This is a genomic window from Halomonas sp. NYA30, from assembly GCF_976980765.1.
Genome location: NZ_OZ334477.1, coordinates 4,356,805 through 4,412,923 on the forward strand (window position 1 = coordinate 4,356,805; position 56,119 = coordinate 4,412,923).

Annotated in this window: 57 protein-coding genes (1 of these 57 cut by a window edge); 29 read left to right on the forward strand and 28 right to left on the reverse strand. The window is 54.4% G+C overall.

Going from position 1 to position 56,119, the window contains the following annotated elements:
* The 4 genes from trhA to ribA all read right to left on the reverse strand — a co-directional run.
* Nucleotides 1–39: the beginning of a PAQR family membrane homeostasis protein TrhA gene (gene trhA / locus ACWI0H_RS20155; RefSeq protein WP_485876284.1), read on the reverse strand. The gene continues 639 nt to the left of window position 1, outside the view; the window shows 39 of its 678 coding nt (coding positions 1–39); it begins with the start codon at nucleotides 37–39; its stop codon lies beyond the left edge, outside the window.
* A gap of 207 nt (nucleotides 40–246) precedes the next feature.
* Nucleotides 247–771 (reverse strand): hypothetical protein, encoded by a 525-nt coding sequence (locus ACWI0H_RS20160; RefSeq protein WP_485874356.1) that lies wholly within the window; start codon nucleotides 769–771, stop codon nucleotides 247–249.
* 22 nt (nucleotides 772–793) lie between these two features.
* On the reverse strand, nucleotides 794–1,963 hold the full coding sequence (locus tag ACWI0H_RS20165) for a zinc-dependent alcohol dehydrogenase (RefSeq protein WP_485874357.1): 1,170 nt from the start codon (nucleotides 1,961–1,963) through the stop codon (nucleotides 794–796).
* Between the two features lie 128 nt (nucleotides 1,964–2,091).
* Entirely contained in the window at nucleotides 2,092–2,727 is a 636-nt protein-coding gene (gene ribA / locus ACWI0H_RS20170; RefSeq protein ID WP_101146855.1) for a GTP cyclohydrolase II, read from the reverse strand.
* Between the two features lie 322 nt (nucleotides 2,728–3,049).
* Between ribA and hemE the strand changes: the two genes are divergently transcribed.
* From hemE to ACWI0H_RS20200, 6 genes are all read left to right on the forward strand, one after another.
* The gene (gene hemE / locus ACWI0H_RS20175; RefSeq protein WP_485874358.1) at nucleotides 3,050–4,162 is read left to right on the forward strand and encodes a uroporphyrinogen decarboxylase; all 1,113 of its coding nucleotides are present in this window, start codon (nucleotides 3,050–3,052) and stop codon (nucleotides 4,160–4,162) included.
* Nucleotides 4,162–5,028 (forward strand): polyamine aminopropyltransferase, encoded by an 867-nt coding sequence (gene speE / locus ACWI0H_RS20180; RefSeq protein WP_176303934.1) that lies wholly within the window; start codon nucleotides 4,162–4,164, stop codon nucleotides 5,026–5,028. Before hemE ends, speE begins: the two co-directional genes overlap by 1 nt.
* Nucleotides 5,029–5,271: 243 nt before the next feature.
* A complete protein-coding gene (locus tag ACWI0H_RS20185; RefSeq protein WP_176303935.1) occupies nucleotides 5,272–6,297 on the forward strand; it encodes an amino acid ABC transporter substrate-binding protein in 1,026 nt (341 codons plus the stop codon).
* A 101-nt stretch (nucleotides 6,298–6,398) separates the two neighbouring features.
* Entirely contained in the window at nucleotides 6,399–7,589 is a 1,191-nt protein-coding gene (locus ACWI0H_RS20190) for an amino acid ABC transporter permease (RefSeq protein ID WP_176303936.1), read from the forward strand.
* Nucleotides 7,590–7,604: 15 nt separating this feature from the next.
* A complete protein-coding gene (locus ACWI0H_RS20195; protein WP_101146860.1) occupies nucleotides 7,605–8,705 on the forward strand; it encodes an amino acid ABC transporter permease in 1,101 nt (366 codons plus the stop codon).
* A gap of 84 nt (nucleotides 8,706–8,789) precedes the next feature.
* A complete protein-coding gene (locus tag ACWI0H_RS20200; protein ID WP_096282239.1) occupies nucleotides 8,790–9,518 on the forward strand; it encodes an amino acid ABC transporter ATP-binding protein in 729 nt (242 codons plus the stop codon).
* Between the two features lie 366 nt (nucleotides 9,519–9,884).
* Here the strand turns inward: ACWI0H_RS20200 and ACWI0H_RS20205 are convergent, their stop codons facing one another.
* Entirely contained in the window at nucleotides 9,885–10,934 is a 1,050-nt protein-coding gene (locus ACWI0H_RS20205; protein WP_485874359.1) for an IS110 family RNA-guided transposase, read from the reverse strand.
* Between the two features lie 181 nt (nucleotides 10,935–11,115).
* On the opposite strand from ACWI0H_RS20205, the gene ACWI0H_RS20210 reads away from it, so the two are divergent.
* Nucleotides 11,116–11,514 carry a RidA family protein gene (locus ACWI0H_RS20210; RefSeq protein ID WP_485874360.1) on the forward strand — a complete coding sequence of 133 codons (399 nt, stop codon included), beginning with the start codon at nucleotides 11,116–11,118 and terminating at the stop codon, nucleotides 11,512–11,514.
* On the opposite strand, the gene ACWI0H_RS20215 is transcribed toward ACWI0H_RS20210, so the two are convergent.
* Nucleotides 11,511–12,104, reverse strand: a complete 594-nt coding sequence (locus ACWI0H_RS20215) for a histidine phosphatase family protein (RefSeq protein ID WP_485874361.1) — start codon at nucleotides 12,102–12,104, stop codon at nucleotides 11,511–11,513. The genes ACWI0H_RS20210 and ACWI0H_RS20215 overlap by 4 nt on opposite strands.
* 174 nt (nucleotides 12,105–12,278) lie before the next feature.
* On the opposite strand from ACWI0H_RS20215, the gene phnD reads away from it, so the two are divergent.
* From phnD to ACWI0H_RS20245, 6 genes are all read left to right on the forward strand, one after another.
* Complete coding sequence (gene phnD / locus ACWI0H_RS20220; protein ID WP_008956569.1) at nucleotides 12,279–13,271, forward strand: phosphate/phosphite/phosphonate ABC transporter substrate-binding protein; 993 nt, start codon at nucleotides 12,279–12,281, stop codon at nucleotides 13,269–13,271.
* 56 nt (nucleotides 13,272–13,327) lie between these two features.
* On the forward strand, nucleotides 13,328–14,125 hold the full coding sequence (phnC, locus tag ACWI0H_RS20225) for a phosphonate ABC transporter ATP-binding protein (protein WP_101146862.1): 798 nt from the start codon (nucleotides 13,328–13,330) through the stop codon (nucleotides 14,123–14,125).
* Nucleotides 14,112–14,924: a phosphonate ABC transporter, permease protein PhnE gene (gene phnE, locus ACWI0H_RS20230; protein WP_485874362.1), complete on the forward strand. Its 813-nt coding sequence runs from the start codon at nucleotides 14,112–14,114 to the stop codon at nucleotides 14,922–14,924. Before phnC ends, phnE (ACWI0H_RS20230) begins: the two co-directional genes overlap by 14 nt.
* Nucleotides 14,918–15,727 carry a phosphonate ABC transporter, permease protein PhnE gene (gene phnE / locus ACWI0H_RS20235; protein WP_336269346.1) on the forward strand — a complete coding sequence of 270 codons (810 nt, stop codon included), beginning with the start codon at nucleotides 14,918–14,920 and terminating at the stop codon, nucleotides 15,725–15,727. The genes phnE (ACWI0H_RS20230) and phnE (ACWI0H_RS20235) overlap by 7 nt, the downstream gene beginning before the upstream one ends.
* A gap of 77 nt (nucleotides 15,728–15,804) precedes the next feature.
* Nucleotides 15,805–16,236, forward strand: coding sequence for a host attachment protein (locus ACWI0H_RS20240; RefSeq protein ID WP_485874363.1), 432 nt, complete (start codon nucleotides 15,805–15,807; stop codon nucleotides 16,234–16,236).
* Nucleotides 16,237–16,357: 121 nt separating this feature from the next.
* Nucleotides 16,358–18,214 carry a methyl-accepting chemotaxis protein gene (locus ACWI0H_RS20245; protein WP_485874364.1) on the forward strand — a complete coding sequence of 619 codons (1,857 nt, stop codon included), beginning with the start codon at nucleotides 16,358–16,360 and terminating at the stop codon, nucleotides 18,212–18,214.
* Between the two features lie 26 nt (nucleotides 18,215–18,240).
* Here the strand turns inward: ACWI0H_RS20245 and ACWI0H_RS20250 are convergent, their stop codons facing one another.
* Nucleotides 18,241–19,167: a LysR family transcriptional regulator gene (locus tag ACWI0H_RS20250; protein WP_485874365.1), complete on the reverse strand. Its 927-nt coding sequence runs from the start codon at nucleotides 19,165–19,167 to the stop codon at nucleotides 18,241–18,243.
* Nucleotides 19,168–19,346: 179 nt separating this feature from the next.
* On the opposite strand from ACWI0H_RS20250, the gene ACWI0H_RS20255 reads away from it, so the two are divergent.
* Complete coding sequence (locus tag ACWI0H_RS20255) at nucleotides 19,347–20,123, forward strand: ferredoxin--NADP reductase (RefSeq protein ID WP_008956562.1); 777 nt, start codon at nucleotides 19,347–19,349, stop codon at nucleotides 20,121–20,123.
* 82 nt (nucleotides 20,124–20,205) lie between these two features.
* Here the strand turns inward: ACWI0H_RS20255 and glnK are convergent, their stop codons facing one another.
* From glnK to ACWI0H_RS20270, 3 genes are all read right to left on the reverse strand, one after another.
* Complete coding sequence (gene glnK / locus ACWI0H_RS20260; RefSeq protein WP_007112362.1) at nucleotides 20,206–20,544, reverse strand: P-II family nitrogen regulator; 339 nt, start codon at nucleotides 20,542–20,544, stop codon at nucleotides 20,206–20,208.
* A gap of 171 nt (nucleotides 20,545–20,715) precedes the next feature.
* Entirely contained in the window at nucleotides 20,716–21,963 is a 1,248-nt protein-coding gene (locus tag ACWI0H_RS20265) for an ammonium transporter (RefSeq protein ID WP_101146866.1), read from the reverse strand.
* A gap of 73 nt (nucleotides 21,964–22,036) precedes the next feature.
* Nucleotides 22,037–22,375 (reverse strand): P-II family nitrogen regulator, encoded by a 339-nt coding sequence (locus tag ACWI0H_RS20270; protein WP_007112359.1) that lies wholly within the window; start codon nucleotides 22,373–22,375, stop codon nucleotides 22,037–22,039.
* A gap of 357 nt (nucleotides 22,376–22,732) precedes the next feature.
* Here ACWI0H_RS20270 and ACWI0H_RS20275 point away from each other — a divergent pair, with 357 nt between their 5' ends.
* From ACWI0H_RS20275 to ACWI0H_RS20290, 4 genes are all read left to right on the forward strand, one after another.
* A complete protein-coding gene (locus ACWI0H_RS20275) occupies nucleotides 22,733–23,080 on the forward strand; it encodes an accessory factor UbiK family protein (protein WP_485874366.1) in 348 nt (115 codons plus the stop codon).
* 402 nt (nucleotides 23,081–23,482) lie between these two features.
* Nucleotides 23,483–24,454 carry an AraC family transcriptional regulator gene (locus tag ACWI0H_RS20280; RefSeq protein WP_485874367.1) on the forward strand — a complete coding sequence of 324 codons (972 nt, stop codon included), beginning with the start codon at nucleotides 23,483–23,485 and terminating at the stop codon, nucleotides 24,452–24,454.
* A 153-nt stretch (nucleotides 24,455–24,607) separates the two neighbouring features.
* A complete protein-coding gene (locus ACWI0H_RS20285; protein ID WP_485874368.1) occupies nucleotides 24,608–26,710 on the forward strand; it encodes a TonB-dependent siderophore receptor in 2,103 nt (700 codons plus the stop codon).
* Between the two features lie 159 nt (nucleotides 26,711–26,869).
* Nucleotides 26,870–27,745, forward strand: coding sequence for an ABC transporter substrate-binding protein (locus ACWI0H_RS20290; RefSeq protein WP_485874369.1), 876 nt, complete (start codon nucleotides 26,870–26,872; stop codon nucleotides 27,743–27,745).
* Nucleotides 27,746–27,796: 51 nt separating this feature from the next.
* Here ACWI0H_RS20290 and ACWI0H_RS20295 read toward each other — a convergent pair whose 3' ends face one another.
* Nucleotides 27,797–28,294 (reverse strand): type II toxin-antitoxin system YhaV family toxin, encoded by a 498-nt coding sequence (locus ACWI0H_RS20295; protein ID WP_485874370.1) that lies wholly within the window; start codon nucleotides 28,292–28,294, stop codon nucleotides 27,797–27,799.
* On the reverse strand, nucleotides 28,291–28,626 hold the full coding sequence (locus ACWI0H_RS20300; RefSeq protein WP_485874371.1) for a type II toxin-antitoxin system PrlF family antitoxin: 336 nt from the start codon (nucleotides 28,624–28,626) through the stop codon (nucleotides 28,291–28,293). The genes ACWI0H_RS20295 and ACWI0H_RS20300 overlap by 4 nt, the downstream gene beginning before the upstream one ends.
* A 209-nt stretch (nucleotides 28,627–28,835) precedes the next feature.
* Between ACWI0H_RS20300 and ACWI0H_RS20305 the strand changes: the two genes are divergently transcribed.
* The gene (locus ACWI0H_RS20305) at nucleotides 28,836–30,344 is read left to right on the forward strand and encodes a YifB family Mg chelatase-like AAA ATPase (protein WP_485874372.1); all 1,509 of its coding nucleotides are present in this window, start codon (nucleotides 28,836–28,838) and stop codon (nucleotides 30,342–30,344) included.
* A gap of 235 nt (nucleotides 30,345–30,579) precedes the next feature.
* Here ACWI0H_RS20305 and ACWI0H_RS20310 read toward each other — a convergent pair whose 3' ends face one another.
* Genes ACWI0H_RS20310 through ACWI0H_RS20340 form a run of 7 tightly spaced genes read right to left on the reverse strand, consistent with a single transcriptional unit; the run spans nucleotide 30,580 to nucleotide 37,821 of the window.
* Nucleotides 30,580–31,719 carry a mandelate racemase/muconate lactonizing enzyme family protein gene (locus ACWI0H_RS20310; protein ID WP_485874373.1) on the reverse strand — a complete coding sequence of 380 codons (1,140 nt, stop codon included), beginning with the start codon at nucleotides 31,717–31,719 and terminating at the stop codon, nucleotides 30,580–30,582.
* Nucleotides 31,720–31,748: 29 nt separating this feature from the next.
* Nucleotides 31,749–32,711: an NAD(P)-dependent oxidoreductase gene (locus tag ACWI0H_RS20315; RefSeq protein ID WP_485874374.1), complete on the reverse strand. Its 963-nt coding sequence runs from the start codon at nucleotides 32,709–32,711 to the stop codon at nucleotides 31,749–31,751.
* On the reverse strand, nucleotides 32,704–33,603 hold the full coding sequence (locus ACWI0H_RS20320) for a fumarylacetoacetate hydrolase family protein (protein WP_485874375.1): 900 nt from the start codon (nucleotides 33,601–33,603) through the stop codon (nucleotides 32,704–32,706). The genes ACWI0H_RS20315 and ACWI0H_RS20320 overlap by 8 nt, the downstream gene beginning before the upstream one ends.
* A 14-nt stretch (nucleotides 33,604–33,617) precedes the next feature.
* Entirely contained in the window at nucleotides 33,618–34,757 is a 1,140-nt protein-coding gene (locus ACWI0H_RS20325) for a mandelate racemase/muconate lactonizing enzyme family protein (protein WP_444630435.1), read from the reverse strand.
* Nucleotides 34,758–34,777: 20 nt separating this feature from the next.
* Complete coding sequence (locus ACWI0H_RS20330; RefSeq protein WP_485874376.1) at nucleotides 34,778–36,286, reverse strand: tripartite tricarboxylate transporter permease; 1,509 nt, start codon at nucleotides 36,284–36,286, stop codon at nucleotides 34,778–34,780.
* An 18-nt stretch (nucleotides 36,287–36,304) separates the two neighbouring features.
* A complete protein-coding gene (locus ACWI0H_RS20335) occupies nucleotides 36,305–36,787 on the reverse strand; it encodes a tripartite tricarboxylate transporter TctB family protein (protein ID WP_444630437.1) in 483 nt (160 codons plus the stop codon).
* A 56-nt stretch (nucleotides 36,788–36,843) separates the two neighbouring features.
* Nucleotides 36,844–37,821, reverse strand: a complete 978-nt coding sequence (locus ACWI0H_RS20340) for a tripartite tricarboxylate transporter substrate binding protein (protein ID WP_485874377.1) — start codon at nucleotides 37,819–37,821, stop codon at nucleotides 36,844–36,846.
* A 160-nt stretch (nucleotides 37,822–37,981) separates the two neighbouring features.
* On the opposite strand from ACWI0H_RS20340, the gene ACWI0H_RS20345 reads away from it, so the two are divergent.
* Entirely contained in the window at nucleotides 37,982–38,683 is a 702-nt protein-coding gene (locus ACWI0H_RS20345; protein WP_485874378.1) for a GntR family transcriptional regulator, read from the forward strand.
* Nucleotides 38,684–38,976: 293 nt separating this feature from the next.
* Nucleotides 38,977–39,120 carry a hypothetical protein gene (locus ACWI0H_RS20350; RefSeq protein WP_485874379.1) on the forward strand — a complete coding sequence of 48 codons (144 nt, stop codon included), beginning with the start codon at nucleotides 38,977–38,979 and terminating at the stop codon, nucleotides 39,118–39,120.
* A 22-nt stretch (nucleotides 39,121–39,142) separates the two neighbouring features.
* On the opposite strand, the gene ACWI0H_RS20355 is transcribed toward ACWI0H_RS20350, so the two are convergent.
* A complete protein-coding gene (locus ACWI0H_RS20355) occupies nucleotides 39,143–39,721 on the reverse strand; it encodes an NADPH-dependent FMN reductase (RefSeq protein ID WP_485874380.1) in 579 nt (192 codons plus the stop codon).
* Between the two features lie 210 nt (nucleotides 39,722–39,931).
* Here ACWI0H_RS20355 and ACWI0H_RS20360 point away from each other — a divergent pair, with 210 nt between their 5' ends.
* Nucleotides 39,932–41,245 carry an esterase-like activity of phytase family protein gene (locus ACWI0H_RS20360; RefSeq protein WP_485874381.1) on the forward strand — a complete coding sequence of 438 codons (1,314 nt, stop codon included), beginning with the start codon at nucleotides 39,932–39,934 and terminating at the stop codon, nucleotides 41,243–41,245.
* A gap of 129 nt (nucleotides 41,246–41,374) precedes the next feature.
* Here the strand turns inward: ACWI0H_RS20360 and ACWI0H_RS20365 are convergent, their stop codons facing one another.
* Nucleotides 41,375–42,355: an alpha/beta hydrolase gene (locus ACWI0H_RS20365; RefSeq protein WP_485874382.1), complete on the reverse strand. Its 981-nt coding sequence runs from the start codon at nucleotides 42,353–42,355 to the stop codon at nucleotides 41,375–41,377.
* Nucleotides 42,356–42,617: 262 nt separating this feature from the next.
* Between ACWI0H_RS20365 and ACWI0H_RS20370 the strand changes: the two genes are divergently transcribed.
* The gene (locus ACWI0H_RS20370; RefSeq protein WP_485874383.1) at nucleotides 42,618–44,798 is read left to right on the forward strand and encodes a malate synthase G; all 2,181 of its coding nucleotides are present in this window, start codon (nucleotides 42,618–42,620) and stop codon (nucleotides 44,796–44,798) included.
* 110 nt (nucleotides 44,799–44,908) lie between these two features.
* Entirely contained in the window at nucleotides 44,909–45,325 is a 417-nt protein-coding gene (locus ACWI0H_RS20375) for a PaaI family thioesterase (protein ID WP_485874384.1), read from the forward strand.
* An 11-nt stretch (nucleotides 45,326–45,336) separates the two neighbouring features.
* On the opposite strand, the gene ACWI0H_RS20380 is transcribed toward ACWI0H_RS20375, so the two are convergent.
* The 4 genes from ACWI0H_RS20380 to ACWI0H_RS20395 all read right to left on the reverse strand — a co-directional run bounded on the left by ACWI0H_RS20380 (nucleotide 45,337) and on the right by ACWI0H_RS20395 (nucleotide 49,585).
* A complete protein-coding gene (locus ACWI0H_RS20380; RefSeq protein ID WP_485874385.1) occupies nucleotides 45,337–45,783 on the reverse strand; it encodes a DUF411 domain-containing protein in 447 nt (148 codons plus the stop codon).
* Nucleotides 45,784–45,884: 101 nt separating this feature from the next.
* A complete protein-coding gene (gene paoC, locus ACWI0H_RS20385) occupies nucleotides 45,885–48,074 on the reverse strand; it encodes an aldehyde oxidoreductase molybdenum-binding subunit PaoC (protein WP_485874386.1) in 2,190 nt (729 codons plus the stop codon).
* A 3-nt stretch (nucleotides 48,075–48,077) separates the two neighbouring features.
* Nucleotides 48,078–49,028, reverse strand: coding sequence for an FAD binding domain-containing protein (locus tag ACWI0H_RS20390; protein ID WP_485874387.1), 951 nt, complete (start codon nucleotides 49,026–49,028; stop codon nucleotides 48,078–48,080).
* Nucleotides 49,025–49,585: a 2Fe-2S iron-sulfur cluster-binding protein gene (locus ACWI0H_RS20395; RefSeq protein ID WP_485874388.1), complete on the reverse strand. Its 561-nt coding sequence runs from the start codon at nucleotides 49,583–49,585 to the stop codon at nucleotides 49,025–49,027. The genes ACWI0H_RS20390 and ACWI0H_RS20395 overlap by 4 nt, the downstream gene beginning before the upstream one ends.
* A gap of 207 nt (nucleotides 49,586–49,792) precedes the next feature.
* Here ACWI0H_RS20395 and ACWI0H_RS20400 point away from each other — a divergent pair, with 207 nt between their 5' ends.
* Together ACWI0H_RS20400 and ACWI0H_RS20405 are read left to right on the forward strand one after the other, a co-directional pair.
* Nucleotides 49,793–50,782 (forward strand): XdhC family protein, encoded by a 990-nt coding sequence (locus tag ACWI0H_RS20400; protein WP_101146934.1) that lies wholly within the window; start codon nucleotides 49,793–49,795, stop codon nucleotides 50,780–50,782.
* A complete protein-coding gene (locus tag ACWI0H_RS20405; protein ID WP_485874389.1) occupies nucleotides 50,772–51,389 on the forward strand; it encodes a nucleotidyltransferase family protein in 618 nt (205 codons plus the stop codon). The genes ACWI0H_RS20400 and ACWI0H_RS20405 overlap by 11 nt, the downstream gene beginning before the upstream one ends.
* Here ACWI0H_RS20405 and ACWI0H_RS20410 read toward each other — a convergent pair.
* Nucleotides 51,370–52,485, reverse strand: a complete 1,116-nt coding sequence (locus tag ACWI0H_RS20410) for a metallophosphoesterase (protein WP_485874390.1) — start codon at nucleotides 52,483–52,485, stop codon at nucleotides 51,370–51,372. The two genes, ACWI0H_RS20405 and ACWI0H_RS20410, sit on opposite strands and share 20 nt — an antisense overlap.
* A gap of 66 nt (nucleotides 52,486–52,551) precedes the next feature.
* Nucleotides 52,552–52,932 carry a DUF423 domain-containing protein gene (locus tag ACWI0H_RS20415; protein WP_485874391.1) on the reverse strand — a complete coding sequence of 127 codons (381 nt, stop codon included), beginning with the start codon at nucleotides 52,930–52,932 and terminating at the stop codon, nucleotides 52,552–52,554.
* 137 nt (nucleotides 52,933–53,069) lie between these two features.
* On the opposite strand from ACWI0H_RS20415, the gene thiS reads away from it, so the two are divergent.
* The 3 genes from thiS to trmB are packed head-to-tail and all read left to right on the forward strand — an operon-like array spanning nucleotide 53,070 to nucleotide 54,882.
* Entirely contained in the window at nucleotides 53,070–53,276 is a 207-nt protein-coding gene (gene thiS / locus ACWI0H_RS20420; RefSeq protein WP_101146935.1) for a sulfur carrier protein ThiS, read from the forward strand.
* Between the two features lie 10 nt (nucleotides 53,277–53,286).
* Nucleotides 53,287–54,096, forward strand: coding sequence for a thiazole synthase (locus ACWI0H_RS20425; RefSeq protein ID WP_485874392.1), 810 nt, complete (start codon nucleotides 53,287–53,289; stop codon nucleotides 54,094–54,096).
* A gap of 15 nt (nucleotides 54,097–54,111) precedes the next feature.
* Nucleotides 54,112–54,882 (forward strand): tRNA (guanosine(46)-N7)-methyltransferase TrmB, encoded by a 771-nt coding sequence (gene trmB / locus ACWI0H_RS20430; RefSeq protein ID WP_485874393.1) that lies wholly within the window; start codon nucleotides 54,112–54,114, stop codon nucleotides 54,880–54,882.
* Nucleotides 54,883–54,886: 4 nt separating this feature from the next.
* Here the strand turns inward: trmB and thpD are convergent, their stop codons facing one another.
* Nucleotides 54,887–55,798, reverse strand: a complete 912-nt coding sequence (thpD, locus tag ACWI0H_RS20435; RefSeq protein WP_336273452.1) for an ectoine hydroxylase — start codon at nucleotides 55,796–55,798, stop codon at nucleotides 54,887–54,889.
* Between the last annotated feature and the right edge of the window lie 321 nt (nucleotides 55,799–56,119).

Genomic DNA, 56,119 nt, shown 5'->3' on the forward strand with positions numbered 1-56,119 from the left:
GAATTCGCCCAGCGAGTCGTCGATATCGGTATTTTTCAAACGTGACACCTCTAAACGCCCTTATTAACTTATATCAGTCATGTAAAAAATAGCGAGTAGCTGACTATTAAAGAGAGTGCTAGCGGCAGTTTGTTCCTTAGTTTAAGCAAATAGAAACAAAGCAACTAAAGCCGAGCCCGAAAAATAAAGCCAGGCTCGGTATTGATTGGAGAAGGAATCCTGCCAATGCACGCAATGGGAATCTTTTTAAAGCATTGGAGAGGGTAAAGCATCCTTCATATCGGCAGGCACTTGAAAACCTAGCGCAGCACCGCGCGCACTTGCTAACCCTTGGGGAAAGCCACTTCGATAGCGGTAATCAGGAGTAGCGCCCCCTTGATAGGCATGGCGCTGGCTCAACGCCTTGGCACAGGCATAATCAATGGCAGTGAGAATACCCACCGCGGTTAACGCCAGGTAAACGTTCTGCTTCTTGGGATTATGCTTATCCTTTAGTGCAAAGGAGAGGGCCGCAAGATCTAACACATCGCCGCCAACGCGGCTCCATATTGCAGGTGTAGGGTTATCTGAAAGCGCGCCGATACCACTTATTACACCTCTCGCCCCGCAGGCACGCAGGCTGTTTTCGCTGCCTTGCATACCGAGCTCACGGGTAATCCTTTCTGGCGCTAGCAGTTGATAAAGCCCGACACCCAGGCTTAGCCAGCCGAGCCCCCGCGCCAGTTTATCCGCTGAGCTTTGCGACTGGGTCATGTCTGTGTGCTTATGCATACCTACCTCCATGTCGGTGTCTTCAAGGCTGGAGAATTACCTTGACGCAACCATCCTGTTTATCGCGGAAGGTCTTATACATTTCGGGCCCTTGCTCTAGGCCAACGGAGTGAGTAATAACAAATGAGGGATCAATCTGGCCCTCTTCAATACGCCGCAGCAGATCATCGGTCCAGCGATTCACATGTGTCTGGCCGGTACGCACCGTCAGCCCTTTATTCATTAACGCACCAATGGGGAGTTTATCCACCAAGCCCCCATAGACGCCGGGAATGGAGAGTACTCCCGCAGGGCGACAAACATAGATCATTTCACGTAATACGTGGGCTCGGTCGGATTCCAACAACATGGCTTGTTTAACGCGATCGTACATGGAGTCCAGTGAACGGGTGGCGTGTGCCTCCAGGCCCACCGCATCAATACACTTCTCTGGCCCCTTCCCGTTGGTCAGGTCTTGCAGACGGCTCAGCACGCTCTCTTTATCAAAATTAATGGTGATAGCGCCGCTCGCTTCTGCCATAGCGAGCCGCTCGGGGACATTATCGATTACGACGACTTGCTTTGCGCCCAGCAGCACAGCGCTGCGAACACAAAACTGGCCTACTGGCCCAGCGCCCCAAATAACCACTGTATCGGTAGGCTGAATGTCACACTGTACCGCCGCCTGCCAACCGGTAGGGAAAATATCACCTAGGAAGAGTACTTGTTCGTCAGTGAGCGTACTGGGCACTTTAATATGGGTGGTATCGGCAAATGGCACCCGGACAAATTCAGCTTGGCCGCCTGCATACCCGCCAGTGAGATGGGAATAGCCAAATAAACCCGCGCCACCATGACCAAACGCCTTATCGGCCAATGCCTTATTGCGATTAGAGCGCTCACAGACTGAATAATTGCCACGCTGGCACTGCTCACATTCACCACAAAAGATAGTGAAGGGAACCACGACACGATCGCCTACCTTTAAATTCTTTACTTCGCTGCCCACCTCCATCACTTCGCCCATAAACTCATGGCCAAGCACATCGCCTGACTCCATTGCCGGTATGAAGTGATCATAAAGATGGAGGTCAGAGCCACAAATAGCGCAGCTACTTACATTAACGATGGCGTCGCGGGGGTGCTCGATTTGTGGATCCGGTACCGTGTCGTAACGAACGTCATTCTTACCGTGCCAGCAAAGTGCTTTCATGGTTGCTTCTCCTTAACTTTTACCCCTGGGTTAGCATCCTGCTATGTATCAACATAGCTCAGTTGCCGGGCAAAAAAGGTTAAAAAAAAGCAAGTTTCCGGATCGGTTATCGCCTTATTCGCTAATCATCACCCCTTACGTTCAATATCCACATCGCTGGCTTGGGTAAAGTCATCCAGGGCCATCATATGGCCGAGCTTGCCCGCTTTAGTGGCAAGGTACTGCTCGTTATGCGGGTTCAGACCGGTGGTGATCGGTAAGCGCTCCACCACGTTCACCCCATCGCGGGTCAAAGCATCCACTTTGCGTGGGTTATTAGTCATCAACCGTAGTGAGGTAATGCCGAGATGGTTGAGCATAGGCACGCACAGATCATAACGGCGCATATCAGCACCAAAGCCAAGCTGCTCGTTAGCTTCGACCGTGTCGGCCCCTTGATCCTGCAGATGATAAGCGCGAATTTTGTTTAACAGGCCTATGCCACGGCCCTCTTGGCGCAGATAAAACAGCACGCCACGTCCCTCTTCCGCGATACGCTTGAGCGCTTCCTGCAGTTGGTAGCCGCAGTCGCAGCGCATGGAAAAGAGCGCATCGCCGGTCAAACATTCAGAATGTACCCGCCCCAGTACCGGTGCGTCGCCGGTCACATCCCCTAGCGTTAAGGCGATATGATCCTTGCCAGTGGCCTCATCTTCGAAGCCATGCATCGTAAAGGTTGCCCAGGGGGTGGGCAGTTGGGAAGCGGCAATAAAGCGAATGGTCACAGGTTACCTCGCTGATTGACCAAACCAGTTAACCACACCAGTGTTGGCAAAATGGGCAAGTATTCTAACAGGAAGCGGCGCCCGCCTCACGATGGCAACGCAGCTAAAGTTGGCTAATTAGAGGAGAAAAATTGATCGGGTGCGACGATTTTTGCCACCGGTTACGCCGCCCTAGCGCCTATCTTCAAGTACAATTGCTCGCATATGGTTTCCAATACGACCCCAAGTACTGTTTCAAGTACTGTTTCAAGTACTGTTTCAAGTACGATGCCAAGCACTGTTACAAGTACCATGCGGGCAAATTTCTTAAGAGCAAGCATTTATGACCACCACACCGTTACAAAATGACCGTTTCCTTCGCGCATTAGCGCGCCAGCCCGTTGACCGCACACCCGTATGGATGATGCGCCAAGCGGGCCGCTACCTGCCGGAATACCGCGCCAGCCGTGCCGACGCGGGCAGTTTTATGGACCTGTGCCGTAATCATGACCTGGCCTGTGAAGTCACCATGCAGCCTTTAGAGCGCTATCCGCTGGACGCCGCGATCCTGTTTTCGGACATTTTAACCATTCCAGATGCCATGGGCCTGGGGCTCTACTTTGAAACCGGCGAAGGCCCCAAATTTCGCAAAACCGTGCGCACGCAGGAAGAAGTCGCTGCACTGAGCGTGCCCGATGCCGAGCGTGACTTGGATTACGTAATGCGTGCGGTGTCGACCATTCGCCGCGAGTTGAACGGCCGCATGCCGCTGATTGGCTTCTCCGGCAGCCCCTGGACCCTGGCGACTTACATGGTGGAGGGCGGCTCAAGCAAGGATTTCCGCCACCTGAAAACCATGCTTTACGACACACCGGATACCATGCACCAGTTGCTGGATACACTGGCCCATGCGGTCACCGATTACCTGAATGCGCAAATTCGCGCGGGTGCCCAGGCGGTACAGATTTTTGATACCTGGGGCGGCGCGCTATCCACGCCTGCGTACCTGGAATTTTCGCTGCGCTATATGGAGCAGATCGTTTCCGGACTGATCCGCGAGCACGATGGCCGTCGCGTGCCGGTGATTCTGTTCACCAAAAATGGCGGCCAGTGGCTTGAGCATATCGCTTGCGCCGGTGCCGATGCCCTGGGTATCGATTGGTCTACCGAGCTTTCCGATGCCCGCGCCCGCGTTGGCAATAAGGTCGCACTGCAGGGCAACCTGGATCCCAACGTACTGTTTGCGCGCCCCTCGGCTATCCGCGCTGAAGTGGCCCGTGTGCTGGAAAGCTACGGCCACGGCCCTGGCCATGTGTTTAACCTGGGCCACGGTATCAGCCAGTTTACCAACCCGGATAACGTCACCGCCTTCATGGAGGCGCTGCACGAGCTCAGCCCCCAATACCATCGGGATATCCCCACCCAATCACACACCCCGCATTCAGGAGCCAATTGATGAGCGAATTACGCGACGACCAGTGGTTTACCGAAGTCTTTGATAGCCACGGCAGCGCCTTCTCGCTGAAAATCTCTGAAAAGCTGCTGGATGTGCAGAGCCAATACCAGCACCTGGAGGTCTACGCTACAGAGACTTACGGCAACCTCATGGTGCTGGACGGCTGTGTGATGCTGACTGATCGCGATAACTTCCTCTATCACGAGATGATTGCGCATCCGGCCCTGTTTACCCATCAAGACCCTAAACGGGTGGTGATTATCGGCGGTGGCGACTGTGGCACCTTAAAAGAGGTACTTCGTCATCCAGGCGTTGAGAAAGTCACCCAGATTGATATCGATGAAGAAGTGACGAAAGCTTCTGAGCGCTTCTTCCCCTCATTGGTAGAATCGAATAATGATCCGCGCGCTGAGCTGTTGTTCGCTGATGGCGTGAAGTGGGTAGACGATGCACCTGATGAGAGCATTGATGTATTGATTATCGATTCAACCGACCCGGTCGGCCCTGCGGAAGGGCTGTTTAAAACCGACTTTCTCAAGCGCTGCCACCGTATTTTGAAAAGCGGCGGCGTGATGGTACAGCAGAGCGAGTCACCGCTTTACCACACGGGTTCAATCATTCGTGAGCTACGCCACGATATGCTTGAAGCGGGTTTTGACAGCGTCGCCACGCTGCCCTTCCCGCAGCCGGTGTACCCATCAGGCTGGTGGAGCGTAACACTGGCGGGTAAAGCCATTGATGTGAATGCGTTCCGCGAGCAGGCAGCCGCCAGCCACGAGCTGCCGCTTGAGTACTACAGCGTTGATGCCCATCGCGGCGCGCTCGCCCTTCCTCCGTTTATGCGCAAAGCATTCGCGGCCGAATAACCCCCCGTTCATCGCATACTTTCTGTCACCGCCCACCTCAGCTTGCCCTATAAAGGTGCAAAGCGAGGTGGGTGGTAACATTTTTTGCACCTAGACGTTCGTCTCGAATCCATTGAGTAGCGTTGAAAAGCGCTGAATTCACGCCTGTACCCTTGCTGGCATCTTCCTTGCTAGGTTTAGTGACATGCTACGGCATGCATAACTATTTTAATGACGGTTTTTAATCACTTCGAGGGAAACTAAATGTTCAATAAAAAACATCTAGCGCTTCTGGCGTCCGCTGGTTCACTGAGCCTAGCGGGAATGGCGACTGCTCAAGCCGACACCTTAGAAGATACTATTGAGCGTGGTGCCGTTCAGTGTGGTGTGAGCGATGGTTTGCCGGGCTTCTCAGCACCGGATGACGACGGTAATTGGCAGGGTCTGGACGTTGATGTTTGCCGTGCAGTAGCGGCAGCAGTACTCGGCGATGCGGATGCGGTTAACTATATTTCTCTAAACGCCGTTGAGCGCTTCACCGCCCTGCAGTCTGGTGAGGTTGACTTACTTTCACGTAACACCACCTGGACCACTACCCGTGACACCACGCTGGGCCTTAACTTCACCGGCGTTAACTTCTACGACGGCCAAGGCTTCATGGTTTCCCGCGACCTGGGCATTACCGGTGCCGACGAGCTCGACGGTGCTTCTATCTGTATTCAGTCGGGCACCACGACTGAGCTGAACTTGGCTGACTACTTCCGTGCTAACAACATGGAATTCAACCCCATCGTATTTGATACCTCTGAGCAAACCGTGGGTGGTTATCAAGCTGGCCGCTGTGATGTTCTGACCTCTGATACCTCTCAGCTAGCTGCGCTTCGTATTCAGCTAGATGACCCTGAAGCCTCAATGATCCTGTCTGATGTTATCTCCAAAGAGCCGCTGGGTCCTGTTGTTCGTCAGGGCGACGATCTTTGGTTCAACATCGTTAAGTGGTCGCTGTTCGCTATGCTTAACGCTGAAGAGTACGGCGTTACCAGCGAAAACGCTGAAGAGATGCTGAACTCAGAAAATCCTGATGTTGCTCGCCTGCTGGGCCAAGACGGCAACTACGGGGAAGGCATGCAGTTGGAAGCAGACTGGGCTTACAACATCATTAGCCAAGTCGGCAACTACGCTGAAAGCTTTGAACGTAACGTGGGTATGGACTCTCCGCTTGAAATCGAGCGCGGTGTTAACGCCCTGTGGAACGACGGTGGCTTCCAGTACGCTCCCCCGATTCGCTAAGCGTCTCGCTTGACCCCGGCCCGCCACCCTCTTTACAGGTATCTGTTTCAAGGGCCTGGCGGGCCATCTGATTGACCTTCCGTATAGCGGAGACGCCATCCATGTCTGTAAGACCCAACATTCGCCCCGCCGGCCACAAGCCGCCGTTTTGGCGAGACCGCGCTAAGCGCGCACTTATTTTTCAAATCATTTTGGTCGCCGTTGTGGCGGCTTTCCTGATCTATATTATCGGCAATACCCAAGCCAACCTGAATGCCCGCGGCATCACCACAGGCTTTAGCTTTTTGGGCAACACAGCCGGCTTTGGTATTGGTCAAACCTTAATCGAGTACTCTTCCCAGAGTACCTACGGCCGCACCTTCGTGATTGGCTTGCTCAACACGCTGCTGGTCGGGGGGCTGGGGGTCATTGCCGCCTCGATTATCGGGTTTATCGTCGGTATTGCGCGGCTATCGCCCAATTGGTTGATCGCCAAGTTAGCCAACGCCTATATCGAAACCTTTCGTAATATCCCGCTGCTGCTGCAAATTTTCTTCTGGTACTTCGCGGTACTACGTACCTTACCCAGCGCTAGAGAGAGCATGGCGTTTGGCGAAGCCATTTTCCTGAACGTGCGCGGGTTGTACTTGCCCCAACCGCTGTTTGAATCAGGCTTTGGATTGATCCCTGCTACTTTTGTTGTAGCGATCATTGCCAGCATTGCGCTGGTTATCTGGAATAAGCGCCGCCACGAAGCGACCGGCAAACGCATACCGGTTTTCTGGATCTCGCTGGTGATTATTTTTGGCCTACCACTGCTGGTACTGGTGGCGACCGGCGTTCCGGTCACTTGGGAAATGCCGGTACTGCGTGGTTTTAACTTCGGTGGTGGTATTACTATCATTCCCGAATTTTTGGCCCTGTGGCTGGCGCTTTCCATTTATACCGCATCGTTTATTGCTGAGATTGTGCGCTCGGGCATTCAAGCGATTCCCCATGGCCAAACCGAAGCGGCCCAAGCACTTAGCTTGCCGCGAAAACTCGTTCTGCGCCTGGTGGTGATTCCTCAAGCATTGCGCGTCATCATTCCGCCGCTGACCAGCCAATATCTCAACCTGATTAAAAACTCCTCTCTGGCCACCGCCATTGGCTACCCCGACCTGGTGTCGGTTTTTGCTGGCACCACTCTCAACCAGACCGGTCAAGCAATTGAAGTCATTGCCATGACCATGGCGGTCTATCTCATCATCAGCTTGCTGGTGTCCATGTTCATGAACTGGTTCAACGCTCGCGTTGCGCTGGTCGAACGCTAGGCCGGAGGCGACCCCATGATTCACAACAAAGAAACCATACCTCAGCGTCCGGCACCTAAAGGCACGATCGGCCCGGTTGCCTGGCTACGTGGCAACCTGTTCAACGGTCCTATCAATAGTGTTTTCACGCTGTTGGGCCTGTACGTACTGTATCTGCTGGTGGTGCCAACCGTTCAGTGGGCGTTTATCGATGCCAACTGGGTGGGCGACAGCCGCGAAGACTGCACACGGGCGGGCGCCTGCTGGGTCTTCGTCAACGCGCGTTTCTCCCAGTTCATGTATGGCCTCTACCCAAGCGAAGAGTATTGGCGTGCCAACATCGTGTTTGCCATGTTTGCGGCCATTATTGCTTGGATGGTCATTCCTCGCCTGCCCTTTAAGCGCTGGATGGCCCTGTTTGCGCTGCTAATCTTCCCGGTCATCGCCTACGTGTTACTCCACGGCGGCTACTTTGACCTACCGCGTGTCTCGACCCACCGCTGGGGCGGCTTGATGCTGACCCTGCTCTTGGCCAGCGTAGGCATGATTGGCGCGCTACCGATTGGTATCGTGCTCGCCCTTGGGCGACGCTCGAACATGCCCATCGTCAAAACCTTCTGCGTGATTTTCATTGAGTTCTGGCGCGGTGTACCACTGATTACCATTCTGTTTATGGCCTCGGTAATGTTGCCGCTGTTCTTGCCTTCAGAAATCAGCGTGGATCGCCTTGTGCGCGCCCTGATCGGCCTCACGCTGTTCCAAAGCGCCTACATGGCAGAGGTGATTCGCGGTGGTTTGCAGGCGATCCCCAAAGGCCAGGACGAAGCCGCCGCGGCGCTGGGAATGACGTACTGGAAGCGTATGGGGCTCATCGTCATGCCGCAGGCACTTAAGATGATGATTCCCGGTATCGTTAATACGTTTATCTCCCTGTTTAAAGACACCACCCTGGTGATGATCATCGGGCTGTTTGACCTGTTGGGCATTGTGCAAGCGGCGCTTTCCGACTCGCGCTGGCTGGGCTTCTCAATCGAGGGGTATGTATTTGCGGCGTTCGTGTTCTGGATTTTCTGTTTCAGCATGTCGCGCTACAGCCAGTACCTGGAACGCAAGCTTAATACCGGCCATAAGCATTGATGCCGCATCTCTTTACGATTTAAGTAGGATTTCAACATGACACAAGCAGCCACCAACACCACTGACGCCAGTACTTCTGACCTGATGGTCGAGATGCGCAACGTCAACAAATGGTACGGCGATTTTCACGTACTGCGCGATATCTACCTTGAAGTAAAACGCGGCGAACGGATCGTGGTATGCGGCCCTTCGGGGTCGGGCAAATCAACGCTAATCCGCTGCATTAACCACCTAGAAGAGCACCAAAAAGGTGAAATTGTGGTGGGCGGTATACCGCTGACCCAAGACGTTAAGCGTATCGAGCAGATTCGCCGCAGCGTCGGCATGGTTTTTCAGCACTTCAATCTGTTTCCTCACTTAACGGTGCTGGAAAACTGCTGTATCGCGCCGATGTGGGTTCAGAAGAAGCCCCGTAAAGAAGCCGAAGCGCTGGCCATGGAGTATCTGGAACGGGTGCGCATTGCCGAGCAGGCAACTAAGTACCCTGGGCAGCTTTCGGGCGGCCAGCAGCAACGCGTGGCCATCGCCCGCTCACTGTGCATGCACCCTGACGTCATGCTGTTCGATGAGCCCACCTCCGCCCTAGACCCCGAGATGATCAAAGAGGTGCTCGACGTTATGGTGGAGCTTGCTGAAGAGGGCATGACCATGATCTGTGTCACCCACGAAATGGGCTTCGCCAAAAAGGTCGCTGACCGGGTGATCTTTATGGATCAGGGCCAAATCATTGAAGAAAACGCGCCTGAGCCGTTCTTCAATAACCCGCAGTCAGAGCGCACCCAGCTGTTCCTAAGCCAGATTCTGGGGCATTAATCCACAGCCCAATCGACAAGGCAGCTGTTGATAAGTACGTCATCATGGGCCTCATTTGAGGCCCATGATGGTTAACAGACTTTAAAAAAGCAGCATGTCATCGCGTATAGGGACTCCTCCCCGGTTGCAAGCGACGATGATGGAAAAACATAAGCCGATGCGTGCGTATAGTCGGTCTCTTGATGGGGACGCTATCCCCTGACCCTGATGAACGTCGCGCACCTTCTCTCCTCAACGAGCGGGAGGCTTCTTCAGCCATCGCGATGATCAGGTTTTGAGAAGGTCGGTCTGACCTGTTTTTCATCAATCGTTGCCCGGCAACAAGGTAGTCGCCTCTCGGCGCTTAGGCGCTGGTGGTGCTACCGCTTAGCTCGCCATCAGCGCTGAACCGTCGTTAAACTCTCTACAATAGGACTGTCCGCTGTGCAGAACCGCCCAGGCGGTTCGCACTGTCTTGTTCGCTAACGCGACAGCCGCTTTGTTCTTGCCAACGCGTGCGACCAGCGCGCGTAGCCAACGGCTTTTGGCATCCTGCTTGTCACCCACGGTGTTGATGGCCGAGTGTGCGCCGCGTATCAGGGCGGCTTTCAGCGAGATTTGCCCCGTTCGGCCAATGCCCTTGATCTTCGCGATGCCACCACTGCTGTGTTGTGTCGGCGTTAACCCCAGATAGGCTGATGCTTGGCGACCTTTCTTGAAGGCGTCGCCGTTACCGAGGGCGCTATAGAGCTGGGTGGCGACCACCGGTCCCACTCCCTCAATCGCCAACAGTTGGCGACAAGGCATCACCGCACGGCTCATCTGCTCCACGCGCTTATCCAGTGACTGAATACGCTCGTTGAGTCGATCCAGCTCCGCCATTTGCTCGGCAATCAAGTCACGCATCAGCATCGAAAGCTCGTTATCGGCATCTTCCAGGGCGAGCCAGACACGTTGCTTTAACGCTTTCTGTCCCCGACCGCTGATCACTCCATATTCCTGCAATAACCCATGAACCTGATTGATCAACTGGGTGCGTTGATGAATATACCTTTCCCGAATGCGGTGCAGGCTCTGAATATCCTGTTGCTCGACGCTTTTGAGCGGCACGAAGCGCATATCAGGGCGCAACCCGGCCTCAACGATCGCGAGCGCGTCATTGGCATCGGTCTTGTGCCCCTTGCGAAAGGGCGTCACAAACTGGGGTGAAATGAGCGCAACGCTATGGCCGAGGGCCTGCAGCTGTCGGGCCCAATAATGCGATCCACCGCACGCTTCCATGAACACCCGACAGGCCGGTTGGCGGCGCATAAAATCCAAGACCTGATGCCGTTTAAACTCTTTGTTGACCTGAGCACGCGGGCGGCGGGTGTCGACAACACACACTTGGAAAACACGCTTTGCCAGATCAATACCTATTGTCTTATGCTTGTTCATGACTCTTCCCCTCCGCATTGAAGTGGTTCAACTATCAATGTAGCTCTTTGAAGCTTCGAGAGGGGAGGAGTCCCTTTCATTGAGCGTAGCGCGGCGATCTCGGGGTTATCCTGCCACTACAAACAAGATTGCTACGTCGCTCCGCTCCTCTCAATGACATGATAAAAAAAGAGGCAATCGTATGATTGAAAAGATGTTTATTGATCGGGCTCCACAGCCTATCGCGCCCTTTTCCCACGCTTGCCGCGTAGGCGACTTGGTGTTTATCACTGGGCAAATGCCGACGGTGCCAGAGACTAACGAGATGCTGCTGGGCACCTTCACTGAGCAGACCCACCGGGTGATGCAGAACCTGGCGATTGTGCTGGAAGAAGTCGGCAGCGCTTTTGAATATGTGGTGCAGTCCCGGGTATTTATTACCAATATGGGCCACTTTGATGAGGTCAATAAGGTCTACGCCAGCTATTTCCCGCAACCGCTGCCTACCCGCACCTGCATTGGCGTAACCGGCTTAGCGGGCGGCGCCGATGTGGAAGTCGATATGATCGCCTGGATTCCGCCTACTGCCGAGAGTGCCTAATGTCCTATTTGGGTAATGCTCGCGGGCAGTAACGCAACTTGTTCACGATGCTGGGTAAGGGATTTATTAGCTAGTGCCGTGAGCAGGATTTGCAGCGGGTCGCCGTGGCTTACCAACAGGATGATTTCACCTGCGTATTGCTGTTCTAGCCCTTCCATCACGGCGCTCATGCGCGCCGCTACTGAGCTAACGGCTTCCACCTGATGATGAGCGTGATCGGCATTAAGGCTGTCCAGTGCCCATACGTCAGGATAATGCGCATCAGTCTGCCCATCGAATTCGCCAAAATAACGCTCCCGCAGGCGCTTATCTACTGCCATCTCAAGCTTAAAAGCACTCGCCACCTGGGCAGCCGTTTGTGTCGTCCTTAAAAAATCTGAATGCACCACTTTGGTGGGCACAGGCCACCCCCACTCAGCCACCGCCTGGGCAAGCTGGCGCTCGCCGATCGCCGAGAGACCAAACTCGTTAATACCGCGCTCAGGGCTGCTGATAATTAGCCCCTGTTGGTTTGCTTGGCTGTGGCCGTGGCGCATTAATAAATAGCGATTGCGCCAATGGTCGGAGGGAGGTTGTAAAGTATTTGACATAAGTTTGTCACAAACCCTAGATTGAAGGTGTCTGCTTTCGAAAATAACCATCCTTCGCGCGGAATGTCCACTTACGAACCATTTTTCGTTTTCATAAGTGGCAAATCGCAGTGAAGAGAACACAGCATTAACCATAGCAAGCACACAACAATAACCGTACAAACGAGGCATACCATGGCAACTTCGCTCTTCCGCAAGCGCCCGCTTGCAATGCTTACCGCCGCATCACTCCTTCCGCTCGCCCTGTTAACAACACCTGCTTTCGCTGAGTGTGAGCGGGGTGATTTGGCTGCCATTTATTGCGACGAAGATGGCGATATGGTCGCTGATCGTCCGTCTGACGAGTCTGAGTGGGTTAATCCCGATACGCTGATCTTTGCCTATACCCCGGTAGAAGATCCGGCCATTTATTCAGATATCTGGCAGCCCTTTATCGATCACTTGGCGGAAGTCACCGAGCGCGATGTGCGCTTCTTCGCGGTGCAGTCCAACGCGGCGCAGGTAGAAGCCATGCGCAGCGGGCGGCTGCATATTGCTGGGTTCTCTACCGGCCCCACACCGTTTGCGGTGAATTTGGCCGGTGCTGTGCCATTTGCATTGATGGGCTCTGATAGCGGCCAATTTGGTTATACCCTGCAGCTATTTACCCACGTTGATTCCGACATTCATGAGGTAGAAGACCTCAAAGGTAAGCGTGTCGCCCACACCTCGCCCACCTCCAACTCGGGGAACTTGGCCCCTCGCGCCCTGCTGCCTGAACTCGGCATTACGCCTGATGAAGATTACGAGGTGGTCTACTCGGGTAGCCACGATCAATCCATGCTAGGTGTTGTGGCCCAAGACTATGACGCCGCTCCTGTGGCCTCTGAAGTCGTCGAGCGGATGGCCGCCCGCGGCCTTTACGATGAAGAGGACGTGCGGCTGATTTTTGAGTCCGACCGCTTCCCCACCACGTCTTACAACTACGCCCATAACCTGCACCCAGATCTGGTCAAAAAAATCGAAGAAGCCTTTTTCAGCTTTGATTTTGTCGGCACCGAGCTAGGCGAGGAGTTTGAAGGCGTCGAGAAATTTATTCCCATCAACTACCAGGATAATTGGAAGGTAATCCGCACCATTCAGGCGGCTAATGATGTGAGCTATACGCCAGAAAATCTGGAAGAGTAAACGTAACGCACCGCCACCGGCGGTGCGGTTATTGTCTCGACGATGGAAGCGGACACATGCTGGAAATTACCAATCTGGTCAAACGTTATGGTCACGATGAAGCCGTGCTGAAAGGGCTTGACCTCAAGGTAGAGGGAAACAGTGTTGTTTCTATCGTAGGCGCCTCGGGTGCGGGTAAAAGCACCATGCTGCGATGTATTAATCGCTTGGTCGAACCGACCTCGGGCTCAATCAAACTCAACGGCAATGAGCTGGTGAACCTGAAAGGCGCCGAGCTGCGCCGTGCTCGCCGCAAAATCGGCATGGTGTTCCAGGGCTTTAATCTGCTGGATCGTTTGACCGTGATGGAGAACGTGCTGGCCGGGCGGTTGGGTTACGTCAATCTCTATCAAGCGATATCGCGCCGCTATCCCCAGGCAGATATTGAACGTGCGTTTGTGCTGATGGAGCGGGTGGGAATCGCTCACTACGCCAACAAGCGCGCTGATGAGCTATCCGGCGGTGAGCGCCAGCGGGTAGGCGTGGTTCGTGCGCTAATGCAGGAACCTGAAGTCCTGCTGGCAGACGAACCAACGGCCTCTCTCGACCCACGCACCTCCGAGCAGATCATGATACTGCTGCAGAGCCTGGCCAGCGAGCTGTCGCTGCCGGTGCTCATTAATATCCACAACGTGGCACAGGCCAAAACCTATACCGAGCGCATTGTGGGTCTACGTCACGGCAAGATGATCTTTGATGGGTTGCCTGCCGACTTCAACAAAGACGCGCTAGACGCCATTTACGGCGGTATTGAAGCACCGGACGATGCGATCACCGAGAATCCAGCGGAGGAGCGCGCCCATGACTCCGCCTGACGCTACCACTGCCTCACCACGTACTTGGAAAAAGCCACCGTTTATCGCCAATCCGCTGCTGCGCTACGGTTTGATCATCGTCGCCATAGTCTATTTGGTGTGGGCGTTCGGCTCGCTACCGTTTAACTGGGCGCGCATCTCTGAAGGGTTGCCTCGCGCCGCGCGTATTTTTAGTGGCGGCTTCCCGCCCAATTTAGAGCGCTACGAGCTACTGCTGACAGGTTTTAAAGAGAGCTTTCAAATCGCCATTTTGGCCACATTGATGGGGGTTTTGCTCTCTATTCCTTTTGCCGTGATGGCGGCGCGCAATATCGCTCCAATGCCGATTTACATCATTGGCCGGGCAGTGATTATTGTCTCACGCAGCTTCCACCCGGTGATCGTGGCGATTCTGTTCGTCGCTGCTGTCGGCTTTGGTCCGCTGGCGGGCATCCTTACCCTCACGCTCTATTCGATTGGTTTTGTCGGCAAGCTGCTCGCCGAAGAGATCGAGGAAATTAACTGGGGGCAGGTTGAAGCGATGAAAGCCGCGGGAGCGGGCTATTTGGCGATTCTGTTTTATGCAGTTTTCCCACAGATCCTGCCCCGCCAGGTCGGCCTTTCCATGTACCAATTGGACAGCAACCTTCGCGCCTCAGCAGTGGTTGGAATCGTGGGGGCAGGCGGCATTGGCGGCACGCTCATGAACGCCTTTGGGCGCTACGATTACGATTTCGCCTTTGCGATTCTGCTCGTTATTATCGCGGTCATTTTGCTCAGCGAAGGTGTCAGCGGCTGGGTAAGGAAAAAAATATGGTAGATCACGCACAGCAGCTTGCCGACCGTGTTTGGCAACGTTACGACCGCAAGCAACGCCTTATTCGCTACGCCGTGCTCCTAGCCACCTTGATAGTAGTGGTCTGGACGGTGCGCGACATTGATATTTTTTGGCCCTGGGTATGGGATGCGCCTAACCAAATCTCTGCGCTTGGGGGGCGCATGTGGCCGCCCAGTGCAGCGGGATTTAATGGCATTATCGCAGCGCTCATTGAGACCGTGCATATCGCCACCCTGGCGACCTTCTTAACCATTTTCTTGGCCTTACCGGTGGCCTATATTGCGGCCCAAAACACTACGCCAAACCGTACCTGCCTGTGGCTGGGGCGTTTTATTCTCGTCTCCAGCCGTTCGGTAAACACCATTATCTGGGCGCTGCTGTTCGTGGCCATTTTTGGCCCTGGTGTGCTAGCCGGGATCCTCGCCATCGTGTTTCGCTCCATTGGCTTTATCGGCAAATTGATGGGCGAGGCCATCGAAGAGATTGATCGGCGTCCGGTAGAAGCCATGGAGGCCACCGGGGCTTCCAAAGCCAAAGTGGTCGCCTATGCGATTGTGCCTCAGGTCATGCCAGCCTTTTTTGCCATTGTGATCCTGCGCTGGGATATCAATATCCGCGAATCGACAGTGCTTGGCTTAGTGGGTGCGGGCGGTATTGGGGTGATCCTGCAAGGTGCGATTGACACCTTTGCCTGGCCAACCGTGGCGACCATTTTGATTGCCATTATTGTGCTGGTGCTGATTGGCGAAGCCATCACCAGTTTGCTGCGCGGCAAAGTCCTGTAGGTGGCCTAAGCGTTTGACCTAGCGCCAAACGCTTGCCATGTTTAAAGGATCATCAACGACAAGGAGTATGCACAGCGATGACAACTTATATCGTGGTAGCCGACGCCGCTCGCGCGCGTATTTTTACCCGTGATTCGCTTAATCTTGCCGAAAGGGAAAGCCTGGTACATGCAGCAGGAAGACTTCATGAAGGCGATTTAATCACTGATCGCCGCGGCGCCGATGTGCATGAGTCGACATCCTCCACGTCACGCTCTTCTGGAGAAGAAAACGTTGCTTCACAGCACGAGAATGAACTGTTTGCTAAAGAGGTCGCTCAACACCTCTACAGTGCGCGGGTTAAGAACAGCCTGGAAAAGCTAATCATGGTCGCCCCACCTAAATTTTTAGGCCTGTTGCGTGACAAGCTTGATGGCCCGACCCAGAAACTGGTCATTCACTCCCTTTCGAAAGACCTAAGCAAAGCCTCGCTAGCAGAAATTCAAACCGCCGTGAGCGACTTACGTTAGATGTATTAACTTTACTATCTCCTCACTAGCCTAAAGTAGTGGTCGCTCTCGCCGATACTAAGAAGTTCTATCAACAGTGCCTCCCTGGGTACTGACATGCACTTCGACGTCGAGAGCGATCATGTTTTCCACCCTCCGAGCACGCATTCTACTAGCTGCGCTAGTAGTGATTACTCTTGCCCTGATGATTAACGGCATTGCCAGCTATACCACAGTAAAACACCATAATAATCAACAAATAACCCGTAATCTAAGTGCCGTGGTTAAAGGTAATACGCAAGCTATCAACGAGTGGTTTAGCGCACGCTATACGATGCTGTCCAGTATGGAAGATGCGGTTAATAGCGATGACCCGCTTGCCGCGCTGCGCCAATTAGAGTCCTCAGGCAATTTCATGAGTACCTACATTGCCCACCCCTCTACGTCAGCCGCTATTTTTTCCGATGGCTGGGAGCCCCCTAGTGATTACGATCCTCGCCAGCGTCCCTGGTACCAAGACGCGGTAAGTGCAGGAGAAACCATTATTACTACCCCCTATGTAGATGCCCAAAGCGGTGGCCTTATCGTTACGTTTGCGCGCCCTTATTATCAAAACGAAGAGCTAGCAGCTGTGGTTGGGGCCGATATTGCCATCACTGATGTCATAGAGATTGTTAGCGGCATTGCACCGACAGACGCTAGCTTTGGTTTTCTTACTACGAATGACGGCACGCTCGTCGCTCACCCTGATGCTAACTTAACACTAGAGCCTGTATCAGCAATTAGCGCACAGCTTACCCCTGCGATGCTCGACCAACTGTCCCGTGCCTCCACACCCATTGCCCTCACACTACAAGATAGCGACAAATTACTTTTAGGCAGTCCGGTAGGTGGCAGTAGCGGTTGGCAATTAGTGGTGGCGTTAGATGAAGCCGAAGCCACAACGGGCCTTCGGGCAATCGCGACAACATCCATTGTGACGCTAATCATTGTTGCTGGCATCACGATAATTACATTTGGCCTGCTGTTAACTTTCCTACTGCGTCGTTTGCTTAGCGTGCGCAATGCATTGATGAGCATAGCCAGCGGCAGCGGCGATTTAACTCAGCGCTTATCAGAAGATGGTCGCGACGAGGTGGCACAAATTGCCAGCGCTTTTAACCAGTTTGTCGCGAAAATGGATGGTGTCATGCTCACCATTCGTGACAGCAGCCAATCGGTTCAAACCGCGGCCAGTGAAATTGCCCTTGGTGGCCAGGATTTATCGCGGCGCACCGACAATGCGGCCTCAAGCCTTCAGCAGAGCTCTGCTTCCATTGAAGAAATCACCAGCACTATCGAACATACCGCTTCCTCGGCACAACATGCTAATCAACTGTCGTTAGACGCATCTGAAGTAGCGAACCGCGGTGGTGACGTAGTGGGCCAGGTTGTTGCCACCATGGACGATATTTCGGCTTCATCGACGCGAATCAGCGAGATTGTTACGCTGATGGATGGCATCGCCTTCCAGACCAACCTGCTGGCATTGAATGCCTCTGTAGAGGCTGCACGCGCTGGTGAGCATGGCCGTGGGTTTGCCGTGGTAGCCGATGAAGTACGTAAATTGGCTCAGCGCAGCAGCGATGCCTCCAGTGAGATCAAAACGCTCATAGATACTTCTCACCAAACTGTTACCAACGGTACTCAGTTGGTTAAGAGCGCGGGCTCTACCATGCAAGAGATTGTCGTTAGCATCACTCGTGTAACCGATGTATTGAACGAAATTACCGCCGCTACGCGTGAGCAAAGTGATGGTATCAGTCAGGTCAATATTGCCGTGTCCGAACTCGACCGCATGACGCAACAGAATGCCGCCATGGTGGAAGAATCCACCACTGCAGCTGAGCAGCTAAAAGATCAGTCACTACGCTTGGCAGATGCAGTGGGCGGCTTCAAACTTTCAGAATCAGCGTCTGCTCCGTTAGCATTAAGCAACGCCAGAGCCTATACCACCTAATCTCAAGAGCAAAGCCAGTGGAGATGTTAAGGAATCGGCGGCAGCGCAATATCGTCACTGCGTTTAGCCCCAGCGGTCATTTCACGGCATAGCCGCAAGAACTCACGCACACCGGTGGTGAGGTACTTGTGGCGGTGCCAGATAAAGGTGAATTGACGCTTCAAATCCAACTCCGGCGTGGGCAGCGGTACCAAGCTGCCGCGCCGGAAGGCATCGCGTAGAGCGAGGCGTGAAACACAGCCAATCCCTAGCCCCGACTCTACCGCCCGTTTAATACCTTCGGTGTGTTCAAGCTCCAGCAGGGTATTAAACCGGCTGCGCCGGTGGCGTGCAGCGTGCTCCAGCGTCATCCGTGTGCCCGAGCCCTCTTCACGCATGATCCAGTCCTCACGCAGTAGCTGCTCAAGCTCAAGATGCGCGCGGCCTGCCAGTGGGTGGCGCGGCGAGCAGAACACGCATAGCTCGTCTTCTACCCACGGCTGGCTGATAATCATCTCATCGTCGCACTGCCCCTCGATCAGCCCTAAATCCAGCGAATGTTGACGCACTCCTTCGATAATATGGCGGGTATTGCGCACCGCTAAGCGTACACGGCTGCCAGGGTGGCGCTGCATAAAATCGCTGATAAGCAGCGTGGCTAGATAGTTGCCAATGGTTAGCGTGGCGCCTACCTCCAGCGACCCAACCCCCTGCTGGCCGCGCAGGAGTTCTTCTATCTCTTCCCCCCGATCGAGCAGCGCCACCGCTTTGGGCAACAGTTGAAAGCCCAGTGCGTTGAGCTTTAAGCGCTTGCCGATGCGATCGAGCAGCTGGCAATCGAACTGCCGCTCCAGCTCGGCAAGCGCGGTACTGGTCGCTGACTGAGACATGGAGAGCGCCCGCGCCGCATGGGAGACGCTCTCATGCTGAGCGACCGCTACAAAGACTTCCAACTGCCGCAAGGTGTAGTGCATAGAGCCTGACCTTTATTTGATCTATATCTATTTTTCAGATAACCGATATCAATATAATTCGCTTAACAGATATACCACCCTTTGCTTAGACTTGCTGGCAACTTATTTAATCATTTTTATTCTTTTTAAGAATATGCCCGATGCAGTAGCGCGTCCGCATCGGCTAAGGGAGAAGCGGCATGAGTAAGTTTGCTTTGGAAGAAGTGCTTAGTGTTCATCACTGGAACGATACCCTGTTCAGCTTTCGCACCACACGCGAGCGCAGCCTGCGTTTCAAAACCGGTCAGTTTGTAATGATTGGTCTGGAAGTGAATGGCAAGCCGCTAATGCGCGCTTATTCAATTGCCAGCCCCAACTATGAAGACCACCTTGAGTTCTTCAGCATCAAAGTGCCCGATGGCCCGCTAACCTCACGCCTACAGCACTTGAAAGTGGGCGATCAGATCATGGTCAGCCGCAAGCCAACCGGCACGCTGGTGACCGATGATCTACTGCCTGGTCGTAACCTTTACATGCTTTCGACTGGTACTGGTCTGGCGCCCTTTATGAGCTTGATCCAAGACCCCGACGTTTACGAGCGCTACGAAAAAATCGTGCTAGTACATGGTGTTCGTGAAGTCTCTGAACTGGCTTACGCCGACTTCATCACCAAAGAGCTGCCTGCGCATGAGTATCTGGGTGAAGATATCACTGAAAAGCTGGTCTACTACCCGACCGTTACCCGTGAAGAGTTCCACACCATGGGCCGCCTGACCGATCATATCCGTACCGGTAAGCTGTTCGAAGATACCGGATTGCCGCCCATCGATCCGCGTCAGGATCGTGCCATGATCTGCGGTAGCCCCGCCATGCTGGACGATACCAGCGCACTGCTTGATGAGCTGGGGCTCAATATCTCGCCGCGCATGGGCGAGCCGGGCGACTACGTGATTGAACGCGCTTTCGTTGAAAAATAAGCTAACCACTAGCTACTAAAAACCCCCGCTACTCGGTTTGAGGATATAAACCGGCTAGCGGGGGTTTTGTATGCTGGCGCCTTTAAACGGCGTCTTTACCGGTTTCGCCGGTACGGATTCGGATCACCTGCTCTAGCGGCATCACAAAGATTTTGCCGTCGCCGATTTTCCCTGTATTCGCGACCTGGGTGATCGCATCAATCACCTGTTCGGCCATGTCGTCGTCCACGGCGACTTCCAGCTTCACCTTGGGTAGAAAGTCCACCACATACTCAGCGCCACGATACAGCTCGGTATGCCCTTTCTGGCGCCCAAAACCTTTCACTTCCGTCACCGTAATACCCTGTACACCGATGTCGGAGAGCGACTCGCGCACATCGTCAAGCTTGAACGGCTTGATAATAGCTGTGATCAATTTCATTACCATATCCTCTAACTGGGTGGCCGTGATGGGGTTGGGTTGCAAGGCTGCTGATAAGGCAACCAATAACCACTAACCACCAGCATACACCGCTATCGGCAGAGAATAAAAAAGCCTCCCACTTTAGGGGAGGCTATAAGGAGCACACCAGCTCAAAGAGTTGGCATTAAATTATTTCTTAATACCAAATTCGGGGTAGGCTTCGAGACCACATTCAGCGATATCAACGCCTTCATACTCTTCTTCTTCGCTGACCCGGATACCCATGATGGCTTTCAGGATTAGCCATACCACCAGGCTTGCCAGGAAGACCCAACCGAAGATACCGGCAATACCGATGATTTGAGCACCAAATGACGCGCCGTCGTTGTTCAATGGCACCGCCAGCACGCCCCAGATCCCGACAACACCGTGCACTGAGATCGCGCCGACCGGATCATCCAGTTTCACTTTATCGAGGGTGACGATGGCAGCGACAACGATGATGCCGCCCACTGCACCAATAATCGTGGCGCCTAGTGCGGTCGGAGAGAGCGGATCAGCGGTGATTGCCACCAGACCCGCCAGCGCACCGTTCAGTGCCATGGTCAGGTCCGCTTTACGGAACCACAGTTTGGCCAGAATCAGTGCCGCAATCACACCACCTGCTGCTGCAGCGTTGGTATTTACAAACACTTGCGCCACGTTATTCGCAGAATCGACGGCCGCCAGCTTGAGCTCGGAACCACCGTTAAAGCCGAACCAGCCCATCCAAAGAATGAAGGTACCCAGCGTTGCCAGCGGCATGTTGGCACCGGGAATCGCGTGGATAGAACCATCTTTGCCATATTTGCCTTTACGCGGCCCGAGCACGATGACACCAGCGAGTGCTGCAGCTGCACCGGCAAGGTGCACAATGCCTGAGCCTGCATAGTCAGAGTAGCCAACTTCAGACAACCAGCCGCCACCCCACGTCCAGTAGCCAGACACCGGATAGATAAACGCGGTCATTACCACTGCAAAGGCCAGGAATGCCCATAGTTTCATACGCTCGGCCACGGCACCCGACACAATCGACATGGCGGTGGCGACAAAGACTACCTGGAAGAAGAAGTCAGAACGCATGGAGTAGTAGGGGGCGTCATCGCCGCCTGCGGTCACCGCATCAACGCTGTTTTCAGCGCCAATCAGGAAACCCAGGTTAGGTAGGAAGCCGCCAGCGCTGCTGGAGTACATGATGTAGTAGCCCACCAGCAGGTACATGGTGCAGGCAATCGCAAACAGCGCGATATTTTTGGTCAGAATTTCAGCGGTATTTTTGGAGCGTACCAAGCCCGCTTCCAACATGGAGAAGCCTGCGGCCATCCACATCACCAGCACGCCGCAAATTAGAAAGTAGAACGTATCGAGCGCGTAGCTCAAATCAGCTAACTCATTCATAAGGTGTTCCCCGTTATTCTATGAGAAGTTATACGCAAAAGACGGCTCTGCAGCCCTGTTCGCGTGGCGTCCGTTATACGGCGTCAGCGCCGCGCTCACCGGTGCGGATACGAATCACGTCTTCCAGTGGCGTAACAAACACCTTGCCGTCACCGATTTTTCCGCTGTTGGCTGCGCTACAGATGGCGTCCAGCACGCTTTCTAATCGTGCATCGTCGACGGCCACTTCCACTTTTACCTTGGGCAGAAAGTCGACGACGTATTCGGCGCCACGGTACAGCTCGGTATGCCCTTTCTGACGGCCAAACCCTTTCACTTCAGTAACGGTGATGCCCTGAACCCCATTGTCGGCGAGTGCCTCACGAACATCGTCGAGCTTGAATGGCTTGATGATAGCGGTGATGAGTTTCATCCCGGATCTCCCCTGCTGGATAAGTCCTGCTAGATTGGTAGCGGCACAGCCGCCAGAATAAGCACCTGAACCGTTAATGCGCATACCGTGCCAGCTGACTTTTTTTTCTTATAAGTCAGCTAATTAGACAACAAGGAAAGTCTTTCAAAGCGCTTAATCTCGTCAAATCCATAGTCACACCACGGCTATTGCACCAAAAAAAGGCGTAAGCAAATGTTGCCTGCTCCATTTCGATGCAAACCACCCGCTGAGCAGTTAATCCATTCGACGCATGCGAATTCGCCAACTGTTGCGTATCCTTACGGTAAGCCGTTTTTATATATGTTCATTTAGTGAGTTATTAAGGAGAGAGCAGCTATGGCGCCTCAAGACCGCATCAGCCGACTGGCCCAGCAGATTGGCGACCGTTTACAAAACGCCTCTCAGGCACCGGAAGATATCCAAAAAGGCGTACAGCAAGTCGTGCGTGGCGCCTTCGACCGCCTTGAGCTTGTTTCCAGAGAAGATTTCGATATTTTGATGGACGTACTGCAGCGTACGCGTTCGCGGGTAGAGGCGTTAGAGCGCCAAGTGGCTAACCTTGAAGCAGCCGTTGAAGCCTCCACAGCGTCAACCGCCACGCCAGTAGAAGCAGAAGTACCGCCGGTGCCGACGCCAGAGCCAGACAGTGACAGCAATGAAGACGAAAAACCGACCAAACGGTAAACCCATTTACTGCCTAGTCACTTAGTTAGCGGTTATCGGCAATAGCGTGACATCACCTATTGCCGACGTCTGCCGTCATGATGGTCGCCTTGCTCTATCATGCCCTCTCAGCCCTCCCTATCCTCATAAATACGAATCAATATCATTTACATTTTAGCTGTCAATGATACCTTCCTGGTGTAGCCGTTATCTTCAAGCGCCATTCGTTCTTCGCTAGTGGAGCCGTTGAGAAAGGCGACCTGGTAAAAATAAGTCGCGTGCAAGCACCAAGATAGATCAAACCGGTGCCGACGCCGCTGCGGGATGGCCTCTGCCAGCGCAGATTTTTTCATTTTGACGAGTCGTCTTGCGTACTGATGCGCCAATTTGATGCATATCATTGAAAACAATAGCGCATGACCTATGAAATCACTCGCGACTCACCCGCCTATAAACCAAACACAGCAGACCCTGACGTCGCAGTCGCTGGAACAATTGGGATTGCGCTTCGGCATCGATTATCGAATTGAGGGGAGTTGTGCAAAAGTAGCGCCGGTCGCCCAAGGCCAAGTGCATGATGTCAGCCTTTCCCCGTCGCTCCATCTAACGCTCTCGGATCTACAGGTTGAGCGTACCTACTGGTCGACTTCCCGCCAGTCAGTACCCTGGTTCATTAGCGTAGTGCTGGAGGGACATATTACCGCCACGGTGGGGGCTCAGTGCTTTGCACTAATAGCGGGCGATGGGCTGTGCGCGCATTTCAATCCTCAGTACTCGCTTGCGGTATATCAGCCCGCCCAACCACGTCTGCGCACGGTGAATCTCGCGGTACTCGCAACAAAACCCCATGGGCTTCCTCTATCACCCACGGCACCCTTATTACATCGCTGGCGGCTATCTGAATCGCTGCTAACGGCCCTGCGCGCCAACATCGATCAACCTTCCAGCGCCTGCCGAGAGCCACTTGTATGGCAAGGGCTAGCACTACAGCTACTCGGCCATGGCTTGCCCGCTGATCATTTAACGCCGCTAGCAGCACACCCTGCCACTCGCTGCCATGAAACACGCTTAACTCCGCGAGACCGCGGCTGCCTAGCGAAGCTTCACCAGCAGATTGCCGATTACCCCATGAACGATTACTGCTTAAATGGCTTGGCCAGTGATGCTGCCATGAGCCCCAGCAGTCTGCGACAGAAGTTTCGTTTCTATTACGGTTACTCACTGTTTGAACACCTGCGCCAATGCCGATTAACCCAGGCGTATCGCGATTTACAGCGCGGCTATAGCGTGCAGCAGGCCGCCCATGCGAGCGGTTATCGCCACGCCACTAATTTTGCCACCGCCTTTAAGCGCGCGTTTGGCATCACTCCTCATAAAGTGCTTAATCGCCATTAAGACTGCCCTGTTTTTAACAGTAAGCTCCTCTCCCAGGTATTTTTTGGCATCAGGCATAGCACCTTTGTCATTGCGCATACCTTTCCACTGCAATAAAGAGTAATAATTCTCATTAACGATTTGATTAATTGCTTCATCTTGCAGGTGCCACCCATGCTTACTTCCCATCATCGTTTTCTACGCTCTCCGCTTAGCGCCGCTGTTATTGCAGCACTGTCGATATCACCGCTATACGCACAGGAGAGCACCGAGCTGAAAACTGTCACGGTCACCGCTCAACAGGCGGCGACCAAAGTGGAAACGCCGTTTATTGAAACACCCCAAAGCGTTTCCACGATTACCCGCGAGCAGATGGATAACCGCGGTGTGGCTACCGTTCAGCGGGCCACCGACTACACGCCCGGTGTCTACAGCAATCAGGTGGGAGCCTCCAACCGTTTCGATTACCTGGTACTGCGCGGGTTTTCTGACGGCAGCTTGAGCAATACCTTCCTGGATGGCCTGAAAGTAATGGGCGATGCCAACTCCCATAGCAGTATGCGCATTGACCCATGGTTTCTAGAAAGCATTGAAGTGGTGCGCGGGCCTGCCTCGGTGCTCTATGGCCGCGCCTCCCCAGGTGGCGTGGTGGCCCTGAACAGCAAGCGACCAGAATTTGAACAGGGCGGTGAGTTGCGTTTCCGGGTGGGTAACAACAACCAGCGCAGCGCCGCTTTTGATCTCACCGGGCCTATTGGCGAAGAGCAGCGGGTGGCCTTTCGCCTGACCGGCATAGCCAGCACCGCCGACACCCAGTTTGGCCCAGTAGAGGAAGAACGCTACGCCATTGCGCCGCGGCTCACCTGGGATATCACCGACGACACTAGCCTCACCGTAGAGGCGTATCTGCAGGATGAGCCGGAAGGCGGCTACCACTCCGGCGTACCCTATGAAGGGGCTGTAATCGCCCATAATGGCCGCCAGATCAGCAACAACTTCTTTGATGGTGAAGAGGGTTACGACGCCTACGAGCGCACCCAACGCATGGTTGGCTACGCCCTGGAGCACCGCTTCAACGACCAGGTGACCGGCCGTCAATTGATGCGCTACCTCAATTCCGACGTAGTGCTCAATCAGGTCTACAGCTTTGGCTGGACGTCACCGACGTCTGATGAGCTCATCCGCTATTACTCCGGCAGCGATGAATCGCTAGAAGCGTGGACGCTCGATAATCAGTTAGAAGCCAACATCAGTAGCGGCTTTATGGATCACACGCTGCTGTTCGGGGTGGATTACCAGCAGCGGGAAAACGACGTTTCTTGGCCATCCGGGTATTTTCCGCCGATTAATGCGTTTGACCCTGTGTATGGCAGCGATCCCATCGAGTTTTACGCCCCGGTGCGCGAACGCCATGAGATCGACCAGACCGGGGTTTATCTGCAAGACCAGATTGCCATTGACGATTGGCGCTTCACCCTCGGCGGCCGCTACGACTGGGTCAGTATCGATAATGCCAATCGCGATAGCGGTGATACCAGTTCCCTCAGCGACACCCAGTTCAGTGGCCGCGCCGGGGTGGTCTACCTGTTCGATAACGGTATCGCTCCCTACCTGAGTTACTCCACCGCGTTCACCCCCACCAGTTTCGTGGATGAGAACGGCGACCTGCTTCAGCCCATGGAAGGCGAACAGTGGGAAACCGGCGTCAAATTCCAACCAAATGGCAGCGCCAGCCAATATAGCGCCGCGTTGTTCCACATCCGCCAGGAGAACGTGGCCACCAAAGAGCAGCCCACCGACCCTTACCGCGCCGTAGGTGAAATCGAATCCCAGGGGCTGGAACTGGAAGCGCAAACCAAGCTGACCGACACCCTCTCGCTTCAGGCGGGCTACAGCTTCACCGATATCACCTACGCCAAAAGCGATGACGGCAACCAGGGCAATAACGCGATTTACTCACCTCGACATCAGGTTCAACTGTGGAGTCACTTTGAGGCCAATGATGGTTGGTTGAACGGCGTGGATATGGGCGTTGGCGTACGTCACTACGCGGATATTGCTGCCGACCGCGCCAATACCGAAACCGTGCCCGACTACACCCTGGTCGATGCCACCGTTGGCTATGACCTTAGCCAACTCGGTGTTGAAGGGGTCGAGACACGTCTGAATGTGAGCAACCTGCTGGATAAAGAGTACGTGGCTTCCTGCAACTCTCTGGAGTACTGCTACTTTGGCGCCGAGCGGGGCATCACCGCCAGCGTCCACTACCGTTTCTAAGCTTTCGTACTAAGCTCTTGCCTAAGTATCGAGAAGTAATCATGAACATATTTGCCCAGGCCGCCGCGCCTGGGCTTTTTTACCTGCACTCATGTTTGCAAACAATAAATATTATCGTTTAAATACAGCTCTTATTTTTCTGGATGGCCTCTCTTCATCATGCGCCAAACCACCCTGCTCTCTTTATTTGTACGCTGTGGGCTGTTCGCCGTTTGCCTAATGACTTTTTCAACGGCAAAGGCGCAGTGGGCAACGGTCGACTGGACTATCGCCGAAACCCTGCTGGCCATTGACGCCCCTATTAGCAGCGTTGCCCAACAGGACGCTTACCACGACTGGGTGGGCGAACCCCGCATCCCCGAGAGTGTCAGCGATATGGGGCTGCGCACCCAGCCCAATTTAGAGCTGCTGGCGCAAATACCGCCAACGCAAACGCTGATTTCACCCATGTTTGCAGGCTTAACGCCGCGTCTTGAGCAAATCGCGCCAGTCACCTCGTTCGCGCTCTACTCACCCGGCACCGACACTTGGGAAGAGATGCAAACCCTAACCCGCCAATTGGGCGAGTTAACCGAGCGCCAAACGCAGGCAGAAGCGCTGATTGAAGAAACCACTGCCCTGATGAGCCGCTTGCGCCGCTCCCAGCCTGACACCGCGCCGCTGCTGATGGTGCAGTTTATGGATGCCCGCCATGTGCGTGTCTTTGGTGATGACAGCCTTTACAACGCGGTTCTTGAGCAGCTCGACATCCCTAATGCCTGGGATCAGACCACCAACGCCTGGGGGTTTGCGCTGGTAGGGGTTGAAGCGCTAGCACGCTACCCAGAGGCGATGATCGTGATTATCGACCCGCTGCCCGCTAGTGTCGAAGAGAAGCTGGCCGAAAGTGGCCTGTGGCAGCACCTTCCCAGTGTTAAAAACAATCGATTGCTGCGCCTACCACCGGTATGGAGCTTCGGCGCGCTCCCCTCCGCCCAACGCTTTGCCCTGGAACTGACCGCGGTGTTGGAAGACGTGCCAGTGGTTAGCCAATAGGGGAGTGGGGTGGGGAGCCTACTAAACAGTAGCGCTCAAATCATGCCGCCATTAGGTTTCGCCACCATCAACCGTGAAGAGCGTCTTGACGCGATTAACTTCACTCATTGAGGCTTTCTGTAAGGCTTTCCAGCTGTGCGGCGGATTACCATTGCTGAGCATTTTCTGAAACACAGTGTACGCATCATGCTTACTGTCGTAAGCGCGCTTTGTAGCGTCATCATTGACCCATGCGTAAATAATAATTTTGCTCGCAGCATCGTAACGAAAGAACAGTCTGTACTGCTGGTAGAACTTTGCTCTTTGCCAGTGTGTATGCTCTGTGCCCAGCGTGTTCCCTTGGCGGTATTGAGTACCTGATGGATCCTGCGGGATATCATTTAACGCCAGCTTTATGATCGCTGCCAAGCGCTTGGTGGCCGCTTTATTGCGATAACCATCAGGATCTTTCGATTGAAGACGCTTCACCTTAACGGTGAGCGCTTCAACTTGTTCCAAGAACAACGGGTGGGCATAGATTGTCCATCCGTTAACCTCCAAGGATTTCATTCGTAGTCATCATCCTCTTCCAGCGCCTCTTCGAGGTCTATCTCCATACCTGCGGTAAGGCTTTCAGCCTCGGCAAAACTACTGGCAGTCATCGGATGGATATTTTCTGGGTGAGCCAGAAGATCGCGCTCCAGAAAATTAAGAAAGTTGACCATCACTGGGTCGTGCTTGGCCTCGTCACTTGCACGGGAAAGCACCACTTCACCATCTGGACGCACGGTATAATGGATGCGGTCTCGGCGTTTCAGCTTTAGCGCCCGGCGAATCGATGCCGGAACAGTCGTTTGATAGCGATCCGTCAGAGTTGAATCGTCTTCGATAAGCGTACTCACTGTCGCTCCCCGCTTGATAGCAATGCAAAGGTAATGCATAAAATTTAATGCAAATGCATTACCTCGTCAAGCTGCCCAGCTTTTTTTAGATCGTTCACTTGAGCACTACCAAAGCGTTCTTAATTACGATAGGTTAAAGTAATTAAGATAAAGTAGAGTTCGCTTACATTGAGGTTAGGGCTCTTAGCAAACATCAGCGAGGAAATGCAATGACATTAGCCATTGTCGCCACGCGCGCAGGCGTAGGTTTGGACGCACCCGCGGTGCATGTTGAAGTGCATCTGGCGAATGGCTTACCCGGTCTGACTCTCGTAGGCTTACCCGAAACCGCCGTTAAAGAGAGCCGCGAGCGCGTTCGCAGCGCCTTAGTGAACGCGGGCTTTGATTTCCCCAATACGCGCCGTATTACCTTAAACCTCGCTCCTGCTGATCTGCCCAAAGAGGGTGGCCGGTTTGATCTACCTATTGCGTTAGGCATTCTTGCCGCCTCTGGACAAATTCCCGTAGAAGCATTGGAAGGCATGGAGTGCGCAGGCGAGCTGGCGCTGGATGGCAAGCTGCGCGCGGTGTCCGGCATACTGCCTTTTGCGTTGGCCACGCGGCGAGCGAAAAAAGCGCTGATTATTCCCCGGGAATGTGCCGATGAAGCTGCCCTGGCAGGTGATCTGCCGGTGCTGCCTGCCGACACGCTTTGGCAAGTCGTGGCGCACTTGCTCGGTCAAGAGAAGATTCCCCCGCATAAGCTTAGCGCCTCGGTGAAAACCACTGCCCCGATAGATGATCTTGCCGATGTGCGCGGCCAGCAGCAGGCACGCCGTGCGCTGGAAGTCGCTGCGGCCGGTGGCCACAATCTGCTTTTCGCAGGCCCACCTGGCACCGGCAAAACCATGCTGGCCAGCCGTTTGCCAGGTATTCTGCCACCGCTTTCCGAAGAAGATGCCCTGGAAGTCGCTGCCGTACGTTCGGTTTGCGGGCTAGCGCTGGAAGCCGACTGGGGCAAACGGCCATTCCGCCAACCCCATCACAGTGCTAGCGCCGCCGCCCTGGTCGGCGGCGGCTCGAAACCCAAACCTGGCGAAATTTCACTCGCCCATCACGGCGTGCTGTTTTTAGACGAGTTACCGGAGTTTTCCCGCCATGTGCTAGAGGTACTTCGGCAACCACTAGAAACTGGAGAGATCCATTTAGCCCGCGCCAGCCATGAACGCCGTTATCCGGCTCGGTTTCAGTTGGTGGCTGCCATGAACCCCTGCCCCTGCGGCCACCTGGGTGATCCACGCCAACGCTGCCAGTGTACCGCCAGCCAAATCCAGCGTTATCAGGCTAGGCTTTCAGGGCCACTGCTGGATCGCATTGACCTTCAAGTGGAAGTGCCCGCCCTGCCGCCAGAGCAGCTCACCGCGCAAACCCAAGGCGAATCCTCAGCAGCTGTGCGTGAGCGGGTAATGGCCGCCCGAGAACGCCAAATGGCCCGCGGCGCGCTGAACAGCCAGTTAAGCGGAAAAGCACTGGAAGCCGCCTGCGCCCTCAACGATGAGGAACGTGCCTGGCTCGCGGGTGTGCTCGAAAAGCTCAAGCTCTCTGCCCGCGCCTACCATCGCGTATTGCGCGTAGCGCTTACGCTGGCCGATTTACAGGGTGCGACCAAGCCCACCCAGCCGCACCTTATTGAAGCAATTGGTTACCGGCAATTGGATCGGATGCTGAAAGGTGCTTAATTCGAATTGAAAGGAGTAAATCTAGCGCAGACCGAAATCAGGTTCTTAGCATAATTTTTTACGCACTAGGTTCGGTTTTTCTGTTCACTGATTTAACCACCCTCCCATAATGCCTTTAACACTATATTTAATATAAATGGCTATACTCAAATCTTCACGCCCAGCACACGTCAGGGCGGATTTTGAGGTAGAAAAGCACCGTCTCGGCATCCGGAGGGGTTTCGCTGAGAAGAAGCTACACGTAGCAAGGGCCTTCGATAAGTGGGTGTGCCTTAATAAATTCTTCATCAACGTCGATACCAAGCCCCGGTCCAGAGGGCGGTTCTACGCAGCCATTAACGTCAATTTCATATGGTGTGCCGCTAACCTCATCTCGAAATGGGTTATGCCGTGCAACATCCGCCTCGAAGTAGCCTGGATTATCTACTGCAGCGAGTAGATGTAGGGTCGCCACCATATTGATACCCGTTGCCGAAGTGTGTGGGTGAAAAGGGATTTTCCAAGCAGACGTTAGCGCTGCGATCCGCTGGGTTTCCGTTATGCCTCCTGCCTTCGATAGATCAGGCTGTGCGAAACGAATTGCGTTGTCTTCAACTAGACGAGTAAATTCGAACCGAGTGTGATGATTTTCACCCGCAGCGAGAGGCACGGTTCCCAGTGTCGCGGCGTTAATGTATGAACGATAATCGTGTGGTGGAAAAGGTTCTTCCAACCAGCCGATCGCAAGCTCCTCATAAGCAGGCATAACCCGTCGCACATCATCGAGTGTATAGCCCGTATTAGCATCGACCAAGATGTTAATATCATTGCCAACAGCGTCTCGTACCGCTCGCGCTCTAACAATATCCCGCTTCGGCGTATCACCAACGCGTAGCTTCAGCGCTTGATAGCCCTGTGCAACATAGGACTGAGCCTCCTCAACCAGTGAAGCAGTATCCTGCCAACCGAGTGAGATCCCCCCTGCATAGGCGGGCATAGCTTTTCGTCCTCCACCTAAGAGTTGATAAATGGGCAGCCCGCTTACCTTCCCGCGGATATCCCATAACGCAATATCGATACCACTCAGGGCGAGCACCGCAGCAACCCCCATGCCGTGACTAGCCAGTTGCATGCGATAAATGCGCTGCCATACGGCTACAGCATCTAACGCATCCATTCCAGTTACAAGTTCACTTATTGTGGTATCTATGAGTTTCGCTATCGCGCCTGGGCATCGACCATGATGTGCCTCTCCCCAACCAACGATACCCTCATCGGTCTCTATTTTGACTAAAACAGCATCGCGTTTTACGGCACGGCCGATACCGAGAGTCACGTTCTGGCCCTCCGGCACTCGATAAGAGACAGGTACAGCTTGGATACGAGTGATACGCATAGTAAACCTCGCTTATTTAGTATTTAGCGTTATTTAGTCCAGCAACTTGGATTGACGTGATTCACAGGGCTTTCACCACGCAGGATGCGAAGCATTTCTTCAGCTGCTCCGATACTCATGTTACGCAGAGAGGTGGAAGTGATACCTGCAATATGAGAGGTAAGCAGAACCCGCGGGCAGCCCAGCAGAACACTCTCACGAGGTAACGGCTGAGTATCGAAGACATCGATCGCTGCACCACCAATTGCCTTTTTTTGCAGTACCGAAACCAAAGCCTCAGTGTCGATCACAGGTCCTCGAGAAACATTTATCAGCACAGCATCGGGCTTCATTAGCGCCAATCGACGCGCATTGACCATTCCACGTGTTTCATCCGTGAGCGCACAGGTAAGTACAATCGCATCGCTGCGTGCGAACAACTCGTCAATACTGACCTCCTCTATGCCATCAGGCATATGTCCTTGCCTCCTCGATGCACCAAGGACGTTCATACCAAAGCCTAGCCGGGCACTCTCCGCTATCCGTCGCCCAATAGTTCCAACCCCAACAATACCAATCGTCGATCCGCCTATTTCAGTCGTTGAAGGAGCCATTGCCCGAGCAGCCTCCCAGCTTTGGTGCTCAAGCATATTACCCATCGTTGCAATGGGCCGACGTAAGTGTAACAACGCGGAGAAACAATACTCTGTCACTGCTTGAGCATTTATACCCGGAAGATTCGCAACTGGAATTCCTCGTGCCGTTGCTGCTTCCACAGGTATAAAATCTAGGCCTACACCATGCCTGACGATGCCTTTAAGGTGCAGTGCATACTCTAAGATATCCGTTGGTAGCTGGGCTCTTACTACGATTCCGTCAACCTTTTCGACAAGCGCGCGTAATGTATCCGGCTGAGTGTCAGGGGCGACTATGAGGGATGCGTGCGGCGCAAGAAGTGCTTCTGCATCCTCATGTATCGGATTCGTCAGCAGGATATTTGGCTGGTTAGACATGGGCTTTTTTTCCCTCTTTAACAGGGTTCGTCAGAGTGCCAAGCCTTTCAACCTGGGCGCTTATCATGGTGTTTGGTTGCAGCCAGGTAGGCGGTGAACGCACAGGTGCCACCCCCGCCGGGGTGCCAGTGGCAATTACGGTACCTGGCTCAAGCGTAGATCCCTGGGAGAGAGTGGAAATTAGCTCAGCGACACTAAACAGCATCTGCGAAGTCGAGGAGTCCTGAAGATACTCACCTTCAATCATCATCTGAATTTTTAATGCTTGAGGATTCTCTATTTCATCGGCACTAACGAGATAGGGACCCAATGGCCCAAATGTTGGGTGATTCTTACCACGCTCCAAATAGCCATCTTTGCGGATCATCTCACTTGCGCTGATATCATTGAAAACGGTGTAACCAGCAACATAATGAAGCGCATCGATGATGCTCACATTACTGGCTGAGCGTCCTATGACCGCTGCTAATTCAGCTTCATAAGTGACGCCTCCTATATCCGGAGGCAACACAATAGCCTGCCCTGGCCCCACGACTGTTTTAGGATCTTTTTCGAACAATACAGGGTGTGCAGGCGGCGTCATCCCTCTTTCTGCCAAAGCATCATGATAGTTGTGTGCAACACCAATTATGCGTGGCGGGCTTGGTAACGGAGCACATAGCTCCACCTTACTGAGCTCTATACGCGCTTCTTCAGGCAACGGGCTTCGGGCGAACTGCTCCATAACGTTCTCCAGCCCGTAATCAATAAAGGCAGCAACGTGTGGCTCAACCCCTTGTAGTCGTTCGCGAAGTGAAGCATGGCCAAGATCAATGACGTATTGATGATGAGCATCTCCCTCTGCAATACCGGCTCGGCTAGTGCCGCCATGTCGAAACGTGATAAAACGCATCTGTATCTCCAGGCTTAGGCATCACGATATTTTTCAATGATAGAGCGATTAATCTCAATGCCGAGCCCCGCACCGGTAGGTATTTTCACTCTACCGTTCACTTGAGTGATAGGCTCAAAAGCAAGGTGATCACGGAAAGGATTCTCACACTGTTCGAACTCAAGCATAGGCTCAAAGGGAAAGAGGCTGGGTGGCTGGTCCGGTAGTGCCGCCAAGAAATGCAGTGTCGCTGAAAGACCCACTGCTGACCCCCACGCATGAGGTACACATTCGACGCCATGCGCCGACGCTAAAGTGGCAATCTTCTTGGATTCGGTAAGCCCTCCTGCGGCACAAACATCAGGTTGTACAATGTCCATGGCTTTGCGGGTGATGATGTCCCGAAATCCCCAGCGAGTGAATCCGTTTTCACCGCCAGCAACTGCCATATCCAACGCCCGTGTAACTTCTACGTAACCATCTGTATCTTCTGGCGAGATTGGCTCTTCAAACCATTCAATATTTAATTCTTCCAGTTTTCGGCCGAGTCGTATGGCTATCGGCACTGAAAAGCAGTGGTTAGCATCAACCATGAGGCGAATGTTCGCGCCAACGGCCTCACGTACAGCGGCAACGCGCTCATAATCTCGCTCAATCGATCCCAGACCAATCTTCATCTTAATGGCTTTAAAACCATCCTTAACGTAGCCCTGCGCCTCTTCAACAGCTTCGTCAACAAGCCTCCCGGTATCTGTAAAATAGAGACCAGTCGCATAGGCATCGACCTCGGTACGGAAGGCGCCACCGAGCAACTTATGTATGGGCTTCCCGCAGGCTTTACCAACAATATCCCAAAGCGCTATGTCGATACCGCTGATGGCGGCAATGGCCATTCCTGTTTGACCATAATCTTTGATGCGGTTGTAGAGAAACTCCCAGATCACCTCGACATCGAACGGATCACGACCTATAACATGCGCACTGAGCTGAGTGTCAATAAACGCTTTAGCAACCGCAGGTGGACCGTAGCACTCACCCCAGCCAACAATCCCATCATTGGTTTCCACCTCGACCAAACAGGTTCCTCTACGTTTATAAAGCCAGCCACGCGAGGAAGTGAAAGGTTTATCTACCGCGGAACTGATGACATGACAGGTTACTTTCTTAATCTGCATTTGTACGACTCCATGTGGCTTTATAAGGGCGTGTCGATACACGCTTTACGTTTTTTAAACTTCGCTATTAAGGTGGGGAGTATCAGCGCGGCCAGGGCGAGTAAGAGAATTAAGGCTGATACTGGCCTGGTGATAAAGGTTGTCCAATCGCCCCCACTAATGACCAAAGCTCGCCGCATTTCCGACTCCAGTAGTGGGCCGAGAATGACGCCAATGACGATGGGGTAAACTGATAGACGTGCAAGCGTTGCCAGAAAGCCGAAGATACCTAGCCCTAGCATGACAACAACATCGAACCACTGATTGCCCAGAGAATAGGTACCAACTACAGCGAGAACAAAGAGTGCAGGCGTTAGCAAGTGACGTGGTACATCAAGTACCCGCACGAAAAATCGAAAACCTATTAAACCAACGACGATGATGGCAATGGTTGCAATCAGCATTGAAGCGAGGATGTTCCAAACCAGATCACCGCTTGTCTCGAACAGTTGTGGGCCTGGTTGCACACCATGAATCAGTAGCCCCCCAAGCAGCATCGCCGTAACCGTATCGCCAGGTATGCCCAGTGTGAGCAGTGGTATCAGGGCGCCCCCCGTCACTCCATTATTAGCGGCTTCCGATGCAACGACACCTCCAGGCGCACCCTTACCATAATTCGCGCTGTCTGAATCGAATCGCTTTGCTTGGTCATAAGCGATGAGTGAACCGACACTACCCCCCAGCGCTGGCATGATTCCTAGTGCAACACCAATAAATCCGGAGCGAATACTATTAACAGCTTGTTTACTCCACTCGCTAAAGGAAGGCAGCATACCCTTTAGGCTCTTAGGCGTTTGGGCATGCATATCCTTTTGAAACATAGAGCTCATTAATTCAGGGATTACCAGCAGGCCGATGAGTGCAGGCATAATATTAATGCCTCGCATCAACTCCATCGTGTCAAATGTCCAGCGTGCCTGTCCGGTAATAGGATCAAGTCCCACGACGGAGAGGCCAACGCCTATTACTACACTCAGAATCCCTTTCAACACGGCCCCTGGTATAACTGAAGCGATAATGATCATTCCCAGAAGTGCAACTGCTGCATATTCTGCGGCTCCCAGCTTAAGCGCTAGCGTTGCCAGCGGAGGAGCAATGGTGACAAGAGACAGCCAAGCAATTAACCCACCAGTTACAGAGGCAACTAGCGCCCACCCATAGGCACGCACTGCTTGTCCCTTACGCGCCATTGGGTAGCCGTCAATCGATGTAATGATGGCAGAGGGCGTGCCGGGAATATTAAGCAGGATGGCAGGAATCGACCCTCCCGACATGGAGCCGACATACAGCCCAATCATCATACTAATGGCGACATCGCCTGGTAGTGCAAACGTCAAAGGAATGAATAAAGCCACTCCCATAGTCGCGGTAAGACCGGGTGTGGCCCCGAAGATAAAACCCACGATAACGCCGATGAAAATAAGTAGCAGTGCCTGGGGCTGCGTTAGCATGAATAAAAACGCGCCACCAAGGCTATAGAGAGTGTCCATGGAAAATATCTCCTGTAGTTACCGAAGCGGCACTTTTAGAACGAAGACAAAAAGCGCCCAGATACCGGTACTGAACAGAATGGAAGTAGCAAAAAGCACGACGAGGCCACGACGCGTTATGCCTCGCCAGCCCAACATGACACTCAAGAGAGCAAAAAAGAGAATGGAAGTGACAAGAAAGTTTACATAGCGCCAAGCCACTACGTAGCCAGCCAGAATCAGGAAAACCGGAATGCCGACTAACATCACTTCCTTTGGCGTTGCTATTTCGCTCTCGTCTTCAGTAATATTTGCTCTTAACCATGTGAACACATCACCTATAAACACAAGTAGCGATAGAAGAACGGTGGCCACAACCACGAATTGCGGGATAGCTCCAGCACCTATGCTGCCACGCGCGTCCATACCAGGCAGGCTGAAGGTTGAAGATGCGATCAATGCACACACAGTAAGCAATACAAGAGTGACCAAGCCGCTCGCTGTTAAACGTAATGCAGACATATCAATGGATCTCAATATCCCGGCGGATAAACCGCCGGATGTGATTAAGTAAGAAATCAATCAACGAAGATTTGTCCAGCCACCTGCTGGATAGCAGCTGATACTTCGGCTATTTCCTGCTCAAGCTCCTCACCAGATATTGGGCTGATTTCGAATCCATTATCTGCAGCAAACTGTGTGAACTCATCACTACTGAGCGCGCTCTCAAACGCCGCTGTCAATTTGTCTCGAACTGCTGGATCAAGATTAGCGGGCCCCTCTATGTACGCCATTTGCACCACTGGCCCATAAGGAAACACATCGAAACCCATCTCTTCAAAAGTGGGCACGTCAGGCAATGAATCAATGCGTTCGTTTGCAAAAACACCAATGGGGATCAAACTTCCTGACTCTATCTGAGCCATCGTCTCGCTAGGTTTGAGCACCCCCGCCTCAACGTGCTCTCCCAGCAAATCACGAATTACTCGTGATCCACCGGATTGCGGCACATGTCGGTATTCCGTATCAGCTGCGCGTGCAGTCATGGCAGCGAAAATATGATTGAGGTTGCTTGTACCCGGGGTGCCGATAGTGACCGAGCCGGGATTGTCTTTCATATGCTGGACAAACTTCTCGAGAGTGTCGTGCTCGCTCTCACCAGGTACAACAAGAATTAACGGATCAACCGACAGCCGGATAATGTGAGTGAACTGCTCATTCTTCAGGGGTGCCTTGTCCTGCGCGATGATTGACAGGGTAGAGCTGGTACCATTGCCAATTGTGTAACCATCTGGCCGGGCGGTGGCAACCTCACCCATACCTACTGCACCGGTACCACCTGGAATATTCTCAATAACAGTATTGATCCCCTCCTCTTCCAGAATAGGCTGTAATTTGCGGGCCATAATGTCATTCGACCCGCCTGCATTCCATGGTATGACCCAGCGCACTTCACGCTCTGGGTAAGATGCTTGACTTTCGGCTTGAGCCCCTGCTGCTGACAGGAATGTTGTGGCAATGAAGCTTGCGAACACGACACTTTTGATTGTTTTCATCGTAGTAGCTTTCCTTGTGGCTTGTTATTTGTTATAACAAACAACGTAGTTCAGATTAAGGATTTTTGTCAAACCTAACCTGCCTAGACCTTTGTCGAATAATCTAGTGGCACAAGGTATTCTGAACTAGCCTAAAACGGTTCTGTAAGATGCAGGGAGCATGATGAGCAAACAGTCGAATGAAATGCCGCTAAGTAAAATAGAACGTGAGCCGTTATGGGATCGTGCACACTCCCAGCTTCGCAATGCGCTGCTGTCCGGTAAATTCGAGCCTGGGAGTGGACTGACGCTACGCTTTCTTGCTGAAACATTCGGTACGTCAGTTACCCCCGTTCGTGATGCAGTGACTCGCTTGGTTGCTCAAGGGGTGCTCCGGCAAGGATCAAGAAATTCCGCGATCGTGCCCGAAGTAGGTGCAGAAGAGCTTAATCACCTCACCATTATTCGCTGTGAGCTGGAGGGCCGCGCAGCATTTGAGGCTGCGAGTAAAGCAACAACCAAATCTATCCAGCGCCTTGAAAATGCATTACAGCGGATGGAACAGTCGGCTACTTTGCGTGATTATCAAACCTATCTTGATTCTCACCGGGAATTTCATTTTGGTATCTACGATACTGCCGAAATCCCTCTACTGGCTGATATGATTGAGAATTTATGGCTGCGGTGCGGACCGTTACTATCGTTAGTCACTCCTGATTATGTGCGCCTTCTTAAACGCACCAACTATCATTTTGAAATCTTAGACGCAATACGTAACGCTGATGCGGACAACGCCAGGAGGGCAATCGTGGCCGATATTGAGCAAGCCGCTCAATATCTCGTTGGACTGATGGATGATCAAGGTCGTATTCGACGCGCTTAAAATGGGCGGCGATAAACTGAGACATTTGTAACTGTGGATAGATTAGCGGGATGGGCCACGCCACCTAGAAACTTCTACTCCATATCAAACCACCGTCACCTTTTTTGCCTGCCGACTGATATACGAAAAGCTCACTCATTGGAGCGGCTTGCCCAATGCCGGACTTGTCCCATGGGGGATGAGGGTGGTAGAACCCTTAATGCCCTGCTGGCAGCAACCGATGCCGAACGCCCCGAAGCTGAGATACATGATGCTCTTGGCTGGCCTGCCACGGCGTTCTAGGGCTCGCGGGCGTGCTCGAAAAGCTCAAGCTCTCCGCCCGTGCCTACCGCAGCTCTGACACTAGCCGACCTGCAGGGCGCCCCAAGCTCACCCTGCCGCATCTTATTGAAGCGATTGACTACCGGCAGTTGGATCGGATGCTGAAGGGGGCATAAGTCACTGAAACCACTGGAATGGTTAGTGCCCGGAGGCCAGTGAATCCACTAGGCGTTGACACAGCGCATCCAGCTTCTGCCCCGTGGTTTCATCGTTTAACGCGCCACTATCGTTGAAAGCGCTACCCGCTTTCGCCAGCGACAATGGCTGTGGCAGCACGACCAGCCCCAGATTGGCTAACAGTTGCTGACCAAGGGGCAGCGCACGGATGCCACCTAGCCCACCAGGGGAAGCCGACACCAGCGCTGCCCACTTACCGGCAAATAACTTAAGCCCCGGCGTATCCTGATAGGGGCGTGATAGCCAGTCTAGCGTGTTTTTCAGCAGCGGCGTGATAAAGCCGTTGTACTCTGGGGAGGCGATCATCACCGCTTGATGATCCGCCAGGATCTCACGCAGCTTCAGCACATTCTCCGGCACGCCCTGGGCTTCGGTATCCTCATCAAACAGTGGGCAGGGATAATCCTTCAAATCGATAAAGGTTGCTTCGCCACCAAGCGCCTCTATACGCTTGGCAGCCAACTTGGCTAGCTGCTTGTTCAGTGACGCTTCTCGGGCACTGCCCGCAAAGACCAGTACCTTTTTGACTGATGATCCCATTGTCATTACCTCTTTAAATAACGTATTTGAAAGCCACACTATTTATTAATATTTACGCCTTTTGGGCAAGGGGGATTTTACGGCTCAGAGCCAGACTCGATATGAAACCCTACAGCCATGAAAACGTCTGCTCCTTGTCATTCAACTATCACTATTACCGGTGAAAATTAGCAAAAGCTGCTCTAATTTCTCTTCATAAATGGTGAAATAATGATGACAAAACCGTTACTAGCGACTGCTCTACTCGCCTTTGCGTTTACCAGTACGGCACACGCCCAGCAGAGCTTTCCCGCCACACTGTCCGGCCATGCCCAGCTACCCGGCAGCACCTTTGTGGCGGCCCCTTCCGGCGCCGCTGAGAACTACAACGTCTCCGGCCGTTTTACTGGCCAAGAGGGCCGCGTTGAGCAGTTATATACGAATATGCAAGCCACCGGCTTAGCACTACCCTTCCCCAGCCAGCCTCTGCAGGGTTTTTCTGGTATTCGCTCGCTTGGCGAAGACCGTTTCCTGGTGTTGACCGATAACGGCTTTGGCTCCAAAGCGAACTCCTCCGACGTCATTCTGATGTTTAACATCAAAAAGACTGACTGGGACACTGGGCGTGTCATCATTGAGGAGACCATTCAACTATCGGATCCCAACCGCATGGTGCCCTTCCCGATTATGAATGAAGCCACTCCTGGTCGTTTTTTAACCGGGGCTGATTTCGATATTGAATCGATACAGCCGGTGGGCGATAGCTACTGGATTGGCGATGAATTTGGCCCGTGGATTATCCAGGTCGATAATCAGGGCGAAGTGCTGCAAGTACTGGCCACCAATCCTGGTGGGACGCTGATGCGCTCCCCCGACAATGCCTTTGCCCTCACCCCGAACCCTGGCGCGCCTCTCGCTGATGATGTGAGGGTGTTTCGCTCCGGTGGCTACGAGGGCATGGCGCTCTCCGAAGACCAAACAACCCTTTACCCCTTGTTGGAAAAGCCAGTCTGGGACAGCAACGCCAACGCCCCGGAAACCATTGATGGCACCCCCGTATTAAGAATGTTCGAGCTCGATACTGAAACCGGCGAATGGGGCGACACAACCCGCTACTACCCCTTGGAGTCAGCGGATCATGCGATTGGCGATTTCAATCTCATTGGCGGAACTCGCGGCTTAATCATTGAGCGTGATAGCCGCCAGGGCGACCCGCGAGAAGAGTGGGCAGAGAATCCCGCCGAGTTCAAACGCATCTATCTCATCGACCTCGAACGTACGGACGAGCAGGGTGTGCTTGAGAAAATCGCCCATATCGACTTGATGGACATCCAGGATCCAAAGGGCCTTGCACCACGGGGCACGATCAACGGCACCTTTAACTTTCCCTTTGTGACCATTGAGAACGTGGATCGTGTCGATGAGAGCACCATCGTGGTTGCCAACGACAATAACTACCCGTTCTCGATTGGCCGCCAGCAGGATCGCGCCGATGATAATGAACTGATACTGCTTGATGTAGAGGAATTCCTGAACGCCCAGTAATGAAAGTAGGTATGAACATAGAAATGTAAAAGCACTGAATAAACCCGTAGTGGGGTTTATTCAGTGCCCGTGACGTATAGGAAGTCATCTCACCAATGTGTTTTATAACCACCTTTGGGCAAAAACCCTTTACAAACACTGCTTAAAAAAGCCATCCACAAACCCATCCAGCGCTTCAAACAGCACCTCCCGGATGGGATCAGCTTCATTTACCAGATGATGGCGCGCTTCCGGGTGACGATGAATCTCGGCATTGGGAAACTTCTTCGCCAGAATCGCTAAATTCCATTCCCAATCAACGGTCAAATCCTGCTCGCCCTGCAAAATCAACGTCGGTAACTGGCTTGGCTCCTGCGCCAGTAGCCGGGGCATCCAGCGGCGCATAGCGCTCACCCAGGCAACGCTCAAGCGCTCGGGCTGCAGCGGGTCTCCCTCGCGTAGAAATTCGGTGAACTGTTCGTCGGTAGAGTTGGGCCGATATTTACGCGGCAGCTCTTTTACAAAGGGGCTGGCAATCAAGTGCAGCCAGCTTGTTTGGCTCCATCCCCAAGGCCGCACCAGCGGCGCCAGCAGCACCAAGCCTGACCAACCCGAATCCTCTCGGCGGGTGAGCGCATCGGTAGCTAGAATAGCCCCGCCGGTGCTCTGCCCCACCCCCAGCCACGGGGCAGGCGCCATTCCCTGGCTCTTGAGGATGGTCTGCAGGTGGGTCAGGCAGTGCTGGTAGTCATCGAAATCCTCTATTTCCGCGCGCGCACCACTGGAAAGGCCATGGCCCGGAAGGTCCCACAGCACCACCCGCCAGCCCTTGGCCAGCAAACGCTTGAGCAGATGGCGATACAGGCCCATATGGTCAAAATAACCGTGCACCACGAAAGCGGTGCCCACCGGCTGCGGCGGGCTCCACACTTGGCACCACAGCGCAAAGCGTCCAGTATCAATAAAGCCAGCGTGTACTTCACTGGTATCCAATAGCAGGACTTCCAGACCATAGTGCTGAAAGTAGTCCTGCATGGCGTCGGTCAATATTTCCCCTGGCAGCAGACGGCTAAGGGCGGTCTCGCCCGAGGCATGGCGAAACAAGCCTTCCAGATGTTGGAAATCACGCATCGTTGTTTCTCCATATCGCCATTTTACGTTGGCCTAGACGCGGCAGGCGAGTCGCGCTATCAACTTTTAATTGCTAGTCATTTGGTCGCGCATTTTACCGCTTTAGGGTCTACGCTGTTTACATGCCCGAGCAAATGTGGAATTATTTTCCATAAATACATTTTACTCTGCCCACGGCAAACCATGTTTTAAGAACCCATGTTATAAAAAAACATGTTCTAAAAAACATATTCCCCACGGGCATCCTCACAGGAGAAACCCCATGAGCCAGCGTATCACGCGCCACCGTTTACAGGTGGCAGGCGATTTAGACCGTTTCATAAATGAACAGGCGCTACCGGGCACAGGCATTGATGAACAAGCCTTTTGGGCCGGTGTTGATGCCCTGTTTCACGATTTGACCCCTAAAAACCGTCAATTACTCGAAGAGCGCGACACGCTACAAGAGAAGCTAGACGCATGGCACCGGGAAAACCCCGGCCCTGTCACTGATATGCCGGGCTACCGCCGCTTCTTAAAAGAAGTTGGCTACCTGGCTGAAGCACCGGCTAACGTCAAAGCGACCACCGCCAATGTTGACCGTGAAGTAGCCGTTCAAGCAGGCCCACAGCTGGTGGTGCCGGTCAGTAACGCACGCTATGCGCTGAATGCAGCTAACGCGCGCTGGGGCAGCCTTTACGATGCCCTGTACGGCACTGATGCCATTTCTGAAGATGACGGCGCGGAGAAAGGCACCAGCTTCAACCCGAAACGTGGTGCCAAAGTCATCGCCTACGCACGCGGTGTACTCGACCGTGCGGCGCCACTGGCGACTGGTTCGCACCGTGATGCGGTGAACTACGCCATTCGTGATGAGCACTTGGTGGTGACGCTGGAAGGTGGCCGTGAAACCGGTTTGAAAGATGCTGGCAAGCTGATTGGTTTTACTGGCGAAGCAGGCAAACCTGAGTCGATTCTGCTGGGCAACAACGGCCTGCACCTGGAAATCCAGATCGACCCCAGTGACTCTATCGGCAAAACCGACCCGGCAGGCGTTAAAGATGTAGTGGTGGAAGCTGCATTGACCGCCATCATGGATTGCGAAGACTCCGTTGCCGCGGTGGATTCAGAAGACAAGGTAGGCGTTTACAGGAACTGGCTCGGCCTGATGAAGGGCGATCTGGAAGAGAAGATCGAAAAAGGTGGCAAAACCTTTACCCGCAAGCTGAACGCTGACCGCACCTGGCAAACCACCGATGGCAGCAGCGTCACGCTACCCGGCCGTTCGCTGATGTTCGTGCGTAATGTGGGTCACTTAATGACCACACCGGCGATTTTGGATGAGAAAGGCAACGAGCTACCGGAAGGTATTCTTGATGCAGTGGTTACTTCGCTGCTGGCGCTGCACGACCTGAAGAAAGACGCCGACCAGCCACGCAACTCGCGCACTGGCTCCGTTTACATCGTCAAGCCGAAAATGCACGGCCCCAAAGAAGTGGCGTTTGCCAACGAGCTGTTCAGCCGCGTTGAAGACATTCTGGGCATGAGCCGCGATACCCTGAAAATGGGCATCATGGACGAAGAGCGCCGTACTACCGTCAATCTCAAGGCGTGTATCGCTGAGGCCGCTTCACGGGTGGCATTTATCAATACTGGCTTCCTTGACCGTACCGGCGACGAAATGCATACCGCCATGGAAGCGGGTCCCATGTTACGCAAGGGTGATATGAAAGGCGCCGCGTGGATTCAGGCCTATGAGAAGAGCAACGTACAAGTGGGTCTTGCCTGCGGTCTGCGTGGTCGTGCGCAAATCGGTAAAGGCATGTGGGCCATGCCTGACCTGATGCACAATATGCTGGAGCAGAAAATCGGCCACCCGAAAGCCGGTGCCAACACCGCTTGGGTGCCTTCACCGACGGCTGCTGCACTGCACGCGCTGCACTACCATCAGGTCAACGTCACCGACGTTCAGCGCGAGCTGGAAGCGTTGGGCGAGCCCGATTACCTTGATGACCTACTCACCGTGCCGGTAGCAGAAAACGCCAACTGGTCGGATGAAGAGAAGCAGCAGGAGCTGGATAACAACTGCCAGGGTATTCTCGGCTACGTAGTACGCTGGGTAGAGCACGGCGTGGGCTGTTCGAAAGTACCGGACATTCATAACGTCGGCCTGATGGAAGACCGTGCGACGCTGCGTATCTCCAGCCAGCACATTGCCAACTGGCTGCACCATGGCATTGTCGATGCGCCGCGGGTCGAAGAAACCCTTAAGCGTATGGCCAAGGTAGTCGACGAGCAGAACGCAGGCGACCCGACCTACACCGCTATGAGTGCGGACTTTGAAGCCTCTACCGCGTTCAAAGCTGCCTCCGACCTGATCTTCAAAGGTCGTGTACAGCCTTCTGGCTACACCGAGCCGCTACTCCACGAGTGGCGCCAGGTGCACAAAGCAAAACGTGCATAAGGTTAAGTAAGCCCACACGCTTACTTACATAGCCCCAAGGCTTGCGCCTTGGGGCTTTTTATTTAGGCTGATTGACGTTAACGTTAAAGAAAACGTGAGGAATAATAACAATGACCGTGATGACTGCTGAGCAGATTGAGCACTTTCTGGATGAAGTCTTTCCCCAGCGAATGGGCAAGATAGAGAGCGTGGGCGAGATGAGCGCCACAATGCGCTTAGCGATTGATAATGAACATCTTCGCCCTGGGCCGCGCGTTTCCGGACCTACGATGATGGGGTTTGCGGATGTGGCCATGTATGTCGCTATTTTGGCCCAGATTGGCCCTGAATCGATGGCAGTCACCAGCGATCTTAACTGCCACTTTCTGCGCGCGGCTTCCGGTGATCACGACATTATCGCCCACGCCAAGCTGATCAAACTCGGCCGCCGCCTAGCGGTGGGCGAAGTACAGATTTTTTCAGCCAGCGATGACACACGCCCCGTAGTGCATGTCACCGCCAGCTATGCGCTACCTGAAAAGTCTTAAGCGGCCGTTCTTCAAGGCGCCAGTGTCATGAACGGCTCATCCTGCTGGTCGCTAAACGCGTAGACGTTATAGGGCTCGTCCTGAGGACCAAGCATACCCGGCGTACCAATGGGCATACCGGCCAAACCAATACCATCGACGTCAGGCTGCTCTTCAAACAGCTTTGTAACCGCGTCCATCGGCACATGGCCCTCAATCCAGTACTCACCTATCTCGATGGTATGGCACGACCCTAAACCATAGGGGACACCCGCCTGTTGCTTGATATCACTCAGTTCAGCGTCATCCACGATAGTGACATCAATACCCAGCTCCTCAAGATGGCGTGCATAAGCATCGCAGCAACCGCACTGAGGGTTTTTGTACAAGGTCGCCTCGGCAGGCAGTGCCGCATGCGCCGAGGTCGCCCCGAGAACTAGAGCGCTAGATAGGAATAGTGAGGTGGTTAAGCGGCTCATAAATACCCTCCTGATTAAGAGCGAATAAAGAAACGTTGGTAAGCGACGCAACATCCAATTGAAAGTTTACAACCTGTGTGTCACCCCAAGGTCAAGCTAGCTCAACGCTCAGTGCTAGGGAGTTGATCGATCATGCGATCCAGCGTCATCGGGTACTCACGGATCCGGACACCGGTGGCATTGTAGATCGCGTTGCCAATCGCGGCGGCTACGCCGCAGATACCCAGCTCACCCACTCCTTTTGCTTTTAGAGGCGATGAAGCAGCATCGGTGGTATCTAAAAAGATGACCTCCTGCTCGGGAATATCCGCATGTACCGCCACTTCGTAGCCTGCCAGGTCGTGGTTGACGAAGAAGCCGCGCCCGGTATCCACGCTCATGCCCTCGGTCAAGGCAGCGCCTACGCCCATGGTCATGCCGCCAATTACCTGGCTGCGCGCCGTGATGGGGTTGAGGATGCGACCTGCATCGCACACGGCCAGCATGCGCCGCACGCGGGTTTCCCCGGTGTAGGCATTCACGGCCACCTCGACAAAGTGCGCACCGAAAGTACCGATCTCCAGCTCGTCCTTGAAGTCGCCAAAGTTGATCGAATCCTCAGCCACTATCTCTTCGCCATCGGCTATGTCGGCCAGCGCCAGATCTGTCTGTCCGGCGACCACACGGCCCTTTTCAAAGCGCGCCTCGTCAACGTTCAGGCGCTTGGCGATCTGCTCTTGAAGCGCCACACAGGCAGCATATACGCCAGCGGTGGCGCTTGTCGCACCAAACTGCCCACCTGAGCCGGAGGAGGTTGGGTAGGCGCTATTGCCAAGGCGCACTTCTACGTCCTGCATTTCCATGCCCATGGTTTCTGCCGCCGTTTGGGTCAGGATGGTGTAGGAGCCGGTACCGATATCGGTCATATCGGTTTCCACGATCAAGCGACCGTTCTGCAAGCGTACCCGTGCGCCCGAAGTCATGGTGGGCGCGCCGCGATAGGCACCAGCCATGCCGTGGCCAATCAGCCACTGGCCTTCGCGCCGACCGCCCGGTTGAAGGTTACGCTCAGCCCAGCCGAAGGTATCGGCGCCCTTACGCAGGCACTCCACAAAGTGGCGATCGCTGAAGGGTTTCGATGGCTCCTCGGGATTGACCTGGGTGTCGTTGAGAATCCTGAACGCCACGGGGTCCATGCCGAGCTTCTCCGCCATCTCGTCCATGGCGATCTCCAGCACCGCCAGCCCCGAGGCTTCGCCGGGCGCACGCATATCCGCCGATTCGGGCAGGCCCATATCGATCGGATGGTGCGCCACGCGACGATTTTCGCCCGCGTAGAAGCAGCGGGTCTGGTTGACCGCGTCTTCACCGCTGCCGCCGGGCAGCGTATGGGAAACGGCAGCATGGTCAAAAGCGGTAATCTTGCCATCTGACCCGGCCGCGATGCGCAGACGCTGAATGGTGCCGGACCGGTGCGTGGCGTTATTGAAGATCATCGGGCGCGGCAAGGCGACTTTGACTGGCCGCCCGGTCTCGCGCGAGCCAAGCGCCGCCAGCACCGCATCGGCGCGTAGCCACAGCTTGCCGCCAAAGCCGCCGCCCACGTAAGGGCTTTCCAGGCGGATCCTCTCGGCGTCGATATCGAAGGTGGTAGCGAGCGCCTGACGCGTCCACTCGATCATCTGGTTCGAGGTCCATACCGTCATCTGCTCACCATCGGACCAGTCAACAATCGAGGCGTGAGGCTCCATCATGGCGTGGCTTTGCGAGGCGGTGCGGTAGGTTTCATCCAGGGTAATCGACGCGGCATCAAATGCTGCATCCACATCGCCGACGTTGGCGATCGGCTCACCGGTGTTCTGCAGTCGGCTCCAAGCATCTTCAAGATCGAACACGCCCGGCGTCTCTTCGTAGCGAACCTCGATCAATGACGCCGCACCACGCGCCTGCTCCAGCGTATCAGCGACGACCACGGCGATGGCCTGGTGGTAGTGCTCAACGGTGGCGCCGCCGAACAGGTGGGCCACATTACTGTCGGCGCGCGCCAGCGGCTCAAGCTCCAGAGTTGTGATCACCGCCGCCACACCGGGTGCAGCACGGGCCGCCGAAGCGTCCATATGGGTAATTTTCCCCCGCGCAATCGTGGCGCCCACGGGGTAACCCACCAGTTGGTTGGCTGCCACGTCATGGCGCTCGTAAGCGTAGGGCGCGCGACCGGTTACCTTGAGCTGACCATCGATCCGCGCGTGGGGCTTGCCGATAATGCGGGCCTGATCGAACAGGTTATCTTCCGTTGATTGATTAAAATCCATGGGTCACTCCTGAGCCAGCAGCGCGGCGAGCGTTCGCTCTGCCAGGGTAAGCTTGTAGGCGTTCTCTTGCGTTGGGCGGGCACCGTCCAGTAAGCGGCCCATAACGGCAGAGGCTCCCTGGGGCAATAACGCATCGGCGTCATCACGGCGCCAGGGCTTGGGAGCCACACCGCCCAGGGCAACGCGCCCGGTTCCATCGGGGGCTTGAATCAGCGCAACGGACACCAGCGCAAAGGCGTAGGAGGCCCGGTCGCGCACTTTGTAATAAGCGTGGCGGCCCTCAACAGGGGGCGGCAGCAGCACGGCGGTGATCATTTCGCCTGCTTGCAGAGCGTTCTCCACCTCCGGCGTATCGCCGGGCAGTTGATAGAACTCATCCAGCGTCAGGCGGCGCGTTTCACCGGTTGACGTCACGGTTTCTACTTCGGCATCCAACACGCGAAGGGCAACGGCCATATCAGAAGGGTGCGTGGCAATACACGCATCGGACGTGCCGATAATGCCCAGTTGACGCGTGGTGGCGCCTTCGCTCAACGCCGCGCAGCCCGCCCCGGGCGTGCGTTTGTTGCAGGGCATGCCAGTGTCATAAAAGTAGCCACAGCGCGTGCGCTGGAGCAGGTTGCCGCCGGTGGTCGCCTTGTTACGCAACTGGCCGGAGGCGCCCGACACCAGCGCCCGGCTCAATACTGCGTAGTCCTTACGGACTCGGGTATCCGCCGAAAGTGCAGCGTTACTGACCAGTGCGCCAATCCGCAGGCCGCCCTCCTCCGTCGGGGTAATATCGTCGAGACCCGTGCCCCCTACATCGATCAGGTGCTTGGGAATTTCGATCTCATGCTTCATCAGGTCCAGCAGGTTAGTGCCGCCCGCAATAAACTTGGCGCCCGGCACTTCCGCCGCACGGGCTGCCGCCTGGGCCGGGTCGCTTACGCGTTCATAGGAAAAGGCTTTCATGAGCGCGCCTCCGCCACCTGGTTGATGGCCTTGAGAATGTTGGCGTAGGCGCCGCATCGGCAAAGGTTGCCCGACATCCGCTCGCGAATTTCCGCATCGCTGATCTCAATCGGCGCATTCAGATCTTTGGTAACATGGCTTGGCAGGCCCGCTTGAATCTCTTCAAGCACCGCCTTGGCCGAGCAGATCTGCCCCGGCGTGCAGTAGCCGCACTGAAAAGCATCATGTTCGACAAAGGCTTGCTGCATGGGATCAAGATGATCGACCTCAGCTACCCCTTCGATGGTCGAAATATCATCGCCTTCATGCATGACCGCAAGGGACAAGCAGGCGTTGATACGCTCGCCGTTCACCGACACCGTGCAGGCGCCACACTGGCCGTGGTCACAGCCTTTCTTGGTACCCGTAAGCTTAAGATGCTCTCGCAGGGCATCCAACAGCGTTGTGCGGTTATCCAGGGTTAACGTATGCCGTTCGCCATTGACGGTTAGTGAAAAGGTGCTGCTATCGGGGTTCACGGTCTTGGGGTGTCTTTCGACGTTATTAGAGGAGTTCATTGCTATATGCCTTCCTTGCGCGTTGCTTTCGCTTATTTAGTGCCATAAGGCCTTTAGCATAGACACTATTCATTCAGGCAGCCCAACTCTGTGTCCAAACCTTGTAAAACAAAACCTCTATCTGCGTCAGGTGCGCTACGCTATGACACGTCTATCCACGCAAGGCAGGCAATGGATGCCGCTTGCTCACTATTGGAAACGTTTGAAATGCAGCATTTGGACTTACAGGTAATAGATCAAGCGCTGACCTGGTCCCAGGAGGGTGAAACGGTCTGGCTGTGCACCGTGCTCGCCACGTTTGGCTCATCGCCCCGCGCGCCCGGCGCCTGGATGGCGGTGACCAGGGATGGCAGGCACCTGGGGTCGCTCTCCGGCGGCTGTGTGGAGGATGATTTCATCAAGCGCCTGGCCGAAGGGCAGTTTGAAACACCGGCGACCATTATACGCTACGGCGATGCAGAGGACGCTCAGGGCGGACATATCGCGCTGCCCTGCGGCGGCATTCTAGAGGTACTGGTTGAGCGCCTGCCGGCCACACCGGATATACGGGAGCACCTTGGCACGCTGAAAGCGACGCTTGAAGGCCACCGCCAGTTGATGCGCCATGTCGATATTCACGCTGGCACCCGACACTTTACCGACGACACCACACTGGGGCCGCGGGTGGTCTGGCCCAGTGAAGAGGGTGCGCCGAACCGGGTAACAATGCGGCTCGCGCCCGCACGGCGGCTGATCATTGCTGGCATTTCGCCCGTTTCCAGCGCCTGTGCCTCATTTGCCGCCACGTTAGGGTTTGAGGTCATTGTCTGCGACCCCGACGAAGCCGCCTGTCAGGCGTTTGATGTTCCAGGGGTAACAGTCATAGCGCAACTGCCTTCCCAGTACATTGCCGCCAACGGCTGCCACGGCGCCACGGCCATTGTGGCGCTCACCCATGATCCACGTATAGATGACCTGGCGATGATGGAAGCGGTGCGCACACCTGCGTTTTATATCGGCGTGATGGGCTCAAAGCGCACCTCTACTGCGCGCGCTGAGCGGCTGATTCGCTCAGGAGGGCTGACCGAAGAGCAAGTCGAGCGATTGCATATGCCGATTGGTCTAGCGCTAGGCAGCATGACCCCGGCGGAAATTGCCCTCGCTATCATGGCGGATATCGTCCGGGTCCAATACGGAAAAGCTACCAATGAGCTCTAGCAATGTCGTCGCCCTGGTGATGGCGGCTGGCTACTCGCGCCGATTTGGTGAGGATGACAAGCGCTGCGCGACCTTAACCGACGGACGCTCGCTGTTGGCAGCCTCTGTCGCGAATGCCGAGCAAGCCTTTCCTATACTGCGCGTGGCAATCCGCGAAGAGGATGATGCGGCCTCGCTCGGCCTTACAGAAAGCACGTCGTTGATTCGACTCCATCAGGCGCACCTTGGGTTGGGGGCAAGCCTCGCCGAGGCGGTGGCCGCGCTTAGCCGTGACGCTCGCCTGAATAGCGTCGAGGCAGTCGCGATTTTATTGGGCGATATGCCCTGGATTCAGCAGGAGACGCTGCTGTCGTTACAGCGGCTAGCCACTCGCGACACTATCGTGCGGCCCTGCCATGAAGGCAAGCCGGGGCATCCAGTTATATTTGGGCGTACGCTTTGGCCCGCGTTTACAACGCTAAACGGCCATACGGGGGCCAAAGAGATTATTCGCAACAACGCCGCATACTACCGTGAGTATCACGTGCAGGATGCGGGCACGATGATGGATATCGACGTGCCCGCTCACTTAGCGTCATCAAAACACACTACCCCTGACGGAGCGTAATGCGGGTTAGCTCTGAGGGCTTGCCGAGGCGTAAAGCAAACCCTGGCCATAAGCCTGTACCGTTATTGACGTAAAGCGTCATGTCTTGAATATTATAAACGCCTGAAACGAAACCATTGTTCGCGCTGGCAACCAGTCGATCGAAGCCTAGTATCATCCCACCATGAGTATGTCCGGAGAGCTGCAGATCTACACCAGCCGTGGCCGCAGCCACCGCATTGCGGGGCTGATGATCCAGCATAATAATCGGCGAGTCGCTCGGTGCCTCTGCTATCGCCTCCTCGACATTCGGCGCAGCAAAAGCATGCCTGGCGGCCGTAAAATCCGTCACTCCCGCAAGGACCAAGTTCGCCCCCTCGTTGTCGATCACAACATGTTGATTTGCCAATACCTGCATGCCGAGCGACTGGTAATACTCCATCCACTGCGGGTAACCAAAATAGTACTCATGATTACCCGGAATGGTATAGACACCGTCGGGCGCTGAAAGCGCTTGTAAAGGCGCCACATCTGCGCGACGCAAATCCAGGTCGCCATCGATCAGGTCGCCGGTGATGACGATTAAATTTGGCTCCAGCGCATTGGCCTGCGACACCACCGCTTCAACCCACGGGGCTTCAAACAGTCGGCTAATATGCAGATCGGTTAACTGCACAATTTCGTAGCCTTCAAACTGAGAGGGCAACCCTTGAATGGTAACCTCGATATCCTTCACCAGCGGCACCCGCGCTGCTTGGCTGACGGCGAAAGCAGCCACGCCTAACGCCAACGCGCCCATGCTGTAACGCAATGAAGAAGGAATGGCGACACGCCTTCTTTTTACCGCCATCAGCATCAGCGCTATCGCATCAACCACTAGCTGAAACACTGCTAGAAACAGCATCGTGCCGAAAACCCAATTGACGATCAGTACGATGGCTCTTGGCACCTCGGGAGAAAACATGGAGCCAAACGCCATCAAGGTAAGCCAATGATGCTGAGCTACCAGTAACAGCGCAACGCTGAGCAGACCTTTAAACCAGAGCGGCCATTTGAGTGGCACTAAATAGCGAAGAATAACAATCAGGCAGGGTATGGCGACGACAAAATGAAACATAGAGATGCTCATGAAAAGGAAGAAGCGCGGCGCATAGCCACGCGAATATTTGGCCTACAAAGGTGTTTACTGCTTGGCCATCAGTGCGACGACCGCAAGCGCCAGCCACCCGGCCATTAATAAAACGCCGCCAATAGGCGTCACAATGCCGAGGCTTAGCCCAGCCAAGGCCATTAAGTAGAGCGAGCCTGAAAAACACACAACCCCCAGTGCCCACAGCGCCAGCACCCAGCGCTGGCCCGCCAATGGTTGTACCCGGCGCAACACCAATACGATCATCATGGCAAGCGTGTGCCACGCCTGGTAACGCACGCCGGTTTCGACGGCACTCACCATGACCTCGGTTGTGCGTGCCGCCAAGCCGTGTGCCGCATAGGCGCCTAGCATGACCATCATGGCGCCTGAAATCGCCGCTATACACCACCACAATTTATCTGTTTGTTGCACACTGCTCTCCTGTCTCACTTTCATGCTCCCAACTTCGCTTCGCCCACCGCGCTGATTATACCCACGGCTTACCTTGCGCGCCGCTAAACCGCTACAATAGAGAACGAACTGCCATGACGAATGAGACGCGCCCTATTATGTCTATACAGATACGTCTAAACGGTGAACCGCATACACTGGCCACCGGCCTAACCGCCGCCGACCTAGTGGAACAGCTGGGTCTTAGTGGCCGTCGTATAGCCGTGGAAATTAACGAAGAGATTGTCCCCCGCAGCCAACACGCCGACACCCACTTGGCCGATGGCGACCACGTGGAAGTGGTTCACGCGATTGGCGGTGGCTAAAGGAAATACTATGACGCAATTAACGCATGAACCGCTCACTGATACGCCGCTAACCATTGCCGGACACGATTTTCGTTCGCGCCTGCTGGTGGGCACTGGCAAATACAAAGACTTTACCGAAACCGGCGCTGCCATTGCCCAGAGCGGTGCCGAGATCGTGACGTTTGCCGTACGCCGCACCAACTTGGGCCAGGACGCCGAGGCGCCCAATCTGCTGGACGTTATCTCGCCCGAGCGCTACACCCTGCTGCCCAATACCGCTGGTTGCTACAACGCGAAAGATGCCGTGCGCACCTGCCGGTTGGCCCGCGAACTGCTCGACGGCCACAACTTGGTCAAGCTGGAAGTGCTCGGCGACGATCACACGCTTTACCCCAATGTGGTCGAGACGTTAAAAGCCGCTGAAACGCTGCTCGCTGACGGTTTTGACGTCATGGTTTACACCAGCGACGACCCTATTGTGGCACGTGAACTAGAAGCCATGGGCTGTTGCGCCATCATGCCACTGGGCTCACTGATTGGCTCTGGCCACGGCATTCAAAACCCGCACAACGTGCGCTTGATTGTTGAGCAGAGCAACGTCCCGGTGCTGGTCGATGCGGGAATTGGCACGGCGTCGGATGCCGCCATGGCGATGGAGCTCGGCTGTGACGGCGTACTGTTGAACAGTGCCATTGCCCATGCTCGCGACCCGCTACGCATGGCCAACGCCATGAAACTAGCCGTGGAAGCCGGGCGCGACGCGTTTTTAGCCGGCCGCATGGCGCGTCGTCAATCCGCCGATCCATCTTCACCTTTTGCTGGCCGTATTAACGGTTAATTGATTCGAGACCCCATGACTGAACCTAATCCCCCAGCGCACCAAAGCAGCGCCGACGTCGACAGCAGTGCCACCACCGCCTCTGAAAGCCAGGACGCACCGCTGCACCGCCGCGGCATTAAAAGCTATGTCATCCGCGCGGGTCGCATGACCCAGGCACAAAACCGGGGCCTGGAAGATGTCTGGCCGCGCTTTGGCCTGACCATCGCTGACGGCCGCCAAGACCTGGATGCACTGTTTGGTCGCCAGGCTCCACGCGTGGTCGAAATTGGTTTTGGCATGGGCAACTCATTGATCGAGCAGGCCGAAACCCATCCGGATACCGACTTTATCGGTATCGAAGTGCACGCCCCTGGCGTTGGCAAACTATTAGATGAAGTGGATAAACGCGGCCTGACTAACCTGCGAGTTTACCGCGAAGATGCCCTGGCCGTGCTAGAGCAGTGCCTGCCGGAAGGCTCGCTAACCACGCTGCAGCTGTTCTTCCCTGACCCCTGGCCGAAGAAAAAGCATCACAAGCGGCGTATCGTGCAGCCAGCCTTTGTTGAGCTGATTCGCACTCGTCTGATGCCCGGCGGCACCTTCCATCTAGCTACGGACTGGGAAGCCTACGCGGAGTGGATGGCGGAAGTGATGGAGGCGGCCCCCGGTTATGCCAACACCGCAAGCGCAGAGACCGCCCCTTACGTGCCCCGCCCGGCCTTCCGCCCACTCACCAAATTTGAAGCCCGCGGCGAAAAACTCGGCCACGGCGTGTGGGATTTGATTTATCGGCGAGAGGGGTAACGCCTTACTCTTTAAGCGGTTCAATCGGCTCCCAATCTGAACGATTGGCCAGAAACTCAGGCCTGGGCCGATTACCGCAGTAAGGGTCATGAAGTGTGTTTTCAACGCTGTTGTAAACAAAGAACAGATTACTTCTCGGCCAGCAGGACATATTCGTGTTGGAGCCGTGCATGGTATTGCTTTCGAAAATCACCAGGGATCCGGCGGGCCCCTTGGGTGCTTCAATATCGTTCTCCAACATTAATTCACGCAGGCTGCTGGCTGGCGGCACTCCCACCTCTTGGCTTTTGAGTGACTCTTTGTAGTTATTCTCCGGCGTTCGCCCTACACAGGGAACAAAGTAGCGGTGCGAACCAGGAATCAACATCAGTGGCCCATTAAACTCACCGTTATCGGTGAGCACGATGGAACAGCTAAGCGCGCGCATGCGCGGCATGCCATCTTCGCTATGCCACGTCTCAAAGTCTGAGTGCCAATCAAACCCTTTGCCTTTGAACCCGGGCTTATAGTTGATTCGTGACTGATGGATATAGACATCGCTGCCCAGCAATTGCTTGACGATCGCCAACAGCTTGGGGTCCTGGGTCAGACGTTGGAAACGCTTGGACACTTCATGAATACCGAACACGGTGCGTATCTCTTCACGCCCTGGTTCAAGAATCGTGCCTTCTGAAAGCTTAAGATCGGCATCATCTTCGTACTCACGCAGCTCTTTAAGAAACACCTGCATATCATCGGCGTCAAAAAAACCTTCAAAGGAGAGAAATCCCTTTTTCTCATACTCCTCAATTTGCGACCTATTCAGCGGCCCATCAGCAAGCTGGGATTCATCGCCATATACCACGGGATCGATGCGTTCAAACATTCCCAATTTTCGCTCCAAGCGAGTAGGGAAAAGATCTTGGGTATCGTTCATGGTCAACTCCTCCATTAGCATGCGTTTAACAAGCGCTTTTAAGCATTACGTATAAAACGTAGACGCCAAAACGCACCTCAGCAATGCCCTTTGGAGGTCGCCGAAAAGACAACATCAGTAATGAGGATATTAGCAGGGTGTAGAAAAAAGAAAGCCGCTCCATTGGAGCGGCAAAAAAGACCGTGACTAGCAATGAGAGGGAGAAACCATGACAGTAAACTGGCGATAATTTGTACCGAGTAGCTGCCTTGGCTGCCAAGCGTCTCATCAAACGCTGACAATCACACTATAATCATTCTCATTTACCTCGTCAATACAAAT

Bases quoted from the DNA above. Each gene is read 5' to 3' on its own strand.
- ACWI0H_RS20185 (WP_176303935.1), top strand. From the start codon at position 5,272: ATGTTCAATAAAAAACATCTAGCGCTTCTGGCGTCCGCTGGTTCACTG.
- ACWI0H_RS20325 (WP_444630435.1), bottom strand. From the start codon at position 34,757: ATGCAGATTAAGAAAGTAACCTGTCATGTCATCAGTTCCGCGGTAGAT.
- ACWI0H_RS20410 (WP_485874390.1), bottom strand. From the start codon at position 52,485: ATGTTTCATTTTGTCGTCGCCATACCCTGCCTGATTGTTATTCTTCGC.
- ACWI0H_RS20425 (WP_485874392.1), top strand. From the start codon at position 53,287: ATGACGCAATTAACGCATGAACCGCTCACTGATACGCCGCTAACCATT.
- ACWI0H_RS20365 (WP_485874382.1), bottom strand. From the start codon at position 42,355: ATGCGTGATTTCCAACATCTGGAAGGCTTGTTTCGCCATGCCTCGGGC.
- ACWI0H_RS20305 (WP_485874372.1), top strand. From the start codon at position 28,836: ATGACATTAGCCATTGTCGCCACGCGCGCAGGCGTAGGTTTGGACGCA.
- ACWI0H_RS20360 (WP_485874381.1), top strand. From the start codon at position 39,932: ATGATGACAAAACCGTTACTAGCGACTGCTCTACTCGCCTTTGCGTTT.
- ACWI0H_RS20290 (WP_485874369.1), top strand. From the start codon at position 26,870: ATGCGCCAAACCACCCTGCTCTCTTTATTTGTACGCTGTGGGCTGTTC.
- ACWI0H_RS20330 (WP_485874376.1), bottom strand. From the start codon at position 36,286: ATGGACACTCTCTATAGCCTTGGTGGCGCGTTTTTATTCATGCTAACG.
- speE (WP_176303934.1), top strand. From the start codon at position 4,162: ATGAGCGAATTACGCGACGACCAGTGGTTTACCGAAGTCTTTGATAGC.
- phnC (WP_101146862.1), top strand. From the start codon at position 13,328: ATGCTGGAAATTACCAATCTGGTCAAACGTTATGGTCACGATGAAGCC.
- ACWI0H_RS20380 (WP_485874385.1), bottom strand. From the start codon at position 45,783: ATGAGCCGCTTAACCACCTCACTATTCCTATCTAGCGCTCTAGTTCTC.
- phnE (WP_485874362.1), top strand. From the start codon at position 14,112: ATGACTCCGCCTGACGCTACCACTGCCTCACCACGTACTTGGAAAAAG.
- ACWI0H_RS20285 (WP_485874368.1), top strand. From the start codon at position 24,608: ATGCTTACTTCCCATCATCGTTTTCTACGCTCTCCGCTTAGCGCCGCT.
- ACWI0H_RS20280 (WP_485874367.1), top strand. From the start codon at position 23,483: ATGAAATCACTCGCGACTCACCCGCCTATAAACCAAACACAGCAGACC.
- ACWI0H_RS20395 (WP_485874388.1), bottom strand. From the start codon at position 49,585: ATGAACTCCTCTAATAACGTCGAAAGACACCCCAAGACCGTGAACCCC.
- ACWI0H_RS20250 (WP_485874365.1), bottom strand. From the start codon at position 19,167: ATGCACTACACCTTGCGGCAGTTGGAAGTCTTTGTAGCGGTCGCTCAG.
- paoC (WP_485874386.1), bottom strand. From the start codon at position 48,074: ATGGATTTTAATCAATCAACGGAAGATAACCTGTTCGATCAGGCCCGC.
- ACWI0H_RS20270 (WP_007112359.1), bottom strand. From the start codon at position 22,375: ATGAAACTCATCACCGCTATCATCAAGCCATTCAAGCTCGACGATGTT.
- thiS (WP_101146935.1), top strand. From the start codon at position 53,070: ATGTCTATACAGATACGTCTAAACGGTGAACCGCATACACTGGCCACC.
- ACWI0H_RS20335 (WP_444630437.1), bottom strand. From the start codon at position 36,787: ATGTCTGCATTACGTTTAACAGCGAGCGGCTTGGTCACTCTTGTATTG.
- ACWI0H_RS20295 (WP_485874370.1), bottom strand. From the start codon at position 28,294: ATGAAATCCTTGGAGGTTAACGGATGGACAATCTATGCCCACCCGTTG.
- hemE (WP_485874358.1), top strand. From the start codon at position 3,050: ATGACCACCACACCGTTACAAAATGACCGTTTCCTTCGCGCATTAGCG.
- glnK (WP_007112362.1), bottom strand. From the start codon at position 20,544: ATGAAATTGATCACAGCTATTATCAAGCCGTTCAAGCTTGACGATGTG.
- ACWI0H_RS20310 (WP_485874373.1), bottom strand. From the start codon at position 31,719: ATGCGTATCACTCGTATCCAAGCTGTACCTGTCTCTTATCGAGTGCCG.
- ACWI0H_RS20160 (WP_485874356.1), bottom strand. From the start codon at position 771: ATGCATAAGCACACAGACATGACCCAGTCGCAAAGCTCAGCGGATAAA.
- ACWI0H_RS20215 (WP_485874361.1), bottom strand. From the start codon at position 12,104: ATGTCAAATACTTTACAACCTCCCTCCGACCATTGGCGCAATCGCTAT.
- ACWI0H_RS20205 (WP_485874359.1), bottom strand. From the start codon at position 10,934: ATGAACAAGCATAAGACAATAGGTATTGATCTGGCAAAGCGTGTTTTC.
- ACWI0H_RS20370 (WP_485874383.1), top strand. From the start codon at position 42,618: ATGAGCCAGCGTATCACGCGCCACCGTTTACAGGTGGCAGGCGATTTA.
- ACWI0H_RS20255 (WP_008956562.1), top strand. From the start codon at position 19,347: ATGAGTAAGTTTGCTTTGGAAGAAGTGCTTAGTGTTCATCACTGGAAC.
- ACWI0H_RS20400 (WP_101146934.1), top strand. From the start codon at position 49,793: ATGCAGCATTTGGACTTACAGGTAATAGATCAAGCGCTGACCTGGTCC.
- ACWI0H_RS20375 (WP_485874384.1), top strand. From the start codon at position 44,909: ATGACCGTGATGACTGCTGAGCAGATTGAGCACTTTCTGGATGAAGTC.
- phnE (WP_336269346.1), top strand. From the start codon at position 14,918: ATGGTAGATCACGCACAGCAGCTTGCCGACCGTGTTTGGCAACGTTAC.
- ACWI0H_RS20390 (WP_485874387.1), bottom strand. From the start codon at position 49,028: ATGAAAGCCTTTTCCTATGAACGCGTAAGCGACCCGGCCCAGGCGGCA.
- ACWI0H_RS20355 (WP_485874380.1), bottom strand. From the start codon at position 39,721: ATGGGATCATCAGTCAAAAAGGTACTGGTCTTTGCGGGCAGTGCCCGA.
- ACWI0H_RS20210 (WP_485874360.1), top strand. From the start codon at position 11,116: ATGATTGAAAAGATGTTTATTGATCGGGCTCCACAGCCTATCGCGCCC.
- phnD (WP_008956569.1), top strand. From the start codon at position 12,279: ATGGCAACTTCGCTCTTCCGCAAGCGCCCGCTTGCAATGCTTACCGCC.
- ACWI0H_RS20345 (WP_485874378.1), top strand. From the start codon at position 37,982: ATGATGAGCAAACAGTCGAATGAAATGCCGCTAAGTAAAATAGAACGT.
- ACWI0H_RS20240 (WP_485874363.1), top strand. From the start codon at position 15,805: ATGACAACTTATATCGTGGTAGCCGACGCCGCTCGCGCGCGTATTTTT.
- ACWI0H_RS20265 (WP_101146866.1), bottom strand. From the start codon at position 21,963: ATGAATGAGTTAGCTGATTTGAGCTACGCGCTCGATACGTTCTACTTT.
- ACWI0H_RS20200 (WP_096282239.1), top strand. From the start codon at position 8,790: ATGGTCGAGATGCGCAACGTCAACAAATGGTACGGCGATTTTCACGTA.
- ACWI0H_RS20195 (WP_101146860.1), top strand. From the start codon at position 7,605: ATGATTCACAACAAAGAAACCATACCTCAGCGTCCGGCACCTAAAGGC.
- ACWI0H_RS20165 (WP_485874357.1), bottom strand. From the start codon at position 1,963: ATGAAAGCACTTTGCTGGCACGGTAAGAATGACGTTCGTTACGACACG.
- ACWI0H_RS20340 (WP_485874377.1), bottom strand. From the start codon at position 37,821: ATGAAAACAATCAAAAGTGTCGTGTTCGCAAGCTTCATTGCCACAACA.
- ACWI0H_RS20315 (WP_485874374.1), bottom strand. From the start codon at position 32,711: ATGTCTAACCAGCCAAATATCCTGCTGACGAATCCGATACATGAGGAT.
- ACWI0H_RS20275 (WP_485874366.1), top strand. From the start codon at position 22,733: ATGGCGCCTCAAGACCGCATCAGCCGACTGGCCCAGCAGATTGGCGAC.
- trmB (WP_485874393.1), top strand. From the start codon at position 54,112: ATGACTGAACCTAATCCCCCAGCGCACCAAAGCAGCGCCGACGTCGAC.
- ACWI0H_RS20320 (WP_485874375.1), bottom strand. From the start codon at position 33,603: ATGCGTTTTATCACGTTTCGACATGGCGGCACTAGCCGAGCCGGTATT.
- ACWI0H_RS20190 (WP_176303936.1), top strand. From the start codon at position 6,399: ATGTCTGTAAGACCCAACATTCGCCCCGCCGGCCACAAGCCGCCGTTT.
- thpD (WP_336273452.1), bottom strand. From the start codon at position 55,798: ATGAACGATACCCAAGATCTTTTCCCTACTCGCTTGGAGCGAAAATTG.
- ACWI0H_RS20405 (WP_485874389.1), top strand. From the start codon at position 50,772: ATGAGCTCTAGCAATGTCGTCGCCCTGGTGATGGCGGCTGGCTACTCG.
- ACWI0H_RS20245 (WP_485874364.1), top strand. From the start codon at position 16,358: ATGTTTTCCACCCTCCGAGCACGCATTCTACTAGCTGCGCTAGTAGTG.